55 protein-coding genes (1 of these 55 only partly in view) are annotated in these 57,671 nt (G+C 56.5%); 40 read left to right on the top strand and 15 right to left on the bottom strand.

What is annotated here, in order from left to right:
* Positions 1–294 carry the 5' portion of a hypothetical protein gene (locus RT613_RS05720; protein WP_313613668.1) on the bottom strand. The gene continues 18 nt to the left of window position 1, outside the view, so 294 of the gene's 312 nt are visible here — the first part of the coding sequence; its start codon is at positions 292–294; its stop codon lies off the left edge, out of view.
* Between the two features lie 181 nt (positions 295–475).
* Here RT613_RS05720 and yghX point away from each other — a divergent pair, with 181 nt between their 5' ends.
* Complete coding sequence (yghX, locus tag RT613_RS05715; RefSeq protein WP_313613666.1) at positions 476–1,375, top strand: YghX family hydrolase; 900 nt, start codon at positions 476–478, stop codon at positions 1,373–1,375.
* Positions 1,376–1,444: 69 nt separating this feature from the next.
* Positions 1,445–1,594 (top strand): hypothetical protein, encoded by a 150-nt coding sequence (locus RT613_RS05710; protein ID WP_313613665.1) that lies wholly within the window; start codon positions 1,445–1,447, stop codon positions 1,592–1,594.
* A 214-nt stretch (positions 1,595–1,808) separates the two neighbouring features.
* On the opposite strand, the gene RT613_RS05705 is transcribed toward RT613_RS05710, so the two are convergent.
* The 3 genes from RT613_RS05705 to RT613_RS05695 all read right to left on the bottom strand — a co-directional run bounded on the left by RT613_RS05705 (position 1,809) and on the right by RT613_RS05695 (position 3,306).
* Positions 1,809–2,048 (bottom strand): hypothetical protein, encoded by a 240-nt coding sequence (locus RT613_RS05705; RefSeq protein ID WP_313613663.1) that lies wholly within the window; start codon positions 2,046–2,048, stop codon positions 1,809–1,811.
* 184 nt (positions 2,049–2,232) lie between these two features.
* A complete protein-coding gene (locus RT613_RS05700) occupies positions 2,233–2,673 on the bottom strand; it encodes a pyridoxamine 5'-phosphate oxidase family protein (RefSeq protein ID WP_313613661.1) in 441 nt (146 codons plus the stop codon).
* A 105-nt stretch (positions 2,674–2,778) separates the two neighbouring features.
* Positions 2,779–3,306: a cupin gene (locus RT613_RS05695; protein ID WP_313613806.1), complete on the bottom strand. Its 528-nt coding sequence runs from the start codon at positions 3,304–3,306 to the stop codon at positions 2,779–2,781.
* Between the two features lie 237 nt (positions 3,307–3,543).
* On the opposite strand from RT613_RS05695, the gene RT613_RS05690 reads away from it, so the two are divergent.
* Positions 3,544–4,986 (top strand): diguanylate cyclase domain-containing protein, encoded by a 1,443-nt coding sequence (locus RT613_RS05690; protein WP_313613660.1) that lies wholly within the window; start codon positions 3,544–3,546, stop codon positions 4,984–4,986.
* Between the two features lie 120 nt (positions 4,987–5,106).
* On the opposite strand, the gene RT613_RS05685 is transcribed toward RT613_RS05690, so the two are convergent.
* The 3 genes from RT613_RS05685 to RT613_RS05675 are packed head-to-tail and all read right to left on the bottom strand — an operon-like array spanning position 5,107 to position 8,755.
* A complete protein-coding gene (locus tag RT613_RS05685) occupies positions 5,107–6,741 on the bottom strand; it encodes a GMC family oxidoreductase (RefSeq protein WP_313613658.1) in 1,635 nt (544 codons plus the stop codon).
* Between the two features lie 14 nt (positions 6,742–6,755).
* The gene (locus tag RT613_RS05680) at positions 6,756–7,283 is read right to left on the bottom strand and encodes a sugar dehydrogenase complex small subunit (RefSeq protein ID WP_313613657.1); all 528 of its coding nucleotides are present in this window, start codon (positions 7,281–7,283) and stop codon (positions 6,756–6,758) included.
* Between the two features lie 44 nt (positions 7,284–7,327).
* Positions 7,328–8,755, bottom strand: coding sequence for a cytochrome c (locus RT613_RS05675; RefSeq protein WP_313613655.1), 1,428 nt, complete (start codon positions 8,753–8,755; stop codon positions 7,328–7,330).
* 292 nt (positions 8,756–9,047) lie between these two features.
* Here RT613_RS05675 and RT613_RS05670 point away from each other — a divergent pair, with 292 nt between their 5' ends.
* The 8 genes from RT613_RS05670 to RT613_RS05635 all read left to right on the top strand — a co-directional run bounded on the left by RT613_RS05670 (position 9,048) and on the right by RT613_RS05635 (position 16,526).
* The gene (locus tag RT613_RS05670; protein ID WP_313613654.1) at positions 9,048–9,947 is read left to right on the top strand and encodes a LysR family transcriptional regulator; all 900 of its coding nucleotides are present in this window, start codon (positions 9,048–9,050) and stop codon (positions 9,945–9,947) included.
* 232 nt (positions 9,948–10,179) lie between these two features.
* The gene (locus RT613_RS05665) at positions 10,180–12,618 is read left to right on the top strand and encodes a membrane-bound PQQ-dependent dehydrogenase, glucose/quinate/shikimate family (RefSeq protein WP_313613653.1); all 2,439 of its coding nucleotides are present in this window, start codon (positions 10,180–10,182) and stop codon (positions 12,616–12,618) included.
* Between the two features lie 102 nt (positions 12,619–12,720).
* On the top strand, positions 12,721–13,545 hold the full coding sequence (locus tag RT613_RS05660; protein ID WP_313613651.1) for an ABC transporter permease subunit: 825 nt from the start codon (positions 12,721–12,723) through the stop codon (positions 13,543–13,545).
* A gap of 43 nt (positions 13,546–13,588) precedes the next feature.
* A complete protein-coding gene (locus RT613_RS05655) occupies positions 13,589–14,626 on the top strand; it encodes an ABC transporter substrate-binding protein (RefSeq protein WP_313613650.1) in 1,038 nt (345 codons plus the stop codon).
* Positions 14,623–15,417 (top strand): ABC transporter ATP-binding protein, encoded by a 795-nt coding sequence (locus RT613_RS05650; RefSeq protein ID WP_313613648.1) that lies wholly within the window; start codon positions 14,623–14,625, stop codon positions 15,415–15,417. The genes RT613_RS05655 and RT613_RS05650 overlap by 4 nt, the downstream gene beginning before the upstream one ends.
* A 27-nt stretch (positions 15,418–15,444) precedes the next feature.
* Positions 15,445–15,903 carry a ribonuclease H gene (locus tag RT613_RS05645; protein WP_313613647.1) on the top strand — a complete coding sequence of 153 codons (459 nt, stop codon included), beginning with the start codon at positions 15,445–15,447 and terminating at the stop codon, positions 15,901–15,903.
* Positions 15,904–15,927: 24 nt separating this feature from the next.
* Positions 15,928–16,173, top strand: a complete 246-nt coding sequence (locus RT613_RS05640) for a hypothetical protein (protein ID WP_313613645.1) — start codon at positions 15,928–15,930, stop codon at positions 16,171–16,173.
* Between the two features lie 107 nt (positions 16,174–16,280).
* Positions 16,281–16,526, top strand: coding sequence for a hypothetical protein (locus RT613_RS05635; protein ID WP_313613644.1), 246 nt, complete (start codon positions 16,281–16,283; stop codon positions 16,524–16,526).
* Positions 16,527–16,557: 31 nt separating this feature from the next.
* On the opposite strand, the gene RT613_RS05630 is transcribed toward RT613_RS05635, so the two are convergent.
* Positions 16,558–17,451, bottom strand: a complete 894-nt coding sequence (locus tag RT613_RS05630) for a LysR family transcriptional regulator (RefSeq protein ID WP_313613643.1) — start codon at positions 17,449–17,451, stop codon at positions 16,558–16,560.
* A gap of 120 nt (positions 17,452–17,571) precedes the next feature.
* Between RT613_RS05630 and RT613_RS05625 the strand changes: the two genes are divergently transcribed.
* The 3 genes from RT613_RS05625 to RT613_RS05615 all read left to right on the top strand — a co-directional run bounded on the left by RT613_RS05625 (position 17,572) and on the right by RT613_RS05615 (position 21,421).
* A complete protein-coding gene (locus RT613_RS05625) occupies positions 17,572–18,183 on the top strand; it encodes a glutathione S-transferase (RefSeq protein ID WP_313613642.1) in 612 nt (203 codons plus the stop codon).
* A gap of 59 nt (positions 18,184–18,242) precedes the next feature.
* The gene (locus RT613_RS05620; protein WP_313613641.1) at positions 18,243–20,312 is read left to right on the top strand and encodes a pyridoxamine 5'-phosphate oxidase family protein; all 2,070 of its coding nucleotides are present in this window, start codon (positions 18,243–18,245) and stop codon (positions 20,310–20,312) included.
* A gap of 101 nt (positions 20,313–20,413) precedes the next feature.
* Complete coding sequence (locus tag RT613_RS05615; protein ID WP_313613640.1) at positions 20,414–21,421, top strand: homoserine dehydrogenase; 1,008 nt, start codon at positions 20,414–20,416, stop codon at positions 21,419–21,421.
* A gap of 301 nt (positions 21,422–21,722) precedes the next feature.
* Here RT613_RS05615 and RT613_RS05610 read toward each other — a convergent pair whose 3' ends face one another.
* Positions 21,723–22,340 carry a TetR/AcrR family transcriptional regulator gene (locus RT613_RS05610; RefSeq protein WP_313613638.1) on the bottom strand — a complete coding sequence of 206 codons (618 nt, stop codon included), beginning with the start codon at positions 22,338–22,340 and terminating at the stop codon, positions 21,723–21,725.
* Positions 22,341–22,427: 87 nt separating this feature from the next.
* Here RT613_RS05610 and RT613_RS05605 point away from each other — a divergent pair, with 87 nt between their 5' ends.
* Positions 22,428–23,201, top strand: a complete 774-nt coding sequence (locus RT613_RS05605) for an SDR family oxidoreductase (RefSeq protein ID WP_313613637.1) — start codon at positions 22,428–22,430, stop codon at positions 23,199–23,201.
* A 74-nt stretch (positions 23,202–23,275) separates the two neighbouring features.
* On the opposite strand, the gene RT613_RS05600 is transcribed toward RT613_RS05605, so the two are convergent.
* From RT613_RS05600 to RT613_RS05580, 5 genes are read right to left on the bottom strand one after another with little or no spacing between them, the layout of a single operon-like run.
* Positions 23,276–24,175 (bottom strand): bifunctional methylenetetrahydrofolate dehydrogenase/methenyltetrahydrofolate cyclohydrolase, encoded by a 900-nt coding sequence (locus RT613_RS05600; protein WP_313613635.1) that lies wholly within the window; start codon positions 24,173–24,175, stop codon positions 23,276–23,278.
* Between the two features lie 20 nt (positions 24,176–24,195).
* On the bottom strand, positions 24,196–24,726 hold the full coding sequence (locus RT613_RS05595) for a sarcosine oxidase subunit gamma family protein (protein ID WP_313613634.1): 531 nt from the start codon (positions 24,724–24,726) through the stop codon (positions 24,196–24,198).
* Between the two features lie 16 nt (positions 24,727–24,742).
* Positions 24,743–27,709, bottom strand: a complete 2,967-nt coding sequence (locus RT613_RS05590; protein ID WP_313613632.1) for a sarcosine oxidase subunit alpha — start codon at positions 27,707–27,709, stop codon at positions 24,743–24,745.
* Positions 27,706–27,978, bottom strand: a complete 273-nt coding sequence (locus tag RT613_RS05585) for a sarcosine oxidase subunit delta (RefSeq protein ID WP_313613630.1) — start codon at positions 27,976–27,978, stop codon at positions 27,706–27,708. The genes RT613_RS05590 and RT613_RS05585 overlap by 4 nt, the downstream gene beginning before the upstream one ends.
* Positions 27,979–28,001: 23 nt before the next feature.
* Positions 28,002–29,231: a sarcosine oxidase subunit beta family protein gene (locus RT613_RS05580; protein WP_313613629.1), complete on the bottom strand. Its 1,230-nt coding sequence runs from the start codon at positions 29,229–29,231 to the stop codon at positions 28,002–28,004.
* Positions 29,232–29,321: 90 nt separating this feature from the next.
* Between RT613_RS05580 and RT613_RS05575 the strand changes: the two genes are divergently transcribed.
* From RT613_RS05575 to RT613_RS05465, 23 genes are all read left to right on the top strand, one after another.
* The gene (locus tag RT613_RS05575; protein ID WP_313613628.1) at positions 29,322–30,296 is read left to right on the top strand and encodes a GlxA family transcriptional regulator; all 975 of its coding nucleotides are present in this window, start codon (positions 29,322–29,324) and stop codon (positions 30,294–30,296) included.
* A gap of 48 nt (positions 30,297–30,344) precedes the next feature.
* Complete coding sequence (locus tag RT613_RS05570) at positions 30,345–31,016, top strand: helix-turn-helix domain-containing protein (protein WP_313608012.1); 672 nt, start codon at positions 30,345–30,347, stop codon at positions 31,014–31,016.
* A gap of 199 nt (positions 31,017–31,215) precedes the next feature.
* Entirely contained in the window at positions 31,216–32,121 is a 906-nt protein-coding gene (locus RT613_RS05565) for a glutamine amidotransferase family protein (RefSeq protein ID WP_313613626.1), read from the top strand.
* Between the two features lie 4 nt (positions 32,122–32,125).
* On the top strand, positions 32,126–32,812 hold the full coding sequence (locus RT613_RS05560; RefSeq protein WP_172873093.1) for a GXGXG domain-containing protein: 687 nt from the start codon (positions 32,126–32,128) through the stop codon (positions 32,810–32,812).
* 14 nt (positions 32,813–32,826) lie between these two features.
* Complete coding sequence (locus RT613_RS05555; protein WP_313608010.1) at positions 32,827–34,155, top strand: FMN-binding glutamate synthase family protein; 1,329 nt, start codon at positions 32,827–32,829, stop codon at positions 34,153–34,155.
* An 80-nt stretch (positions 34,156–34,235) separates the two neighbouring features.
* Positions 34,236–35,543 (top strand): type III glutamate--ammonia ligase, encoded by a 1,308-nt coding sequence (glnT, locus tag RT613_RS05550; protein ID WP_313613624.1) that lies wholly within the window; start codon positions 34,236–34,238, stop codon positions 35,541–35,543.
* 95 nt (positions 35,544–35,638) lie between these two features.
* Complete coding sequence (gene purU, locus RT613_RS05545) at positions 35,639–36,523, top strand: formyltetrahydrofolate deformylase (protein ID WP_172873096.1); 885 nt, start codon at positions 35,639–35,641, stop codon at positions 36,521–36,523.
* Positions 36,524–36,749: 226 nt separating this feature from the next.
* Positions 36,750–37,418 (top strand): GntR family transcriptional regulator, encoded by a 669-nt coding sequence (locus RT613_RS05540; protein WP_313613804.1) that lies wholly within the window; start codon positions 36,750–36,752, stop codon positions 37,416–37,418.
* Between the two features lie 169 nt (positions 37,419–37,587).
* Positions 37,588–38,424, top strand: a complete 837-nt coding sequence (locus RT613_RS05535) for a transporter substrate-binding domain-containing protein (protein ID WP_172873097.1) — start codon at positions 37,588–37,590, stop codon at positions 38,422–38,424.
* Positions 38,425–38,506: 82 nt separating this feature from the next.
* The gene (locus RT613_RS05530; RefSeq protein WP_172873098.1) at positions 38,507–39,199 is read left to right on the top strand and encodes an amino acid ABC transporter permease; all 693 of its coding nucleotides are present in this window, start codon (positions 38,507–38,509) and stop codon (positions 39,197–39,199) included.
* A gap of 30 nt (positions 39,200–39,229) precedes the next feature.
* The gene (locus RT613_RS05525) at positions 39,230–39,961 is read left to right on the top strand and encodes an amino acid ABC transporter ATP-binding protein (protein ID WP_313613803.1); all 732 of its coding nucleotides are present in this window, start codon (positions 39,230–39,232) and stop codon (positions 39,959–39,961) included.
* Positions 39,962–40,003: 42 nt separating this feature from the next.
* Positions 40,004–41,179, top strand: a complete 1,176-nt coding sequence (locus tag RT613_RS05520; RefSeq protein WP_313613622.1) for an iron-containing alcohol dehydrogenase — start codon at positions 40,004–40,006, stop codon at positions 41,177–41,179.
* Between the two features lie 109 nt (positions 41,180–41,288).
* Positions 41,289–41,891, top strand: coding sequence for an amino acid synthesis family protein (locus RT613_RS05515; protein WP_313613620.1), 603 nt, complete (start codon positions 41,289–41,291; stop codon positions 41,889–41,891).
* Positions 41,892–41,909: 18 nt separating this feature from the next.
* Positions 41,910–42,752, top strand: a complete 843-nt coding sequence (locus RT613_RS05510; RefSeq protein ID WP_313613618.1) for an alpha/beta hydrolase — start codon at positions 41,910–41,912, stop codon at positions 42,750–42,752.
* Entirely contained in the window at positions 42,749–43,681 is a 933-nt protein-coding gene (locus RT613_RS05505; RefSeq protein WP_313613616.1) for a flavin reductase family protein, read from the top strand. Before RT613_RS05510 ends, RT613_RS05505 begins: the two co-directional genes overlap by 4 nt.
* A gap of 3 nt (positions 43,682–43,684) precedes the next feature.
* Entirely contained in the window at positions 43,685–44,722 is a 1,038-nt protein-coding gene (locus RT613_RS05500) for an LLM class flavin-dependent oxidoreductase (protein WP_313613614.1), read from the top strand.
* A gap of 7 nt (positions 44,723–44,729) precedes the next feature.
* A complete protein-coding gene (locus RT613_RS05495) occupies positions 44,730–46,193 on the top strand; it encodes an aldehyde dehydrogenase (RefSeq protein ID WP_313613612.1) in 1,464 nt (487 codons plus the stop codon).
* A gap of 5 nt (positions 46,194–46,198) precedes the next feature.
* Positions 46,199–46,528: an NIPSNAP family protein gene (locus tag RT613_RS05490; RefSeq protein ID WP_313613610.1), complete on the top strand. Its 330-nt coding sequence runs from the start codon at positions 46,199–46,201 to the stop codon at positions 46,526–46,528.
* A 35-nt stretch (positions 46,529–46,563) separates the two neighbouring features.
* Positions 46,564–47,574, top strand: a complete 1,011-nt coding sequence (locus RT613_RS05485) for an ABC transporter substrate-binding protein (protein ID WP_313613609.1) — start codon at positions 46,564–46,566, stop codon at positions 47,572–47,574.
* A gap of 73 nt (positions 47,575–47,647) precedes the next feature.
* Positions 47,648–48,505, top strand: a complete 858-nt coding sequence (locus tag RT613_RS05480) for an ABC transporter permease (protein WP_313613608.1) — start codon at positions 47,648–47,650, stop codon at positions 48,503–48,505.
* Between the two features lie 3 nt (positions 48,506–48,508).
* On the top strand, positions 48,509–49,309 hold the full coding sequence (locus tag RT613_RS05475; RefSeq protein ID WP_313613606.1) for an ABC transporter permease: 801 nt from the start codon (positions 48,509–48,511) through the stop codon (positions 49,307–49,309).
* Complete coding sequence (locus tag RT613_RS05470; protein ID WP_313613604.1) at positions 49,306–50,382, top strand: ABC transporter ATP-binding protein; 1,077 nt, start codon at positions 49,306–49,308, stop codon at positions 50,380–50,382. The genes RT613_RS05475 and RT613_RS05470 overlap by 4 nt, the downstream gene beginning before the upstream one ends.
* Positions 50,383–50,457: 75 nt before the next feature.
* Positions 50,458–51,939: an NAD-dependent succinate-semialdehyde dehydrogenase gene (locus RT613_RS05465; RefSeq protein ID WP_313613602.1), complete on the top strand. Its 1,482-nt coding sequence runs from the start codon at positions 50,458–50,460 to the stop codon at positions 51,937–51,939.
* Positions 51,940–52,055: 116 nt separating this feature from the next.
* Here the strand turns inward: RT613_RS05465 and RT613_RS05460 are convergent, their stop codons facing one another.
* Positions 52,056–53,099, bottom strand: a complete 1,044-nt coding sequence (locus RT613_RS05460; protein ID WP_313613600.1) for a class I SAM-dependent methyltransferase — start codon at positions 53,097–53,099, stop codon at positions 52,056–52,058.
* A gap of 273 nt (positions 53,100–53,372) precedes the next feature.
* Between RT613_RS05460 and RT613_RS05455 the strand changes: the two genes are divergently transcribed.
* The gene (locus RT613_RS05455; RefSeq protein WP_409558773.1) at positions 53,373–55,364 is read left to right on the top strand and encodes a putative bifunctional diguanylate cyclase/phosphodiesterase; all 1,992 of its coding nucleotides are present in this window, start codon (positions 53,373–53,375) and stop codon (positions 55,362–55,364) included.
* 178 nt (positions 55,365–55,542) lie between these two features.
* Positions 55,543–57,624, top strand: a complete 2,082-nt coding sequence (locus RT613_RS05450) for a carboxy terminal-processing peptidase (RefSeq protein WP_313613599.1) — start codon at positions 55,543–55,545, stop codon at positions 57,622–57,624.
* Positions 57,625–57,671 lie beyond the last annotated feature (47 nt).

Genomic DNA, 57,671 nt, shown 5'->3' with positions numbered 1-57,671 from the left:
TCTCTCCCCTTGGGAGGTCACCATCGTGTATTTTTTGCCATCGGTTACGATGCGGTCACAGCGGTTTCGACCGTCGTCGAACTTGATGCAGATCTTGCCGGCAGAAATCGTGTATCGCCCCGGATTGCGTCCCTCAAATGTATAACGACCGTCTTTGGTGTATTTCAGTCTGCCGTTGACTGTCTTCCCAACGGCGATTTTTTCAATCTCCGCTTTTGTCGCCGGGCGTTCCTCGGCAGCGAAGCTCGCGGTCGACATCATAACAGCCGAAAGAACAATGATCAGGTTACGCATTTTATCCCCCAATGCGGTTTCACCGACACCATGAAAAATCAGCCGAAATGCCTTGTCATCCCCAATTTGGGTGATTGCTCTCAACGCAGGCCACAATCAGGTCCTGCTCGCCAAAAATTGAATTCCCTCCCTTCGCCAGCGGAGTATGGTTCGGCAGGTTTAAAAACTCGCTGGAGGAACCATGACGCGCCTGACCGCAAAAGATTTCCCGCAGGAACTGCTCGAACTCTATGATTTCTACGCTCACGGGCGGATCACCAAACGAGAGTTCCTCGATCGGGCTGGCAAGTTCGCCGTTGGCAGCATGACTGCCGTTGCACTTCTGGGCGCGCTGACGCCCAACTATGCCTTGGCGCAGCAGATTGCCTTCACGGACCCGGATATCGTGGCGGAATACATCACTTACCCCTCACCAAACGGCAATGGCGAGGTACGCGCCTATCTCGTACGCCCTGCAAAAGAGGAAGTTGCGGTCACCGATCGCAAGGGCGGTATCGTTGTGGTGCACGAAAACCGTGGCCTGAACCCATATATTGAAGATGTTGCACGCCGTGTCGCCAAGGCAGGTTTTGTTGCCTTGGCACCCGATGGCCTGACCTCGGTTGGCGGTTACCCCGGCAATGATGAAAAAGGCCGTGAGCTGCAGCGGCAGGTCGACCCCACCAAGCTGATGAATGATTTTTTTGCCGCCATTGAATGGATGATGGCCAGCGAACTCACCACCGGCAAAGTTGGCATAACAGGTTTCTGTTACGGCGGTGGCGTATCCAATGCTGCGGCAGTCGCTTATCCCGAACTTGCCGCCGCCGTACCGTTTTATGGCCGCCAGGTCCCGGCCGGCGATGTTCCCAAAATCAAGGCGCCACTCTTGCTGCAATATGCCCAGCATGACGACAACGTCAATGCGGGCTGGCCTGCCTATGAAGCGGCGCTGAAGGAAAACAACAAGGTCTACGAGGCCTATGTCTATCCCGACACAAACCACGGTTTCCACAATGATTCCACTCCACGATATGACGAGCAAGCAGCCAAGCTTGCCTGGGAACGCACGATAGGCTGGTTCAACAAACACCTGGTCTGACAGCCCGGCACGGCGCTAAGGTCAGGAAACCGCGCCCTTGGCGTCAGCGTAAAAACGGTGGTCGAGATCATGCAGCGCAGTATCGGGGCGCTGCTGCTTCATTTCGCTCAGAAGACCGCTCTAAAAACCGAAATCCTTTACACGGCGGAAACGCCTGTGGGGATCATCCGCAACGGTTGCGATGACGGAAAGCGCCACGCTTATACTCAAGCTGCGTGAGGCGGCAGCTTATCGGCGCAAAACGCCAGCGGCAGCGCTGCGGCACTGGCATGGCGGCGAGATCAGTCTCTTGAGCATTTGGTTTTAGCCATAAATGAAATTCGTCACCCATTCCGGGGACGAAGGCCCCTGTTGGCGCATGGTAGCCTTGGCCCGCGTCTAACAGGGGACATCTTATGCGCCATATCTTCATTGCAACGGCAATCGCGGTTGCCTAAATCACTATCACGTCGACGACACCGGCATTTGCGCAGACCAAGGCCGCCAAGGCAAATGCCTGGGACGGCACATGGAGCGGCACGAGCAGTGGCGGCGGCAGAAAGACCACCGTCAAAATCTCCAACGGCAAGGTCACATTCTGGACCAATAACGGCTTTCCACGCCCGAAGGTCGTCGGCTCCGTATCGGGTAATTCCGTCAAGCTGGATGACAATAATGGCTGGAAAGCCACCATGACCCTTCAAGGCGAGGGGAAAGCCAAGATTACCGCAGCAGGCATTGGCAACAATGGCAAACCTGCCCAGAACAGCGCACTGCTTCGCAAGCAGTAAGGTACAGGCAGGTCGGTCAACGTATCGAGGCAGCCCGCGGGTTTTCCGCCGTCCCGACCATCAGTCAGGACGGTCGCAAGAAACATGTCACGACGGGTTAAGAACGCCGTTTTCTTCGCCGTCCCAATAATGGATGGCGTTGGCACGCACCTTGATCAGAACAAGCCCTGGGGTCTGCGTTGCCTCGGGAAACCAGCGATCAAGCCCGCTTGTCCAATGCTCCTCAAAACAGCTTTGATCCGTGATGAGTTCTGCGGCACCATCGACTGCAATGAATATGCCCGGCTTGCCCAACAGGCTGGGCGGCTCGGTGAAGGTCAGAGTAACGTTGTTATCCCGGCTGATCTGCGAAATCTTTGCGGTATCCTCATAGCTGAAAAACCAGGAGTCGCCGTCATAGTCGACATCGCCATTGTTGCTCATAGGACGGGTGGCAATACGGCCATCGTCACGACGCGTGCACATCATGCAGAAATCAATTTTGCAGATACGCTTTGAGAGATCATCCATGCTCATGGCTGCGGTCATTGACGTTCCTCCTCTCCGTCAGTGGATGGCCTCGCCAGATGGTGTTCGCGTCAGATGAATGTGAACCGAAAGACCATTGATCGAACCAACTGGCAAACTGAATGCTCAACGGCTGCGCGACCCAACAGTTCCGTTTTGAGAGACGCGCCAACGCTCGATCAAAGCACCTGAGCTACCCTGAACAGGATCGGTCAATGGCAGAGCAACGGATGTGATCTTCGACAACATGTCCTTGCTGGCCGCCGATGTCTGGATGTCGGCATGCTGATTGGGTGGATAGGCACCGATCACCAGAAAATCCGGCGACGAGCCGAGGTTCTGATGGCCGGTTCCGGCAGGAAGCACCAGACAGTGCCCCGCTGAGACCTGTAATTTTCGCCCGTCAGTCCCACCAATCAACAATGTGGCAGTGCCGCGCGCGATGCCCAAAACCTCGTGGGCACCGGCGTGATAGTGCTGATAATCAAAAACGCCATTTGCCCAGATCCCCGTCCAGCCGTTTCTCGCAAACAGCGCTTCAAAACCGTTCTTGAGGTCAACGCCATCCAGCGGCAGTCGGTAGAGCAAAACGGGAAGTGACGCGTTGTTGGGCACCCAGGCGCTCGGCTCAAATGTCATTTCCTCCACATCCATGACCATGCCTTCCTTCCTCAAGCTGATCCGCAATCCTTCACAGAAACACCAGTATTTCCAGCTTCGTTCCCGGACGACCTCTGAAATATGTCAATGCGCTGGAAAGCTGAATTAAATCGACAAAATCACACGGCAAAAATGCGTTAACCCAAACACATGAAAATTAGCGGTCAGTAACATTTCCGAAAATGCTGGGCCTGTAGGGTCGCGTCTTCAAATGGACCAGGATTTCAACACGTGACCACGCGCTTTACCCAATTCAAATTGGTCGGCCCCGCGCTCATATTGATCGCAATTCTCATCGCAGGGCTTGCAGCGATCCCATATTACGCTGTGGAGCGTCTTGATGCCGATGTGCGGGAACGTCAGGAAACACTGGTCAAGAGAAACATCTCGATATGGATCGAAGATGTCGAGTTCGCTCTGACCGCCTGGACGATCTGGGATGAATCCATCGCCAAGATCGACAACAAGTTCGACTACGAATGGACAGACCGCAATATCGGCCTTTCACTGATTGGCACGTCGAGAACCCGTTTCGCCGCCATTGTCGATGCCGATGGCGAAATGATCTATTCGCGAACGGCAGACGAGGTGATGGATCGTCCGTTCTTCCTGCGCGGCGCCGAGGCCATAGCAAAGGACGCCCAATCCCTCCTCGACAATATTCGCTCCCGCGAAACCCCGATCGCCACCAATGGTATTCCGGCACCAGTTGCGTTGAGCAAGATCGAGGTGATCGGAACCGACGCCGTTCTTCTGACCGCAAGTCTTTTTCAGCCTGATTTCAGAACAGCGACACCGCGCGGCCGTTCTGCGCCCATCCTGATTTCTGCGACACCCATTGCCGGCAGCCTGCAACAATTTGTCGGCACACGTTTTATTCTCAACGACGTTCTTATCGGCCCTATGAATCTGGTGCCAACCGAACGCGCACGTGTTGCAATTGCCGTTGGCTTGAACGGACAGACGGAGGTTCTTTCCTGGCGTCCGCCAACACCAGCCCGTGATTTGCTGCGCCAATCTCTACCGTTGATTTCTGCTGTCACCATCGTGCTGATCGTCGGCGGTCTGTTTGTTACAAGGCTTTCCCGCCAGGCGGCGGCATCACTGGTTGAAGCCGAACAAAACATGCGCCACGCAGCAACCCATGATTTCCTGACCGGCCTTCCCAATCGCGCCAGATTGGAAATGGAATTTACAAGGCTGAAAGCCATGGGCGGCCTGGTCGTTGCCTGCATCGACCTCGACGGTTTCAAGGGCGTCAATGACAGATATGGCCATGCTGCCGGTGATGAATTGCTGAAACATGTCGCCGAACGCCTGCGGACACACGGGCTGGAAAATGATGTCGCATTTCGCCTTGGTGGCGATGAATTCGTCGTCTTCATGCCGTCCGTCTCGATGCTGGAGGCAGAATGGCGCTGTCGCAAATTGTCGGCGCTTCTGTCCGAACCCTATTCGCTGGAAAGCGGGCAGGTCTCCGTTGGCGCGTCTTTCGGTTTGAGCCAGCCACTGACAAGTGTGGGCGGCAATTGTGATCAGGCCCTGAAACAGGCAGACACCGCACTTTATGCCGCCAAAGCCAGAGGTCGTGGAGCGGTCGTCACTTTCGCATCCCTGACACAGGCAGAAGATACCCGCAGTTCGCTTGCCGTTTATGCCGGTGGGAAAATGTAACCCTAAATCGTCTCTGCGAGTTGGCAGGGACAGATGCGGTTCATAAGCTGAAACGTCAAAAACCCCTTGGACGCGCCATTTTAAAAGTGGCGACATCCAAGGGGTTTCTGTTTCAAATAATCAGATTTCCTTGATCAACTGTTCGGCAATCCGCACACTGAGTGCAGCGCCCGTCAATGTCGGGTTCATGCAGGATGCCGATGGCATGACGCTGGTGCCAGCAATGAACATGTTGGGGTGATCATGTGTACGACAGTCACGGTCAACAACCGAATCCGTCGGGTCATCGCCCATACGGGTCGTGCCCATAACGTGCTGACGGTTTTGCCATTTGACATCGGTGGATAGCACCTCGGCATCCAGCAATTCGGCGATCTTGTTGAGGTCCTGCAATCCGCGGTCACGCCCTGCATTCCAGTAATCGGTCACGCTGTAATAGAGAACCGGAACAGGAATGCCGAGCGCATCGAATTTGGTTTTCGAAGGCGTGACACGGTTTTCAGCCAATGGCAGCGGCTCGAAATCGATGGCCCAGTTCAGCGAGCGGGCCGAATATTTGCGGATTTGCTCATCGAGCTTCGAGCCAAGAATACCCTTCTTGATAAAACCTTCGGTCAGCTGCGCTGTTGGAACCGTGTTGCGCACCTTGATCTTGTAGCTCGGATAATCCTTGCGGAATTCGCCGTCACGCTGGTTGAGATAGACGAGCAGCTCGGTCGGGCCTTCACCCGGCCACATATCTTCTTTGGTCAGCATGTTCATGCTGATACCGGTATGGTCCATCAGGTTGCGACCAACCTGGTCGGAGGAATTGGCGATGCCGTTTGGATATTTCTCCGAGGTGGAAATCAACAGCAACTTGGCTGACTCGATGCCATAGGCCGCCAGCACAAAATATTTCGCCGTCAGACGGTGTTCGGAATTGTCCGGTTTCTTGTACCAGATCGCGGTGATCTTGCCGTCATCACCCGCCTCGATCTTATAGACCGGCGAATTGTCGAGCAGGATCGCACCGTGGCGTTCCGCCTCGTCAATATGCATCGAACCATCATATTTCGCACCGATCGGACAGACCGGATTGCAGTTGTTGTTGCCTGCACAGACAGGGCGGTTGCCATAGGGACGCGAGGCGCGACCATGCGGCTCCATTACCGGGTTGAAGCCACCGACCTGCAGCTTTTCCGCCAGTGTATCGAACATGTAGGTGGAGTTGAGCTGTTTCATCGGGAAGGGCATCGAGCGCGGCGGCATCGGGCCACCGCCCTGACCGCTTTCGTCCTGCCCGTCCGTACCGGTCACACCCAATTCCAGTTCGGCCTTGTTGTAATATTGCTCAAGGTCATCATAACCGATCGGCCAGTCACGGCCACGACCGTAAAGCGTCTGGATCTTGAAATCATTGGGGATCATGCGCCACAGCGCCGAACCAAAGTGCCAGGTCGTTCCGCCCACCACTCGCAGATAGGAGGTGTTGTATTTCACCGGACCTTCATATTGCAGGTAATCGCCATAGGTCGATGGCGCCCATGGCATGCTGGGGAAGGGGGAGCCTGCACCTTGCAGCTTGGCATTGGCGAGCGAAAGTTTGACCGGCGCGTTGCGGTATGTCTCTACGATTTCGCGGCGATTAACGCGCGGGCCAGCTTCCAGCACGATGACCTTCTTGCCTGCCTTGGCAAGATTTGCAGCAACGATGCCGCCCATTACGCCGGATCCGATGACGATCAGGTCGGCATCAAATGATGTGTTTGCCATGTTGTTGTTTCCTGTCAGATCTTGCTGCCGGGCTTGCGTCCCCAGGCATTCGGCCCAGGCCCATAGGACGGAATGGTGAGGAGACCTTTGGTCGGGCGATACATCAACGAGTCCGCATAGGTGATGAGTTCGGCATCTTCCGGCTCGCCAACCACGCCGAGGTACCAGGCAGACACGATCTTGGTTGCGGTTTTCATCAGCGCCGGATCCGTGCCTGAGAGCGCAAGGAAACCATCCATGTTGGGCACGCCGGACTGTTTGATGAGATCGGACAATGCAGCCATGCTGGCATCCAGCTCTGCATCACGTTTCTTCAAGGCCGCAAGAAACCGGCCGCCAAGAACCGGGTCGAGCGTGTAGCCGGTCAGGAATTCTGACAGCTGGGTAAAGGATGCAACGGCATCGTCGGCAGCCGAAGCAGACAATGGGCCCGCAAGGTCGGCAAAAACGCCGAGACCGGCAACAGCAACCGTGGCGCGCAGCAAACCACGGCGTGAGACGGAATGGCCAAACAAGGCCGGAGAAGAATTATCGAAAGGCATCAGAACCTCCAGGGGAGCTTGAATGCAAAAAGGGAAGAGTGAGCTCAGGCCTGAGCGTGGCGCGAACGGCGACGCATCAAGATCCAGGTCAGCAATCCGATGATCAAAACAGCACCGGCAACCGCTGCCGGAGCAGCAAGTGGTGCGAGCTTGACGATCAAAGGTTTTTCACCACCCTGACGGATCAATGCGACATCGGCAGCGCTGACCTTGACGGCCGGGTTGCCGTAATTGGCCAGAACGTAATTGGTGACATCAGCGATATCATCGTCCGACAGCCGGTCGGTGTAGGACGCGTCAGGCCCGAATGCCGGCATGAAGGCAACCGTCTCTCCAACGGTGCGATGCACGCCGTAAAGAATGGTGGCGATCAGATTGTCGGCACGGTGACCACCCGTCGCGGTGTTGTTGAACAGCGACGGGTAATGCAGATTGCCTTGGCCTTCCGGCTGGTGGCAGGAAGCACAGCTGCCGCTGAAAATATGACAGCCGTTTTCGTTCGGCTCTTGGCCCGGCAGCCCGCGCAGCGATGCCTCGACCTCGGTTGATGCTTTGCCCAAATCCGACCGGGGTTTCTCATCACCACCCGCAACAGCCGGCACATCCTTCAAATAGGTGACAATTGCCTTGATATCTTCGTCTGGTAGATGCTGGAGGCTGTTTTCCACTGCCTCGGCCATCGGGCCGGCAGCCTGCGCCTTGCCAGGAACACTCCCGGTTTTGAGATACTGGATCAGATCAGCGTCCGACCAGCCACCAATGCCCGCCACCTTGTCGGAGGTGATATTGGGTGCAAACCAGGGACCGACGGTACCACCGGCCAGGGGCAGGCTGCCATCTTCCGCCATCAAGCCATTTCGCGGTGTATGGCAGGTGCCACAGTGTTCAAGCGCTTCGGCAAGATAGGCACCGTGGTTCCATTCGGCAGACTTTGTCGGATTAGATTCAAACCGGATCTTGTCGAGGAACAACATGTTCCAGACGGCCATGGAAGACCGCATGGAGAAGGGGAAGGGCAGTTCGGTACGTTCCGGCTTGTGGTCGTCTGCCTTCACCTCATTCATGAAATAGGCATAGAGCGCCTTCATGTCATCGTCGGTGATCTTGGCATAGGCCGTGTAGGGCATTGCCGGATAAAGATGGCTGCCATCTCTAGCGACGCCATCGCGAACAGCGCGCGCAAATTCTTCTTCGCTGTAGTCACCGATGCCGCTGGTCTTTGATGGCGTGATGTTCGTCGAGAAAATCTTGCCCAGCGGGGTGTCGATGCCATACCCACCGGCAAAGGGTGCTCCACCATGCGGCGCGGTATGACAGGCGGCACAGTCTGCTGCCGTTGCCAGATAACGACCGCGACTTATCAGGTCCAAAGAGGCTGCGTTTTTGTCTTCCGCAAGCGCCGGACCGAAAGAAGCGGCCAGCGCGGTGAGACAGAGAAATAGCGGGGGCAAGGCGGGAAGAAGCTTGGGCATGGTCAACGTGCTTTCATCAAGCATGAACGATAAGTGCCAGACCAGGCTTCTCCTCCCAGGAGCAAGGCCGATGCGTGTCGCCGTGTCCCGGATCGCAACATCGCAGAAAATATCGTTCGTTTCGAAGCAATTCTTGCGTGAAAACGCTGATTTAGATAGTTCGACGTTGAACCATCGGCGTGGCGATGTGTCGCGGGTACGACTTGACGAGTGTCATAACGCCGGGCTCATTGATTTGACTAGGCGGTTTTTTCTGTAATCAGATTTCACCAGATGTGAAAGGTTGAGCGCCATGAAATTCGATCTGACAGACCTTCGCATCTTCCTGTCGGCCGTGGATGGCGGCAGCCTGACGGCAGCAGCCGCTCAGAACAACATCGTTGTGGCAGCAGTCAGCGCCCGCCTGAAGAAACTGGAAGAGGCTTTCAATCTGCCGCTATTTGAACGCACAGGTCGCGGCATTCGTCCAACACTTGCCGGCGACATGCTCGCGCGGCATGCGCGGCAGGTGCTGAACAGCGCTCAGAGGATAGAGGTCGAACTTGGCAATTTCGCCCATGGTCACAGCGGCAGCATCCGTTTTCTCTCCAACACCAATATGCTGGCCGAACATCTGCCGGCGGTCATGGGGCGTTTTCTGGCCACACATCCTGACATCAGCATTTCGGTTGCCGACAAACCAAGTCTGGAAGTGGTTTCGCTGCTGCGGAACGGAGAGGCGGATATCGGCATCGTGGCAGCCTCTGCCGACATGACCGGCTTGGAACGTTGGCGTTTCGTGCCCGACAAGCTGGTACTGGTGGTGCCAAGTAATCACGCCTTGCGGGACACCACCGATTTTTCACGCGTGCTCAATGAACGGATGATCACCTTGCAGCAGAAAGTGGCGCTCTCGCAGTTTCTGCGACGACGCGCGGTCGAACTTGGGCGGAATGTCGATATCCGCATGCGCATGGATGGCTTTGAGGGCATCTGCGCCATGGTGGCCAATGGCGCAGGCGTCGCCGTGGTGCCGGAAAGTGCTGCCCATCGTTATCGCCAGTTCATGGATTTTCGCGTGGTGCAGATCCTTGATGATTGGGCCGATCGAGAACTCTATCTCTGTGTCCGCAAGCAGGAACAGCTTCCCCATCATGGAAAGAAGTTTCTTGAGCACCTGCTGTCCTATGTGAACGACGTGACTTCGATCTAAGCCTCCTGCATTGATCAATCACACCATTTTTGCTGCATCGCAAAATCAAATTGTGAGAAAACCACAAATTAGCAGCATAGAGATACTTATTTAGCGGGTTTATTGATTAATCTGTTGTGCAACGCAGCATTGACATTTATCACGTTAACTAGAGGCTGATGTGACAATCCGCCTCAGCACCCATCTTGGGACCTCCGGTCCTCCCCAATGAAATTAAATAGGAGTTTGAGCCATGCTAGCTCGGTTAGGCGGTATTGTATCCGCACTACTGGGAGCTGCGATCCTCTATTACGGAGCGCGGCTTGCAATCATCGGCGGCAGCTTTTTCTATGTGGTCATGGGCATTGGCCTGCTGATCGCTGGAATTCAACTCGTCCGGCAACGTCAAAGCGGCCTTAGCATATATGCATTGACCCTTGCTGCGTCGTTCATCTGGACCCTGTATGAAGTCGGTCTCGACAAGTGGCAGTGGATACCACGTGGCGCGCTGATCATCTTCATCGGTCTGCTGCTTTCCCTGCCATTTGTCGTCAGTGGTTTGCGCGACAAGCCTGCAAAACTTTGGTCGTTCAGCCTGAAAAACGGTCCGCTTGCCTTGCGCACCGTGGTTGCCGTCATCGCTGTCATGGGACTTGCCGTCTGGTTCATCGACCCGATGGAAAAGCAGGGCACGCTTGAAAAGGTCGCAACGGCTGGAGATGCCGCAGTCGATCCAAGCGGCGTGGCTTACCCAGCCAATGACTGGATTGCCTATGGCGGTACGAACCTCGGCCAGCGTTATTCCGCTCTGAAGGATATCGACACCACCAACATCACCGGTTTGAAGGTGGCATGGGAACATCACACCGGCGACCTTCGTGAAGGTGACGCCGTTGATGCCAAGGAATACACGTTCGAGGCGACGCCGATCAAAGTGAATGGCCTGCTTTATTTCTGCACGCCGCACAACATCGTTCAGGCACTGGAACCGGAAACCGGCAAGCTCGCATGGTCCTTCGACCCGCAGATGAAGCGTGACAACCAGTTCCAGCACCAGACGTGCCGTGGCGTATCCTATGATGACTCCAGTGCTTACGTCCCACCAGCCGACACTGATCCAGTCAAGGCTCAGGCATTCGCTGCTGCCGTGGCCGAGTGCCCACGCCGCATCATCGCGTCGTCAGTTGATGCACGTTTGTATGCGCTGAATGCAGACACTGGTGCACTTTGCACGACCTTTGGCGACAATGGTTATGTTGACCTCAAGGCGCAGATGCCCAATCTGCAACGCGCAACCTACCAGCAGACGTCGGCTCCTCTCGTCACCAAGGATCTCATCATCCTCGGCAGCGCGATTGCCGATAATTATTACGAAAACAACCCGTCGGGCGTTATCCGCGCATATGACGTGCGCACCGGCGAAATCGTCTGGAAATTCGACGCAGGCAAGCCGGATGACACACGTCCGCTGCAAGCGGGTGAGCTCTACGAGCCTAACTCGGCAGTTGCCTGGACGCAGTTTGCGGCAGACGAAAAGCTCGGTCTCGTTTACGTGCCATTCGGCAACAAATCGCCAGACCAGGTTGGTGTCTTCCGCTCGGAAGAAGATCAGGCCTATGTCGATGCTCTTGCAGCACTCGACATCGCAACGGGCCGCATGGTCTGGAAATTCCAGACCTCGTACCACGATCTCTGGGACCGCGATAACCCTTCACAGCCCGTTCTCTTGAACCTGCCACATGATGGTGCAGACGTTCCTGCAATCCTGATCCCAACCAAGATAGGCAACATCTGGGTTCTCGATCGTCGTGACGGCAAGGCAATCCAGCCAGTTCGGGACATGAAGGTATCGACTGAAACCGATATCCCGAACGAAAAACTGTCACCAGTGCAGCCGATGTCCGCATTAAGCTTCACGCCTGCACCGCTGACAGAAGCCGACATGTGGGGAACAACTCCATTCGACCAGATCGAATGCAGAGTAACGTTCCGCTCCAACCGCTATGATGGAAACTCGTTTACGCCACCAACAACGACCGGCTCGATTGTCTGGCCGGGCAATATCGGTGTCTTCAACTGGGGTTCCGTCGCGGTCGATCCTGTCAACCGCTGGATGATCGCAACGCCGCAATATCTGCCATACGTCTACAAGCTGTTCCCACGCCCGGAAGGCGAGCTGAACAAGCGTATGTTCGGAAAGCCCGGCGAAGCAGGTGGTGAGTCCAAGCCAGGCAACGAAAACCTGGGTGGTCCTTACGCTGTGTCCATCTCCCATATGCGTTCATCGCTTCAGGTGCCATGCAACACGCCACCATGGGGTGTGCGCGTTGGTGTGAACCTTGCGGATGGCACAACGGCGTGGAAACACCGTAACGGTACCGTTGCTGGCCAGAAGGTGGCGGGCATCCAGTTCCCGATTCCGTTCGAAATGGGCATGCTTGCCCATGGCGGCACATTGACGACGGCCGGTGGTGTTGCATTCACCGGCGCGGCTCTTGATGACATCATCCGCGCCTATGACATGCAGACCGGCAAGACGCTGTGGCAGCACAAACTGCCAGCGGGCGGTCAGGCAACCCCGATGACCTACCGTGGCAAGGACGGCAAACAATATGTCGTCATCGCTGCCGGTGGCCATGGCTCTCTCGGCACGACAGCTGGAGACTCGGTCATCGCCTACCGTCTCGACTAAGTCTGTGACATATCGACCGGCGCGTGCAAAAACTGCGCCGGTCAATTCCACAGCCGATAATACACTGTGATGGGTCACATTTTTCGTGACTGGATGACGATCATGACTTCACTCAAGGCATGGATGCGCAACGAGTTGGGCTCGTTCCGTGATGACCTGAACTGGCTTTGGCGCGTGCCATTGCATGTCTGGCTGCGGTTTCCCGTACTGCTCTGCCTGTGGATGTGCTGGATCTGGCTGGCCAACGTCCTCCCAAATGGCTTTTTTGCTGGACCGGCACTGACAATTGATGCCTTTTTCCTGATGCTGGCAGACAATCGGCAGGATTTCCTGATCGCATTGGGCACAACGCTGAGCCTCTATCTCTCCGGATTTCTGCTTGCTGCCGTGGTTGGAATTTTGCTTGGCGCTTTCTTCGGCAGCATACCGCTTTTGTCGAGAACATTTGCTCCCTTCATCCACGCCGCAGCAGCCTTACCGGTCATTGCACTGATACCGCTTATCGTGCTGCTGCTCGGCTTGGGCTGGCAGGCAAAGGTGCTGATTATTGCGCTCGGTGCAGTCATGCCGGTGCTGGTCAATACCCAGACCGGCATACAGGGGCTTGACCCCGATTTACGCGAAATGGCAACGGCCTATGATATTTCCTGGATCGGCCGCATCAGACATTTTTACCTGCCAGCGGCGTTCCCGCACATCATGGCCGGTTTACGCCTTGGCGCGATTGCGGGCCTTGTCACTTCAGTCATTGCAGATTTCTACACCGCAATGACCGGCCTTGGCGCGCTGTTGCAAGCTTACGGCAACAGTTTCCGTATGGACCGTTATCTGGCGGTTGTCATGACCTATGCCGCGATTGGCACTGTGTTCACCGGCCTGCTGTCCATCCTCGAAAATCGTCTTTCACCGCCATCGCGACGCCGATAGCCAGGCTGAAATCCTCCAATACCCCTGACAGGCAACATTTGAGATGAAACATATTATCAAGGCCATTGGTCTCTTCTTCGCTTTCGGCGTCAGCCTTTCCGCCGGACCTGTGCTTGCTGATCCATTCCGCATCATTGTGACGGAGACCGAAACGCCACTCGTTCCAAACTCGCTTCTCTATCTGGCCAAGGAAGAGGGTTACTTTGAACGAGCTGGCGTCGATGTGGAACTGGTGCCCACCGCCCAAACACCAATGGCTGTTGCCGCCCTCCGCTCAGGTCAGGGGGAGATGGCCAATATTTCGGTCGATGCGCTGATTTCGTTGCACCGTGAAGGCGTGAGTGATGTGGTGGCCATTCATTCCTCAGGCAAAACGATCCCCTATGTCATCGCCGGCCGAAAGGATTTGACGCTCGAAACCATGGCCGGATCCTCATTCGGGATTGGCCGCATTCGCAGCCTCGACCATGAACTGTCCAGCCGGGTGCTGGAAGGCCACAAGGTAAATGTCGACACATTGCAGCTTGTGCCGCTCGGCGAACCAAAGGTCCGCGCCCAGGCGCTGGCGACAGGACGTATCGACGCCACCACCATGTCGATCGGATCGTTTCTCGCCATGCCGGAGCGCGACAATTTCAAGGTTCTGGTCGATGTCACGGATTTCTTCGACACCGTTCCACTCGTCACCAAGGTTGATGTCATACGGCACAGCACACTGGAAACACGACGCGACGAGGTGGACAAGGTTCTGGAGGCTCTGACACTGGCCGCCAGGGATTACGCTCAGGCGCCTGAAAAATGGGTCGCAGCCATGGAACGGGCGCGGCCGGATGTTACACCAGCAACCCTTTCCGAACTGGCCAAAATTTACCAGGGGAGCTGGACAGTGAATGGCGGTTTGCAATTTGGTGAGCTGATTTACACGGCCAAAAACACTCAGTCAGGTGTTGTTGTCAGAGTTGATGGTGAAGACACGCCATTTCGGATTGAGGTTGAAAACTGGGCAGACTTCGCCCCCATGGATCGTGTTCTGGCAAAAATCGGGCCCTCCAATCTCGGCGACGCATTGGACCGCGAATGACCGACGCGCCACACCCCTTGCTGGTTGTTAAAGCTCTAAACCATGACTATTCGGGTGTTGTGGCGTTACGCGACATCAATCTTGATGTCATGCAAGGAGAGAGGGTTGTTATTCTCGGCCCCTCCGGTTGCGGCAAGACGAGCCTGTTGCATATCCTGAGTGGTCTCATGATGGCCAGCAGCGGCACAATTAACATTGGCGGCGAGATTGCGGGAGCGTTACCGCGTCCGGGTGTCAATTCAGCGTTGGTGTTTCAGAACCCACGTTTGTTGCCCTGGAGGAATGCAGCGGACAACATTGAAATTGTTCTGAAAGCTCAGTCAAAACCAAAGAAAAAACAGCGGGTTGATGAGCTGTTGTCGAGGGTCGGCCTGCAAGGTCACGCGCATAAATGGCCGCATGAGCTTTCGGGTGGCATGAAACAGCGTCTGGCGCTTGCCCGCGCCTTGGCTCTGAACGCTCCTCTTCTGCTGCTCGACGAGCCCTTCGCCAACCTGGACCCGCTGGCGAGAGAAGACATGCAGCAGGCTTTAATCAACCTGACCACGTCATCCTCTGCAGCGCCCATGACAACTGTCCTTGTTACCCATTCTGTCGAAGAAGCCTTGATTGTTGGCGACCGGATCATGTTGATGGCCGCAGCACCGGGCCGCTTCGTCAAGGAAATACGTCCATCGTGGGGTGAGGATGGTTCGGACCGTCGCACACATCCGCAATTTTACAGTCATCTCGCAGATGTTTCGAACGAACTTCGTTTGATCGCCAGGACGGTTTCAGGCACACCAGTGTAAAGCCAGAATCCTACGTGCAGATTTTTAATGACCGTTCCATTGATCATATACGCCGATGGCTCCCATGACCCTGTTATCCAGGCGGGTGGCTGGGCATTTGTCGTTTACGAGGCAGAGCATCTAATTCACAAGACGCAGGGTAAAGAGGCAGGGATAACCAACAACAGGTTTGAGGTGCTGGCAGTACTTAACGCACTGAAATGGCTTGAGCTCAACGCTGCTGGCAGGCGAGCCATTCTACGCACCGACTCGACCCATGTCGTCGAGGGGTGTCATCGCTGGCGGGCGATATGGCGTGGCAATGGCTGGAAACGGATCAACCCCAACCAGAGGGCACGCAAACGCCAGATACCGGATGCAGATCTGTGGCAAGAGTTGGACAGCCTGCTGCTTGATCAGCAGGGTGTCGACATCGAGTGGTGCAAAGGCCATTCCGGCATCGAAGGCAATGAACTAGCCGACAGTCTGGCCCGCAGTGGCACCTGACCACGTAAACCGGAGTTGTTGCAGATGACACTGGCAGAGTTGATAGCGCGCTACCGCCCCCACATTGAGGATGCCTCTGTTGGTGTGCGGCGCAGTTGGGAAGAGACCTTCAAATATACACTCAGACATTACTCCGGTGATACCGCGCTGGAGGATTTCGACCTGGATGATCTCGCCGAAAAGATGTCTGCGGCCGGCATTCAACAACAATTCGTCGAAGGTTACGTCAAGCGCTGGCGTGACCTGCTGAGCCGGGCAAACCAGCTTTAGTCACTGGTTGCTGTGACACAACCACGCACGAACACGAACCATCATCGATCTGGAATTTTCCCCACACCATCCCCATCTCTGTTTCAAGTAGAAACAGGGAGGTTGCGATGCCGCGTCCTGCCGCAAAGGCCAGCGAAAATCACACCATTGAAATCCTCGAACCAACACGCTCAACGTGCCGCGAGACCATCATTTGCGACTGCTGTCGCCAGCGCAAAACTGCCAGCGATTTCGATCTCGATGGCTGCGGCATCTGCATGAGCTGCGTCGAATGCGACGACCTGCTGGTGGATATCGGCTGCGGTTTTCAGGAAAGCGGCGCCACGATCGACGACGATCATCTGCTTGAATAAGCACGACTCTGTTTTGGAGTACCAACAAAACCTACGACAAAACCGCTCTCAATCTTGGCGCGGCGAAATCCAGAAATGTTCTGAGCTTTAAAGGCATCAACCCGTGCGACAGGTGCACCAGATGCACAGGTGAGATTTCCAGTTCGAAATCCTCGAGAAGCGGCACCAGCAGGCCTGCATCGACCGCCCGTTTTGCCTGATAGGCCATCACGCGGGTTATACCAATGCCAGCTGCAGCAGCGTCCACTGCAGCCTCGGCCGTATTGACCAGAAGCCGGGCCCGTATCGGCGTCGAGATGTCTTGTTTCCCATCGCGAAACGTCCAGAAGCGGTGAGACAGCACACCTTCGAACGCAACACAGTCGTGCTCAGCAAGGTCACGCGGGTGAACCGGTCTGGCGTGACGCTCCAGGTAGTCCGGGTGGGCATAAACCGTTGTACGCATCGACCCGACACGGGTGGCGATGAGGTTGCTCTCCGGCAGATGACCGATGCGCAGCGCCACATCGATCTGCTCGTCGGCGAGGCTGATGGTGCGGTCACCCATTGTCAGGCGGATATTGATGTCAGGATAGGCTTTGAGGAAATCCGTCACGACGGGCAAAACATGCAAACGGCCAAAAACGATCGGCGCCGTCATCGTCAAATCACCCCGCGGCGTGAGATATTCGCCAGAAGTGCGGCGTTCCGCCTCGTCCACACGCCCTAAAATTTCGCGTGCCGCCCGCACATAGGTTTCGCCAACCTCCGTCAGCACTATTTTGCGGCTGGTGCGGGTCATCAGGCGCACGCCAAGATGGGATTCAAGTTCAGATATCTTGCGACTGACCGTCGGCAGTGGAGAGTGCAGGGCACGTGAAGCGGCCGAAAGACTGCCTGTCTCCACCACGCTCAAAAGCACAGCCATTGCATCAAGACGATCCATACAATCTTCCACATTTCGAGAGGTAACTTCTATAAATATCTGTCTACTACGAAATTATGGATGGGAATAGGCTCATTGCTGTCATCGAAGCTCATGCTTCATACGTCCAAGGAGCCGTTCATGAAACTCTATCATTTCCCACTTTCCGGCCATGCTCATCGCGCCTATCTCTTCCTTTCGCTGCTCGGCGTTGATGCGGAGATCATAGAGGTTGATCTGGCAAATGGCGCTCATAAGAAACCCGATTTTCTGAAGCTCAATCGCTTCGGTCAGGTGCCGGTGCTTGAAGATGGCGACATTATCGTCAATGATTCCAATGCCATCCTCGTTTATCTGGCAACGAAATTTGGCCGAAAGGACTGGCTGCCAGATGATTTGGCAAGTGTCGCAAAGATCCAGAAATGGCTGTCCGTTGCCGCTGGTGAAATTGCATATGGCCCGGCGGCCGCTCGCCTGATAACCGTATTTGGCGCGGATTTTCGCAGTGATGAGGTTATTGCGCGGGCCCACCGTATCCTCGGGCTCATCAACGACGAACTCGAACAGCACGCTTTCATCACCGGCAAGACCCCGACGATCGCCGATGTCGCGCTCTACAGCTACATCGTCAGCGCACCGGAAGGCAATGTGGACCTCACCCGCCACCCGCAGGTTCGCCAGTGGCTGGCCCGGATCGAGGCACTGCCAGGTTTTGCACCATTTCCCAAAACGGCAATTGGCTTGGCGTCCTGAAGGCAGGGATGCGCGTGACACAAGCCGCGCGCATCCAATTCGACATCGGAGATAGGACCATGCCTGACACCACGACGATAGAACAGGCAACTCAGGCCGCACCGTCCCCCTGGCACGAGGGCGAACTGACATTGCAGCGCCATGCTGGCGTTGCCGATCACATGGATACGATTGGTCGCAAGTTTGTCCGCCGGTTTCTGCTCGACCAACATCGCGAATTTTATCCACTGCTGCCATTCATCGTCATCGGTGCGGTTGATCAAGACGGTTTTCCCTGGGCAACGATCAGAAGTGGCAAGCCGGGCTTCCTGCATTCACCTGATCCGCTGACTTTGGATATCAATGCTATTGGTGATCCTGCAGACCCGGCCGAGGGTGGCATGCGGCATGGCGATCCGATTGGCCTCTTGGGTATCGATCTCGTTACCCGCCGCAGAAACCGCATGAATGGCACCATCAATCGCACCACAGGCGACCATATCTCCGTCACTGTCGAACACAGCTTCGGCAACTGTCCGCGTTACATCCAGAACCGGCAATTCGCCTTTGTACGCGACCCGGCAACACCGCACATCTCTACCGCCATCGTTTCTCATGAACTTGGAGATCAGGCACGAGAGATCATTGGCGTCGCTGACACTTTCTTCGTTTCCTCCTTTGCGGATCGTGACGATGAAGGGCGGCAAGTTGATGTCTCCCACCGCGGCGGGCAGCAAGGTTTCGTGCGCATCGATGCAGATGGCGGCCTGACCATTCCAGATTTCATTGGCAATCTGTTTTTCAATACACTTGGCAATTTCCTCATCAATCCCAAGGCTGGATTGCTGTTTGTCGATCATGACACCGGCAGTGTCCTGCAGGTTTCTGGAACGGTTGAGATTATCTTGGATTCACCCGAAATCGCAGCTTTTGAAGGAGCGGAACGGTTGTGGCGCGTGATGCCGCAGAAAGTGGTTCTGCGTCGCAATGCGCTGCCCTTGCGCTGGACCTATGCGGAAGACGGCATCTCCCCCAACAGCTTGATGACAGGCAGCTGGGCGCAGGCAGAAGCGCGTATGAAGGCCGCAACACGCGCTCAAACCTGGCGTCGGTTTCGCATAAAGCGGATCGTTGAAGAAAGCACGACAATCCGCTCCCTTTATCTGGAGCCAGTCGACGAAGAGGCACTGATCCCCAATTTGCCTGGCCAATATCTACCGATCCATATTGCCGATGGTGAGACATCCATCACCCGCAGCTATACGATATCGAGTGCGCCATCCGATGGTCATTACCGGTTGAGCATCAAGCGTGAGGGCAAGGCGTCCACGCTTTTGCATGGCAAACATGAAGGCGATGAGATCGAGGTGAAAGCACCGGCCGGAGCCTTCACCATCAATGCGCTGGAGCGCGGCCGCCCCGCAGTTCTGCTTGGTGCCGGCATCGGCATCACCCCTCTGCTTTCCATGCTGAGGCATATCGTTCACGAAGGCGACCGGACACAGAAACGACGTCCGGTGTGGTTGTTTCGCTCATCACGCAACCTTTCGGAACGGGCCTTCGATGATGAAATCGCCGAACTTGCCAGACGCGGCCAAGGGACGATCCATGACATCAGGGTATTGGGAAAACCTGACACTACTGACGAGCGGACTTATGACGCGTCAGGCCGCATCAACATGGATCTGCTCAAGGCCCATTTGCCTTTTGGCGACTATGATTTTTATCTCTGTGGGCCGGTATCCTTCATGCAGTCCATCTATGAAGGATTGCGTGGACTCAACATCGCAGATGAGCGTATCCATGCCGAGGCATTTGGGCCTTCCGGTTTGAAACGCGACAATTCAGCTGTTGAGTTGACCGCCCCTGCAGCGCCCGCCGCCACCGCGCCGGTCAAGGTTATCTTCACCCAAACCGGCAAGGAAGCACGCTGGAACCCGGGGGATGGACCGCTGCTGGATTTCGCGGAGGACAGGGGGCTTGCCCCGGCCTTCGGGTGCCGGGTCGGCCAGTGTGGTGACTGCAAGGTCGCGCTTCGCAAGGGTAAGGTCAGCTACCCCCAACAACCGAGCTATCCCGTGGCCGATGGCGAGGCATTGCTTTGTTGTTCCGTGCCGGCCGAAGGCGAAGACCTGCATCTGGAGCTTTGATTGCGCACATCACAATCAACCAGTGCATTGCAGGTTTTGACTGGACCGTCCTATGATCCGGACAAATCATGCCGAGTGGTGAACAGACGAAGGGATTGAATATGCGCAGAGTGAACGTCGCCATTGCTGGCTTTGGAGGTGTGGGCCGTGCGACTGCCAATCTGCTTTTGTCTCGTCGCGAGCGTTACGCCCAGGTCTATCACGCGGATGTCCGTCTGGTCGCGGTTTGCGGATCGCGCGCCGGGCTACGTGATCCTGAAGGTCTGCAAGCCGACCAACTCACGACATTGCAGGAGGGGCTTTCAGGGCCTGATTTCATCGCAGCCAGCGGTGCCGACATTCTGATCGAGGCCGGACCAACTGACTTTCGCACCGGTGGGCCGGGCCTTGCCTATATTCACTCAGCGCTTGCCTCCGGGCGCGACACGATTGTCATATCAAAAGGTGCGCTGGTCCATAGTGGAAAAAAGCTGTGCGCTCTTGCCCAAAAATCTGGTGCGATTCTGAAACTGAGTGGCGCGGCATCCGCCGCTCTTCCTACCGTCGATCTCGTGGAGCATAGCCTCAAAGGCTGCAATGTGCTGGAAGTCGAGGGCATTCTCAATGCCACCACCAATTACCTGCTCGACGCCATGATGACACGCGGTGTCGGCTTCGATGAGGCATTGCGTGAAGCCCAGCAGGGCGGTTTTGCCGAAAGTGATCCGCGCAACGATACCGAAGGATGGGACACGGCCTGCAAACTCCTCATCCTCGCCAATTTTGGTCTCGGCGCAGAGCTTGAAATGGATGATCTCATCGTCGATGGCATTCAGTCCGTGACGGCTGAGCGCATCCAGACATGGCGCAGCGAAGGGCTTGTGCCGAAGCTGGTGGGCAGCCTTGTTCATTCAGACGGCACATTCAGGGCCAGTGTCGGCGTGAAGACCTATCCACTTGACGATGCCTTCGCCAATGTCAGGGGAAAAGACAAGGCGATCCGCATTACCAGCGATGCCATGGGTGAAACGCTGGCCATCGGGTCCGGCAAGGAACCCTTGGCAACAGCGGCAGCGGCACTGAAAGATCTTGAATATATCCTTTCGGCGCGACTGGCACCGGCCCGGTGATCCACGACTTCAGTGCCCCCAATTCGTCACAGTGTGAAATGCTTGGCCCAAAGCCGGTTTACCAGCGAGAAACACCAAAAGACGTCTGCCAAACATTGTCGGATATGAACTGGTCATCGATAGCCTAGAAATCTGTTGCAGGCTTGGTCAGGAAGAACGGTCACGCGACATGGCAGCCGCCGGCGATGCACTGCGGGCAGAAGGCAAGGCAGCTCTGGCCGATCGTATTGCCAGGGCAAAAATCACCCATCCCGGTGAGTGACCGCTAAAACCGTTTCTGCCCGGCACAAGCAAATCATCATCAAGGGCTGCGTTCGCCGGGCCAGGCGGTCAGGGCAACATCAATCAGAGCCTTCAACCTGACGGTACAGGCGCCATCGCAAGCCTGCGCAGACATGCCCTGAATGATCGCGCCATAAAACCGTGCCAGCGTATCTGTATCGGTTTTTTCCGGTAGCTCACCCTCGTCAACGGCGCGGTCAAAACGCGCCTTGAGTATCTGCATCGAGGCTTCGCGAAGGCTGGCCGTCGTACGGGCAACCGATGCGTTTTCTTCCGAATGCTGCAAAACGGCAGTCGAAACGATGCAACCGCGTGGTTTGTCAGGCTGCGTGTGGCCTTCGGCAATATCATAGAGATAGGCTTTCAGCGCCTGATAAAGCGGCGTTTTTGCCTGCAATATCTCCGAGCGGCGGCCATTTTCTCGCGCAATACTGTAATCGAGCGCCAGCCCGAACAGCTCTTCCTTTGAACCGAAGGTGGCATAGAGAGAAGGCGGCGTTATGCCCATCGCCTGCGTCAGGTCAGATATTGACGTGCCTTCGTAACCGCGCTCCCAGAAAAGTCGTGCCGCAACTTCAAGCCCGGCCTCCCGATCCAGCATGCGCGGTCTGCCGCGTTTTCGCGTTGCCTCAGACATTATTATAGTGATCCCTATAAAATTATTGACAGCCCATGTTTCGCTTTTATTATATCGATCGCTAGTTAAATCACAACGGAGTGATCCATGTCCAAGAGATTATCGAATAAAGTCGCCCTGATAACGGGAAGTTCACGTGGCATCGGCCGCGCCGCGGCCCTTGCCTTTGCTAAAGAAGGCGCAGGCCTCATCGGCATTCACTACGGCGCCAATCCCGATGCCGCACAGGCAACGGTCCGTGATATTGAGGCGCTCGGCGCGAAAGCCGTCGCTCTCAAGGCAGATCTGCGGCAAGGCAGAGAGGCGGCATACAGCCTGTGGGATCAGTTCAAGCAAGCCGCTATCGCCAGCACCGGCTCTCCAGACCTGGATATTCTGGTCAACAATGCAGGCATCGCACCAGCAACATCGCTGAAAGATACGACAGCGGTAGCCTTTGAAGAGCTGATGGCCATCAATTACACCGCGCCGTTTTTCCTCATTCAGGCCGCTGCGGATCACATCCGGGATAATGGTCGCATCATCAATGTCTCGACCGGCTTTACCCGCATCGCTGCCCCAACCCATCCCGCTTATGCCGCCTCCAAGGGTGCGCTGGAGACATTGACGCTGGCGCTTGCTCCGGAATTTGGCAAACGCGGCATCACCGTTAATGCCGTGCTGCCCGGCGTGACGGAAACAGACATGAACGCCGAGTGGCTGGCTGCACCAGAAGCACGTGCCGGGGCAGAAGCGCTCTCCGTTTTCTCTCGTGTCGGACGCACGGATGATGTTGCCGATGTCATCACCTTCCTCGCCTCCAACGACGCGCGTTGGACAACAGGGCAGCGTATTGACGCGACCGGTGGTGCACGGATCTGATCTGGAAGAAGTAACCAACAACAATCACGTCAGGCGGTCTCGCCTGACGTCAAATCTTAGCAGCGCCCTGTTTCTCAGAAAGACGGCCGCGGTCTGCCCAATTGCTGGTGAGCGGCAATCACCGTGTTGGCCATCAGCATGGCAATCGTCATCGGGCCAACGCCACCCGGCACGGGGGTGATTGCACCTGCAACATCCTGACAGCCCTTGAAGTCGACATCGCCGACGAGTTTCGTTTTGCCATCACCAAGTTCTGGTGCCCCAATACGATTGATGCCGACATCGATGACGGTGGCACCCTGTTTCAGCCAATCGGCCTTTACCATCTCAGCCCGCCCAACGGCCGCAACCACGATATCGGCCTGTCTGCAGAGGGCGGACAAGTCTTTTGACCGGGAATGCCCGACCGTCACGGTCGCATTGGCATTGAGAAGTAGCTGCGCCATCGGTTTTCCAAACAGGTTGGACCGACCAATGACAAGTGCATTCAGGCCGGACAAGTCAGCGCCATGCACCTGCTTCACCAATATCATCGCACCGGCAGGCGTGCAGGATAACAGACCGGTCGTGAGATCGCCGGTTGCCAGCTTCCCGGCATTCACCACATGAAGACCGTCCACATCCTTTTGCGGCAGGATGGACTGAATGACCGGCTCGGCATCGAGATGGCGCGGCAACGGCAATTGCACAAGAATGCCGTGAATGGACGCATCGTCATTCAGCTTTGCGACCAGCGCCAGCAGCTCTTCCTGCGTCGTTTCAACGGGCAGCGTGTGCTGCACGGAGTTAAAGCCGCATTCCTTGGCCATTCGTCCCTTGGCACCGACATAAGCGTGACTTGCGGGATCGTCACCAACGATCACCACCGCAAGGCCGGCCTTGTGGCCTGTCGCTTCTTCCAGTGCCAAATGTGATGTTTTCACAGCGTCGATAACCGACGCTGCTGCCACCTTGCCATCGATCCTCGTCGACATGGCTGATCCTCTTTCGATTTTTAGCTGAATTCGATGCTCATGCGGGCAAGATCATCCCACAGGCTTTCGGCAAAGCCCCGCAGCACGGTCAGTTCGAAATTCTCGTCACTGATACGGGTCAGATGCGCTGAGATATGGCCGATCAGCGTTGTCGATGCATGACCGATCGGAAAAGCGGAAAGCGAGACATCAACCGCTGTTCCCTTGGCCAGCACTTTGGTGGATTTTTTGCCACTGATCAGGATCCTGACGCGCCCATGGCTCTGATCGACAATATCAGCCCAAGGGTTCAGCGTTGCCGCCAGTGCATCAATCTGCTCATCGGACATGACGGTATCTTTAACCGCAAACCATTGGCCAGGTGCCACGGCACGCAGCGACAGGCCGGCAGCAGCAAAAGCGGCCTGCGAGCCTTGCGCATTGTCAGCCGAAGGATGCGCCAGAATATGAAGCACAGTGCCCTCTGGCAGCGCCTCGATGGTCACCCCAGTACGCCGGATCGCTTCGTGATTGGCCAGGGCAGGGCGTGATTTGATAAGGACTTTGGACATCGTCACTCTCCCAACCTCAGATGTGAAGCTTTTCGTTTGCAGGGTCATAAAAAACCGGGCTGCACAATTTGCCCGCAGTAAACTCGCCGCGCAGACCATTCCAGATCTGCACCTCTTCACCATGCCGCTCAGCACCCCGACGAACGAGAGCCAAACCAATCGTCGAGCCGATATGTGGCGAATAACAACTTGAGGTCACGTAGCCCTGGTCGTTTTCCAAAGTGGCTTGCGCATCCTTGGCCAGAATATGTGAACCGCTGCGGAAGCTGGTGGCCGGATCGCTTGGCATCACGCCAACAAGCTGCAATCGTTCGGACGCCTGAAGACCTTCTCGGCCCAGCATATGTTTGCCGATAAAATCAGGCTTCGTCGCAGAGGCCATTTTGCCAAAACCGAGATCGCCAGGCACAACCGTTCCATTGATCTCGTTATGGGTGACGTGACCCTTTTCGATACGCAGCACCGACAGCGCCTCAACGCCATAGGGCTGAATACCGTCTTCGCGACCCGCTTCCATGATCGCATCGGCAACCGCTTCTCCATATCCGGCCGGTACCGCCAGCTCATAGGCCAGTTCGCCGGAGAACGAGATGCGGAACAGACGACCCTTGAGCTGACCCGAAAACAGCGACACGGTGGATGCACCGAGGAAGGGGAAGGCCTCGTCGGAAATGTCGTTATCGACAATCCGCTGGAGAATGCTGCGTGCCTTCGGCCCGGCAATTGCCATCTGCGCCCACTGATCGGTCACCGACGCCAAACGCACATCAAGCTCAGGCCACAGCGCCTGCGCGCAAAATTCGAGATGATTGAGCACACCTGCCGCGTAGGCCGTTGTGGTGGTCATGAAATAACGGTTTTCTTCGAGGCGACTTGTGGTGCCGTCATCATAGATCATGCCGTCTTCACGCAACATCAGGCCATAACGTGCCTTGCCGACTGGCAATTTCAGGAAGGCATTGCTGTAAACGCGGTTCAGAAACTCGGCTGCATCACCGCCGGTGATCTCGATCTTACCCAGCATGGACACGTCGCAGAGGCCGGCATTGATGCGGACATTTTTCACTTCCCGGTCAACGCTTTCGCGCCATGTGGTTTCACCGGCGCGCGGGAACCAGGACGAGCGATACCAAAGGCCGGTTTCAACAAAAACGGCATCGTTTTTCTTGGCCCAGTCGTGCAATGGGGATTTTCGCACCGGCTGGAAATGTGAGCCATGCGAACTGCCGGTCAAGGCGCCAAAAGAAACCGGCGTGTAGAACGGACGAAACGTCGTTGTCCCAACCTCTGCCGGCGATACGCCCCGCGCATCGGCCAGCAATGCAATGGCGTTGACGTTGGAAAGTTTGCCCTGATCCGTCGCCATGCCGTTCGTGGTGTAACGTTTGGCAAGCTCGACGTGGCCATAACCTTCCTGCACGGCAAGCCCGAGATCCTTGCGATGAACGTCGTTCTGGTAATCCACGAAGGCCTTGCCGCGAATGCCTGGGATGTTCCACAGAGGTTTGATCGAACCTCCGACAAAGTCACCGGCAACATCGGCAAAAACCGGTGTGTCTGCAGCAAAACCGAGCGCCTGAACGGCGGCCATGCCTTTTGCAGCACCATCGGCCAGACAAGACTGAAGCCCATCAAGACCGGCCGCAGCACCGGCGAGCGAAAGACCATCAAGGTTTTGCGGGGCAAGGAAAACAGCCTTTTCATCCGACCACACAGGCTTGCCACCCCGGTGGCATGCAAGGTTGATGATCGGGTTGAAGCCGCCGGACATTGCCAGGGCATCAACAGTCAATGTCGTTTCACCGGCGCCACTGCGCACGGTAATTGCCGACAGCGCCTTGCCGCCCTTGGCATCCGTGACAACGGCATTGGACAGCACGCGAGCGCGGCCACGATAGGATGCTGGTGTTGCACCTGTGCGGCTGTCGATGATTGCGACAGGCACAATACCAACGGCCTCAAGATCGTGCGCCAATGCATAGCCACTGTCATTGGTGGTGAAAATCGCCACCTGCTTGCCCGGAGCAACCGCATAACGATTGAGATAGCTGCGCATGGCACCGGCCATCATCACACCGGGAATATCATTGCCACCGAAAACGAGAGGGCGTTCTTCAGCACCCGTCGCCAAGATCGCATGTTTGGCAATGATACGCCACAGGCGCTCGACTGGCAGGTTGGCCTGCGGTGCCGACACGTGTTTCTGTACCCGCTCCACGCCGCCGAAGACATTGCCGTCATACCATCCAAAAATGGTGGTGCGCGGCACGATGGTGACGTTGGGCAGGGCAGCAAGCTCGGCCAATGTTTCCGCCACGAAATCCGCGGCCGACTGTCCGCCGACGGTGGCCGTTTCCGAGAGAAGTCCGCCACCGGGCCGGGAATGCTCGTCGGCCAGAATAACACGGGCACCGGAACGACCGGCGGCCAGGGCTGCAGCAAGGCCTGTCGCTCCGCTGCCAATCACCAGCAGATCGCAATGTTCCCAAACCTTTTCATAATTGTCCGGGTCGGTCTCATAGGTCGCGCGACCAAGACCGGCGGCCCGACGGATGAAGGGCTCATAGAGTTTTTCCCAAAGCGCTGCAGGCCACATGAAGGTCTTGTAGTAGAAACCGGCCCCCAGGAATGGCGACAGCAGGCTGTTGAGCGATCCGATATCGAAATCGAGCGACGGCCAGCGGTTCTGGCTGACAGCCTCCAGACCGAGATAAAGTTCCTGCATGGTGGCGCGGGTGTTCGGTTCGGTGCGCCCCCCCTGGCCAATCGTCATCAGGGCATTTGGTTCGGCGGCACCGGCAGTCAATATGCCGCGCGGGCGGTGGTATTTGAAACTGCGGCCAACCAGCAACCGACCATTGGCGAGAAGGGCTGAGGCAAGGCTGTCGCCTTCAAGGCCGATCAGGCGCTGTTTGTCGAAGGAAAACGACAGCGGTTTGTCACGGTCGATCAGACCACCGGTGGGGAGACGATAAGAGGTCACGCTGTCACCTCGCTGCGCTTTGCGGCATCACGCGTTTCATAAATTTCATGGGTTGCCGTGTCGCGCGTAACGACAAGCCAGCGCCTGCATCCGGATGTGTGGTGCCAATATTCTTCATAACGCCCGCGTGGATTGTCTCTGAGATAAACATAATCGAACCAGGCCTCCTGCGGAGCATCCGGTGCGGGGCGCGCCAGTGCAGCGCCCTTGACTGTGAATTCTTCTTTTGGTCTTGCGCCGCAATGCGGGCAGGTGACGAGGCTTGCCATGTGCTTGTCCTTGATGCCGCAGATCAGTGCAGGTTGGGTTGGGCGCCCTGGCCCTTTTCGTCGAGGAGATAACCACGCTCGAAACGATCAAGCCGCATCTGGCGCGTGGTCGGGTGTGGGGCGTCCTTCGCCAGCAGATGGGCGAAACAGAAACCGGAGGCCGGCGTTGCCTTGAAACCGCCGTAACACCAGCCCGCATTGAGATAGAGATTGTCGATCGGCGTCTTGTCGATGATCGGTGAACCGTCCATCGACATGTCCATGATGCCGCCCCAGGCACGCAACACCCGCACCCGTGAAAGCCCAGGGATCATCGCCTTGCCGGCTTCGGCGACGTGCTCGACCGTCGCCATGTTGCCGCGCTGGGCGTAGGAATTGTAACCGTCGATATCGCCGCCGAAAACCAATCCGCCCTTGTCCGACTGGGACACGTAAAAATGCCCGGCACCGAAGGTCACGACATTGTCGATAAAGGGTTTAAGACCTTCCGATACAAAAGCCTGCAGCACATGGCTTTCAATCGGCAGTTTCATGCCGGCCATCTCGGCAACACGTGACGAGTTGCCAGCTGCGGCCAGTGCCAGCTTGCCGCAACCGATAAACCCTTTCGAGGTTTCGACACCCGTGACCTGGCCGTTTTCTCGGCGAATGGCCGTGACCTCGCAGTTCTGGATGATATCGACACCATGGCTGTCTGCGCCGCGCGCATAACCCCACGCCACGCCGTCATGGCGCACCGTGCCACCGCGCCGCTGCATCAGGCCACCCTGGATCGGAAACCGTGCATTGTCGAAATCAAGGAAAGGCAACATGGTCTTGATGGCAGCGCGGTCCAGAAGGTCCGCGTCGACACCATGCAGACGCATGGCATTGCCGCGTCGCGTATAGGCATCACGCTGCGCATCGGAGTGATAGAGATTGATCACACCGCGTTGCGAGACCATGGCGTTGAAATTGAAATCCTGTTCCAGCCCTTCCCACAGCTTCATCGACAGCTCGTAGAACGGGTTATTGCCTTCAAGCAGGTAATTGGAGCGAATGATCGTTGTGTTTCGACCGACATTGCCGGAACCGATATAGCCCTTTTCCAGCACCGCGACATTGCGAATGCCGAATTCCTTGGCAAGGTAATAGGCTGTCGCAAGACCATGACCACCATAATGCGGTTTCGGATTTGGCTGACGCCAGGCTTCACCCCAGGACTTGTTGCCCTTGAGGCCATTCAAAAAGAGCGAAAGAGCGGAATAACGCATCAGCAGAACCTCGATAATGTGACCCCATCCTAACGACACCCATCATGGCAAATCTTGCCAGATTGGGACCTATTGATGTAAAAAAAGGACATGAGCGTTTCAGACAGTCGCGACACCCAGAAAATCGGCTTCTTGCTGGTGCCCAATTTTGCGTTGATGTCCTATGCATCAGCGGTCGAGCCGCTGCGGGCCGCCAATCTGATCGCGGGCAAAGATCTTTATGAGGTTGTTCCGCTTTCCATTGATGGTGGTGCTGTCGCCAATTCTGGCGGCATTCCGGTGCCCTGCGCCGAACTTGCCACCACGGGTCCATCCTGCCACACAATCTTCGTTTGCGCTGGCGGTGGCCCACGAGACTGGCTTGTGGTGGACAGTGCGCATAGTGTCCTGCGCCGGCTGGCGCGGCAAGGTATCCGCATCGGTGGCATTTCCAGCGGCGCCTATGTTCTCGCGGCGGCAGGCCTGCTCAACAACCGGGACTTCACCATTCACTGGGAACATGCCGAGGCATTAAGAGAAGCCTTTCCGCATCTGTCGCCACGCCAGGCGCGTTTCGTGCTGGCTGGCGACCGGGTGACATGTGCCGGCGGCATCGCACCGCTCGACATGATGCATGCGATGATCCTGGAGCGCATGGGGCCACATTTCGCAAGGAGGGTCAGTGACTGGTATCTTCACACTGTCGTGTCGGAGCCGACGGCACCGCAACGCGCCTCCGCCCCAGAACGGTTCGGCACCCATCATCCAGCCCTGCTTGCCGTGTTGGAGAAAATGGAAACCTCCGTCGAGCAGCCTTTGGGCCGTGACGAGATGGCAAAACTGGCTGGCATCAGTGCGCGCCATCTGGACCGCTTGTTCAGCGACCAGCTCAACAGCAAGTTTCTGGATACCTACCGCAACATCCGCCTTGATCACGCGCGGCGGCTTCTTGAACAAAGCCCGCTTTCAATAGCGGAAATCGGCTTTGCGACCGGCTTTTCAAGCGCCGGTCATTTCTCCCGCGCCTTTAAAGCCCGTTTTACCGTGACGCCGCATGCCATGCGCGGAAAAATTTCCTCTGAATAAAATTAATTTTCCTGTAGAGAATGCCTTTCGGTGAAAACGGGGGCAGTGATGGCTGATAGTGAATTGAAAAACGGACAGGCTCAGGTGCCCTTGACGCAGGACCCGCACGCCACCCGCGAGCCGCGTGAAAACAATCTGGAAATGGCGATCGGCCACGAAGTCCGCACCTATCGCAAGGCGCTCGGCATCACGGTCAGCGATCTGGCCACTGCCACCGGCATGTCGGTCGGCATGTTGTCGAAGATCGAAAACGGCAATATTTCCCCCTCGCTCACCACGCTGCAGTCCCTGTCAAAGGCACTGGGTGTACCGCTGACCTCATTCTTCCGTCGTTTCGAAGAACCGCGCAACGCCACCTTCGTCAAATCGGGGCAGGGCATCAATATTGAGCGCCGTGGCACACGCGCCGGGCATCAATATAGCCTTCTCGGCCATATCGATAACAATTCAAGCGGCGTGACGGTCGAACCCTACCTCATCACGCTGACGGCAGAATCGGATGTGTTTCCGACCTTTCAGCATGAGGGCATGGAGTTCCTGTTCTTGCTGGAGGGTGAAGTGGTCTATCGCCACGGAGACCAGCTTTACCAGATGGAACCGGGCGACAGCCTGTTTTTTGATGCCGATGCACCGCACGGGCCAGAACAGCTTGTCAAACTGCCCTGTCGCTATCTCTCGATCATCTCTTATCCCAAACGTGATGGCGGGCGAGTTTCCTGAGAAGAAAACATGTCCGGCAATTTCCCACAGGCCGTGCCAATCTCATAAGCATCAAGGTTTCAATTCAGCCGAATATTTGAGCATTTTGCATGAAAAAATATCGGATGTTTCTTTTTAGGAAAAAATTATTCTTTTGAGTTGATTTGATAAAAATCGGGTGGTAGCTCTTCGTTCCAGCAAACGAATGGAGGCTACCGTCATGTGCGGCATTGTTGGACTATTCCTGAAGGACAAAAGCCTGGAACCTCAGCTCGGTGAGCTGCTTTCCGATATGTTGATCGTCATGACCGACCGTGGTCCTGACTCCGCTGGCATCGCCATCTACGGCAGCGCCGCAAATGGCCGCGCCAAGGTCACCGTGCAGTCGGCCAATCCTGACGTCGATTTCGCCGGCCTTGCAGACGCATTGAAGGCTGAAGGCATCGACGCTTCGATCGTCATCAAGAGCACCCACGCCGTTCTCGATATCCCGGCCGACAAGGCTGACGCGGTGCGCAGCGTCCTTTCCGCTATCCGCCCTGATGTTCGCGTGATGGGCTCCGGCGAAAGCGTTGAAATCTACAAGGAAACCGGCCTTCCCAAGGATGTGGTTGCCCGCTTTGACGTCCGCTCGATGGGCGGCACCCACGGTATTGGCCACACCCGCATGGCCACGGAATCGGCTGTCACCACGCTTGGTGCGCACCCGTTTTCAACAGGTGCCGACCAGTGCCTCGTGCACAATGGGTCGCTGTCCAATCACAACAATCTGCGCCGCGAGCTGGTGCGTGAAGGCATGACCTTCGAGACACAGAACGACTCCGAAGTTGCCGCCGCCTACCTCACTGCCGAAATGGCCAAGGGCAAGGATCTCGGCCAGGCGCTGGAAGGCGCGCTCGACGATCTCGACGGTTTCTTCACCTTCGTGGTTGGCACCAAGTCCGGTTTCGGCGTCGTGCGTGACCCGATTGCCTGCAAACCTGCCGTCATGGCCGAAACCGACCAATATGTCGCCTTCGGCTCGGAATATCGCGCTTTGGTCAACCTGCCTGGCATTGAAAATGCCCGCGTCTGGGAGCCGGAGCCGGCAACCGTCTATTTCTGGGATCACGAGAAGGCCGCTTGAGACCATGCCGACATTTGACCTTTCCAACACTCCGCTTCGCGAACTCAACAGTGCCTTGCACGGCCTTGCCGCCGGTGCCAATGACACGGAATTCGAAGTCATCAATCCGCGCGGCAGTCATGCGGTTGCCGTCGGTATCGACAGCCCGCTCAAGGTCGCCGTTCACGGCTCCGTCGGTTATTACTGTGCCGGCATGAATGACGGCGGCACTGTCACGGTGCATGGCTCGGCCGGTCCGGGCGTTGCTGAAAACATGATGTCCGGTGCCGTCTTCATTGATGGCGATGCCTCGCAATATGCGGGTGCAACCGGTCGCGGTGGCCTGCTGGTCATCAAGGGCAATGCTGCCTCGCGCTGTGGTATTTCGATGAAGGGCATCGATATCGTTGTGCACGGTTCGATCGGCCACATGTCCGCCTTCATGGGCCAGTCCGGCCATCTCGTTGTGCTGGGTGATGCCGGTGATGCGCTGGGAGATTCCATCTACGAAGCCAAGCTGTTCGTGCGCGGCACCGTAAAAAGCCTCGGCTCGGATTGCATTGAAAAGGAAATGCGGCCCGAACATCTGGAAAAGCTGGCTGAATTGCTGGCCAAGGCAGGCGTCACCGACGTCAAGCCGGAAGAGTTCAAGCGCTACGGCTCGGCCCGCAAGCTCTACAACTTCAACATCGACAACGCCGACGCGTATTAAGGCGAGGGACCATCATGAGCTATCACAACCCGCTGACGCCGCCACGCAAGTCCGCCACATTCGACGATGCCACGCTGGCGGAAATTCGTCGCGCTGCGGCAACCGGAATTTACGATATTCGCGGCGCCGGTACCAAGCGCAAGGTGCCACATTTCGATGACCTGCTGTTCCTTGGCGCATCGATTTCGCGTTACCCGCTCGAAGGGTACCGCGAGAAGTGCGATACGACGGTCACGCTTGGCACACGTTTTGCCAAAAAGCCGATCACCCTCAAGACACCGATCACCATTGCCGGCATGAGCTTTGGTGCGCTTTCCGGCAATGCCAAGGAAGCACTCGGCCGTGGCGCAACGCTGGCTGGCACATCCACCACCACCGGTGACGGTGGCATGACGGACGAAGAGCGCGGCCATTCACAGACGCTGGTCTACCAGTATCTTCCATCGCGTTACGGCATGAACCCTGTGGATCTGCGTCGCGCCGATGCTATCGAGGTTGTTGTTGGCCAGGGTGCAAAGCCAGGCGGCGGCGGCATGCTGCTCGGCCAGAAGATTTCGGACCGCGTTGCCAATATGCGCAATCTGCCAAAGGGCATCGACCAGCGTTCTGCCTGCCGTCATCCTGACTGGACCGGTCCGGACGACCTCGAAATCAAGATCCTGGAACTGCGTGAAATTACCGACTGGCAAAAGCCGATTTACGTCAAGGTCGGTGGCGCACGCCCCTATTACGATACAGCGCTTGCCGTGAAGGCTGGGGCCGACGTCGTGGTGCTTGATGGCATGCAGGGCGGCACTGCCGCCACGCAGGATGTATTCATCGAAAATGTCGGCATGCCGACACTCGCCTGCATTCGCCCTGCCGTTCAGGCACTGCAGGATCTGGGCATGCACCGCAAGGTTCAGCTGATCATCTCCGGTGGCGTTCGCTCCGGCGCAGATGTGGCAAAGGCCATGGCACTGGGTGCCGACGCTGTTGCAATCGGCACCGCAGCCCTGGTTGCCATCGGCGACAATGATCCAAAGTGGGAAGCAGAATACGCCAAGCTCGGCACGACAGCTGGCGCTTATGATGACTGGCACGAAGGCAAAGACCCGGCCGGCATCACCACGCAGGATCCTGAGCTGGCAGCCCGTCTTGATCCGGTTCTGGCCGGTCGCCGCCTCGCCAACTACCTCAAGGTCATGACGCTGGAAGCGCAAACCATCGCGCGCGCCTGCGGCAAGAACCACCTGCACAATCTTGAGCCTGAAGACCTCTGCGCATTGACGATGGAGGCTGCCGCCATGGCTCAGGTGCCTCTTGCCGGCACAAGCTGGTATCCCGGCAAAGCCGGCTTCTGATCTCGGCTCCGGCGCGTTTGGGAGGATGCGCCGGGCCCTTTCCATAAAAGTGTCTAGTATTCAGAACAAAGGGAACGCAAGTGACACTGGACCTCTCGAAATACGCCGCCGAAAGGGGCATTAAATACTTCATGATCAGCTATACGGACCTGTTTGGCGGCCAACGCGCCAAGCTGGTACCGGCAGCGGCAATCGCCGATATGCAGAAGGATGGCGCAGGTTTCGCCGGCTTTGCGACCTGGCTTGATCTGACACCCGCTCACCCCGATCTTTTTGCGGTTCCAGATCCGGATTCCGTCATCCAGCTGCCCTGGAAAAAGGATGTTGCCTGGGTTGCCGCAGATTGTGTGATGGATGGCAAACCGGTCGAGCAGGCACCACGCGTGGTGCTGAAACGGCTGATTGCCGAAGCTGCCGAGCAGGGGCTGCGCGTCAAAACAGGCGTTGAACCGGAATTCTTCCTGATTTCGGCCGATGGCTCGAAGATTTCCGATGAACTCGATACCGCAGACAAGCCCTGCTACGACCAGCAGGCCCTGATGCGCCGTTACGATGTCATCGCAGAAATTTGCGACAGCATGCTGGAACTTGGCTGGAAGCCCTACCAGAACGACCATGAAGACGCCAATGGCCAGTTCGAGATGAACTGGGAATATGACGATGCGTTGATCACCGCCGCCAAACATTCCTTCTTCAAATATATGGTCAAGTCGATTGCCGAAAAGCATGGCCTCAAGGCAACCTTCATGCCGAAGCCCTTCAAGGGGCTGACCGGCAACGGTTGCCACGCCCATATTTCGGTGTGGGACATGGCCGGCAAAACCAACGCTTTTGCCGACAAGAACATGCCATTCGGTTTGTCGGCGCAGGGCAAGACCTTCCTCGGCGGCATCATGAAACATGCCTCGGCGTTGGCGGCCGTTACCAACCCAACCGTCAATTCCTACAAGCGCATCAATGCACCACGCACCATCTCCGGTGCGACCTGGGCACCGAACACCGTCACATGGACCGGCAACAACCGTACCCACATGGTGCGTGTACCGGGACCGGGCCGTTTTGAACTTCGTCTTCCCGATGGTGCGGTCAATCCGTACCTGCTGCAGGCCATCATCATTGCCGCAGGCCTTTCCGGCATCCGTTCACAGGCTGATCCCGGTCCGCATTACGACATCGACATGTACCGCGAAGGTCACATGGTCACCGATGCGCCGAAACTGCCGCTCAATCTGCTGGATGCGCTGCGCGAATACGAGAAGGACACCGAGCTGCAGGCTGCACTTGGCACGGAATTCTCGGCCGCCTATCTCAAGCTCAAGACAGGGGAATGGAACACCTTTTGCTCCCATTTCACCGATTGGGAACGCAGCACAACGCTTGATATCTGATTTCCCCCAGCCGTCCATCCCTCGGGCCCTGACGGCTTTTTCCTCGCGTTATCCAACGCGAGGTTTTTTATTCACTGATCAAAGAAAGATCCCAGATGACCACCTATGTCCTGACCGTGACCTGCAAGTCCACCCGCGGCATCGTGGCGGCCATTTCCGGCTTCCTGGCCGGGATGGGCTGCAACATCGTCGATTCATCGCAGTTTGATGATCTGGGTAGTGGCAAGTTCTTCATGCGCGTTTCCTTCATCTCGGAAGAGGGCAAAACGGAACAGGAGCTGGCCGAAGGTCTGAAACCCATCTCGGAGAAATTCGAGATGGATATCGAGCTTTATAGCCAGGCATCACGGATGAAGGTTCTTTTGATGGTGTCGCGCTTCGGCCATTGCCTCAATGATCTTCTGTACCGCTGGAAGATCGGCGCCTTGCCGATCGATATTGTCGGCGTGGTCTCCAACCACTTCGATTACCAGAAGGTGGTCGTCAATCACGACATTCCCTTCCACCATATTCCGGTGACCAAGGAGAACAAACCGCAGGCCGAAGCCAAGATCATGGACATCGTTGACAGCACCGGTGCTGAACTGGTGGTGCTGGCACGTTACATGCAGGTGCTTTCCGACAAGATGTGCGAACAGATGTCGGGCAAGATCATCAATATTCACCACTCCTTCCTGCCAAGTTTCAAGGGTGCCAACCCTTACAAGCAGGCCTATCAGCGTGGCGTGAAACTGATTGGCGCAACCGCACATTATGTCACGGCCGATCTCGACGAAGGTCCGATCATCGAACAGGACACGGTGCGTATTACCCATGCCCAGTCGCCAGAGGATTACGTGTCGCTTGGCCGTGATGTCGAAGCGCAGGTGCTGGCGCGCGCCATTCATGCCCATATCCACCACCGGGTGTTTCTCAATGGCAGCCGCACCGTGGTTTTCCCGCCAAGTCCGGGAAGTTACGCGTCAGAGCGTATGGGATAAGCCTCCCAGACCCAGGCAATCGGCCATTTGCCTGCCTAGGTGACCTATTGGGTTGCGTTACACAACATGTTACAGTCATAGCGGTTGCCATCTTGCGTGGCAGCCGTTATGTTTTTGGTACGCCATAATACAGTTCACGCCGCAAGGCTCCGGACCAGCCCTCAAAGCATGGCGCAAGTCGCAGTGATTGAGAACGGAGTGAAATGCGGTGACCCTTAGTGCAACGATGAAGGTCGAGCGACCCACCAAAACCTTGCGTGAACTGGCTCTCGACAATCTGCGAGAAGCGATCGTCAGCGGTCATTTCAAACCCGGTGATCGACTGGTCGAGCGTGACCTGTGCGCGCAGCTCGGCGTCAGCCGTACGATTGTCCGTGAAGTGCTGCGCCATCTCGAATCAGAAGGGCTTGTTTCGACACTTGCCAATCGTGGCCCGATCGTCGCAACGCTTGATCTGAATGAAGCCCGACAGATCTACGAAATTCGTGGTGCGCTTGAAGGAATGGCAGCCCGTCTTTGCGCTGAAAAACGCGACGCAGCCATTGTTGCCGAGCTGGAAAAATCGCTGATCGGCATTCGCCAATCCTATAGCAACAAGGATATGCCGGGTGTTCTGGCCTATACGTCGGCATTTTATCAGACGCTTTTCAGCCGAGTCGATCGAGCGGTTGCCTGGGGAATCGTCAACTCACTGACCGTCCGCATCAATCATCTGCGCTCCATGACCATCAAGACCGAAAACCGGCATGTTGAAGGTCCGGCACAAATGGAACGGATCGTCGAAGCCATTCGCCGCGGTGACGGTGAAGCCGCCTATCAGGCCGCCATCGATCACGTCACAAGAGCCTCGGCAATCGCCGAACAAATCCTCTCGGCTCAGCTCAAAACTGCCTGATTTCATTACTCATTACTCAATCGGGCGGCAACCTTGCCGCCGGATTGTGCGCCTATGAAAAGGATCTGATTTTAATTCTCCGAATGCGCATACGCTGCTTGACACCCCAATCTCTTTGGTGTGATGGTATGCCATAATAAGTAATAAAGAATACAAAAAGGAGAACGTAATGAAGATTGGGAATATCCTCAAAACTGCCTTTTTAAGTGCAGTTGTTTTTACCTCTGCCAGCGCCGCTTTTGCGCAAAGCTGCACACCAAAAATCAGCGACGACAAACTCATCAAGCCCGGCCATCTCGTCATGGCAACCAGCCCGACATTGCCACCCATGGCCTATGCCGACCAGCAAGGTACGCTGAAAGGCCTGCGCATCGAGATCGGCTACGAGGTCGCCAAGCGCCTTTGCCTGACCGGCGAATATATCAGCACGGAATATGCAACAATGGTGCCAGGTTTGAAGGGCGGCCGTTGGGACATGATCAATGCCGGACTTTTCGTGACGCCTGAGCGCCGCAAGATCCTTTACATGATCCCTTATGAAAACCTGGCGATCAGCATTTCGACCGCGGTCAGCGGTGGCGAGCCGATCAAGACGGTGGACGATCTCGCCGGCAAGACCGTTAGCACCGATATCGGCGGTTATGCCGAACGCAAGATCAAGGAACTGAATGCCGACTTCAAACAGCGCGGCCTGAAAGAAATGACGATCAACCTGTTCGACAATTACGCGACGGTTTATCAGGCTCTGCGTGCCGGCCAGGTTCAGGCCGCCGTGTCCATCGATCCGGTTGCCAAGCAGTACCAGGATCGCGGTGAATTTACCCATGCGCTTTCTGGCATGTATCCGACCCCAGGCTCGCTTTCCTTTGGCAGCAAGGACGTGGCTGATGCCGTGTCTGGCGCACTCAAGGAAATGAAGGCTGATGGCACCCTCGAAAAGATGATGTCTGCTTACGGCGTATCCCAGGCGCCCGGCGATCTCTCGGTGCTCGACCAGGAAGGCTGAGCCTTCTTATCCCTTTGATCGAGACTATCCCAGCGAGGGCAACCTCGCTGCGATTGCCTATGCGTGAATTTTGGAGATTGTTATGCAGAGTGGATGGAACTGGGAAGGCTTCTTTGAATACCTGACCAATTATTACCTGTTCGAGGGTGCGCTGGTAACGCTTGGACTGACGGTATTTGCAATGAGTGCCGGTCTTGTTCTCGGCTTCATCATCGCGGTCATGCGAATGTCGAAATACAAGTTCCTGTCCGGACCGGCTTATTTCTACATCTGGATTTTCCGTGGCACGCCACTGCTGGTGCAGTTGATCATCATCTATACCGGCCTGCCGCAGCTCGGCATCAAATTCACGGTCATCCAGTCGACCCTGCTTGGGCTTGCACTCTGTGAGGCCGCTTATCTCTCTGAAATCATTCGTGCCGGCATCAACGCCGTGCCACGCGGTCAGGTCAATGCGGCACTGGCCATCGGCATGCGCCCAACCCAGGTCATGCGTTATATCGTTGCCCCGCAGGCGCTGCGCATCATCATTCCGCCGCTTGGCAACTCGGTAAATGGTGTTCTCAAGACGACGTCCATCGCCTCGATCATTTCGATGGAAGAGTTGCTGCGCCGTACACAGGTTCTCATTCAGGAGAAGTTTCTGGTTCTCGAACTCTTCATGGTCGCCGCACTCTATTACCTCGCCATGACCACGGCCTGGGAACTGATCCAGCGCCGCATCGAAAAGCGCTTCGGCAAGGCCTATGGCCCGATGTCCTCGGACGCACATTAAGGAGACAGGCTGATGAGCAACACCACCACCATGATTGAACTTCAGTCCGTCAGCAAATGGTATGGCCCGCAGTTTCAGGTTCTGAAAAAATGCAGCCTGACGGTCAGCAAAGGAGAGGTTGTCGTTGTCTGCGGCCCATCCGGCTCCGGTAAATCGACCCTGATCAAATGCGTCAATGCGCTGGAAACCATCGGTGAAGGCAACATAAACGTCACCGGCATTCCGGTTCACGATCCCAAGACGGATCTGCCTAAACTGCGCTCCAAGGTCGGCATGGTTTTCCAGCATTTCGAGCTGTTCCCGCATCTGACGATCGTGGAAAACCTCTGCATCGGTCAGGAAAAGGTGCTGGGCCGCAGCAAGGCGGAAGCCCATGCCAAGGCAGAAGCGCTGTTGCAGCGCGTCGGACTGACCGCCCACGCCAAGAAATATCCGAGCCAGCTTTCCGGTGGCCAGCAGCAGCGTGTGGCAATCGCCCGTGCCTTGGCAATGGATCCCGTTGCCATGCTGTTTGACGAACCGACATCGGCGCTTGATCCTGAGATGATCAACGAGGTGCTCGATGTCATGGTTTCGCTGGCGCAAGAAGGCATGACGATGATGGTTGTGACCCATGAGATGGGCTTTGCCCGCAAGGTGGCAGACCGGATCGTCTTCATGGATGGCGGCGAGATCGTTGAAGTTGGCGACGGCGAAAGCTTCTTCGACAACCCGAAGACAGAACGCGCCAAATCCTTCCTGTCGAAGATCCTGGCGCACTAACCGTCCCAATCCCAGTCCAGAAAAATTGAGCGGAGCCCCGCAATGATCAACCGTGTCCTGATGCCACGCGAAATACTCGTCGGTGGTGGTAGTCGTTTCAAGCTGTCGCAGGTTCTTGCCGCAACAGGCGTGCGCAAACCGTTGCTGGTCACCGACCCTGTTATGGTCAAGCTCGGCCATGCCCAGGCCCTGCAAGCCTCGCTTGCCGAGGCAGGTCTGGCCGCCGATATATTTTCCAACGTGGTTGAAGACCCGACGGATATCTCGGTTGGTGACGTTGTCACGCGCATCAAGGCCGGTGAGCATGACGGGCTGGTGGCGCTTGGTGGTGGTAGTGCCATTGATACGGCAAAAGCGGCCGCCATTGTTGCCACCACCGGGGAGACACTGGTGAGCCTGAAAGTCCCGCGCATCGTGGATGCAACGGTTATGCCTGTCATCTCCATTCCAACCACTGCAGGCACCGGATCGGAAGTCACGCGTGCTGCGGTGATTACCGACACGGCAGCCCATGAAAAAATGCTGATCCTTGGCACGGCTGCATTGCCAACCGCTGCCATTGCCGACTTTGAGCTGACATTGACCTGCCCCTACCGGGTGACCGTTGATACCGGCATCGATGCGCTGACCCATGCGCTCGAGGCCTTGGTCAACCGCAATGGCAATCCGCATTCCGAAGCACTGGCCCTATCGGCGTTGAAGCTGATCGGCGCCAATCTCGAACGTGCTGCCGCTGCACCGGATGACCGGGACGCCCGCGAGGCCATGATGCTGGGAGCCCTGCATGCGGGCCTTGCTGTCTCCAATACCTCCACCGCATTGATCCATGGTCTCAGCCGTCCGATCGGCGCATTTTTCCATGTGCCGCATGGCATGTCGAACGCGATGGTCCTGCCGCTCGTCACCCGGTATTCGCTTGCCGCCGCGCCAAAACATTATGCCGCTGCAGCGCGCGCATTGGGTTATGCCAACGAGGCAGATACCGATGGGGTCGCCGGCATAAAACTGGTCGATGCCTTTATCGATCTCAATGATCGTCTCGACGTACCGACGCCTGAGAAATTCGGCATCAATCGCACGCGCTACACGGAGCTGCTGCCGGAAATGGTCAGACAGGGGCTGGCATCCGGCACGCCTGGAAACAATCCACGCGTTCCCAACGAGGCGGAAATGGCGCGGCTTTATGAACTCGCCTACGACGGCCGCGTCGACTTTTAACCAGTCAATTCAACGGGTCAGCAACAAATCGCGGACAGCGAAAAAATTCCGTTTGACTCGCATATATTATGGCATACCATAACACGTAATAGAGAACTAAGGAGCCGACATGTCCATCCAAATCCGCAAGACCCTGTTGCAGGTCGAGACCACGCTCATCGAGGGGGGCAAGGCTGCTCCAACGCCGCTCAAGTTCTTCTCCGCCTTCGCAGTGGTCAAAAACCCATGGGCAGGGCGCGGTTTCGTGGAAGACCTCAAGCCTGAGATCCATGCGGCAGCCCCGGTTCTCGGTGAGCTTCTGACCCGCATGATCATCGAGGCGGTCGGCTCGGGTGAAGCGGTCGAAGGTTATGGCAAGGCAGCCGTTGTTGGTCTGGACGGCGAAATCGAACACGCCTCGGCGTTGATCCACACGCTGCGGTTCGGCAACCACTACCGCACCGCCGTTGGTGCAAAGTCCTACCTCGCTTTTTGCAACACGCGTGGCCCGGCCAATGCGCCGATCATGATCCCGCTGATGGACAAAAATGATGAAGGCCGCCGTTCGCATTACATGACAATTCACACCTCCATTCCCGATGCCCCAGCCGCCGACGAGATTGTCGTTGCTCTTGGCGCCTCGGTTGGCGGTCGTCCGCATCACCGCATCGGCAACCGTTATGAAGACCTGAAAGACCTTGGCCAGGACGTCGCCAATCCCGCTGGCGTGTGATTGGTGGGGGAGGGAGTGATGCCGAACGCCATCGACCCATCAGCGGCTCCGGCTCCAGTCAGTCGGCCCGGCTACGCCCGCCAGAAAACACCGGGTGGCGTGGCATATTTCGAGGCTGGTGAAGGCCAGCCTCTGGTTCTCATTCACGGCGTCGGAATGCGCCTGGAAGCCTGGGAACCGCAGATTGCCGAACTGTCGAAAACCAGCCGCATCATCGCCGTCGACATGCCGGGACATGGTGAAAGCGACAAGCTGCCATCCGGCAGCAGCATCAAGGATTTTGTGGCCTGGCTTGGCCGCTTTCTGGACGAAATGAAACTGGAGCGCGTCAGCATTGCCGGCCACTCCATGGGCGCAATGATTTCCGGTGGCGTTGTCGCCACCTTTCCGGAAAGAATTGCCCGCGTTGCCTACCTGAACGGCGTCTACAAACGTGGCCCTGAAGCCAAGGCAGCCGTGCTGGCACGCGCAGCCTCCATTGCTTCGGAGGGCGTGGACAAGGAAGGGCCGCTGCTGCGCTGGTTCGGAGATGATCCGGATAGCAACCGCGCCCGTGCACTGACACGCGGCTGGCTGGAGGCGGTTGATCCACAGGGATATGCCACCGCTTACGGCGCATTTGCGGCAGGCGACGGTGTCTATAGCGACTGCTGGTCGAAGGTCGTTTGCCCGGCCATGTTCCTGACGGGGGATGGGGATCCAAATTCAACGCCTGAAATGGCGGAAAGCATGGCACAACAGGCTGTCAACGGCTGGGCGGAGATCATCAAGGGCCACCGCCACATGGTCAACATGACGGCGCCGGACCTTGTCAATCAATACATGCGCCACTGGCTGGCGACGAAGGAGGAGACGAGATGAGCACGCAGACGCTGGAACCAAGAGCACTCAGGGATGCGTTCGGCGCATTCATGACCGGTGTGACGGTCGTTACGACGACAAATGCCGAGGGAGACCCGATCGGGTTTACCGCCAACAGTTTTTCCAGCGTCTCGCTTGATCCACCGCTTCTGCTCGTCTGTCTCGCCAAGTCATCCCGCAATTACCAGACATTGATGACAGCACCGGGTTTTGCGGTGAACATTCTTTCCGAAGACCAGAAGGATGTTTCCAACACTTTTGCGCGACCGGTCGAAGATCGTTTTGCCGCAGTGGATTGGCAGAAAGGCCCGTTCGGCTCGCCGGTTTTTGCCGGAGTTGCCGCCTGGTTTGACTGCTCGGCCCATGACCGTGTCGATGCTGGCGACCATGTCATCCTGATTGGCAAGGTCGAAGGCTTTGAAAACTTCGGCAGCACCGGTCTCGGTTATGCCCGCGGTGGTTATTTCACCCCTGCACTCACCGAAAAGAACCTCCTTTCCAATGTCGAAGGCAGTCTTTCGGTTGGCGTCGTTGCAGAACGGGCTGGTGAAATTCTCTTGGTGCCGGATGCCGGCGATGGCTGGACCCTGCCATCGGTCGACAAGGCAGAGAGCGAAGGCATCGACGCGCTGGAACCGCAATTCACGGCTGGCATCGGCCTGTCGATCCAGACCGGCCTTTTGTTCTCCATCTATGAGGACACCAAGGCGGGCAGCCAGCATATCGTTTATCGTGCAGCCTTGGGCGCGGGGGCACCACGGCAGGGACAACTGTTCCCGCTTCAGCACCTGCCTCTCGACAAGATCCAGGATTCGGCAATCCGGGAGACAGTCAAACGTTACGCGCAGGAAAGCGCACTCGGGAATTTCGGTATCTATTTCGGCAACCAGGAAAAAGGCCGCGTTCACGCCGTGGCCAAAAAAGGGTGAATTATGAAGTTCTCGCTTTTCGTTCATATGGAACGGCTGAATGCCAGCCAGAACCACGAAGAACTCTATGAAGAATTCATCAAGCTGTGCGAGATCGCCGACAAGGGTGGCATGCATGCCATCTGGACCGGCGAACACCACGGCATGGAGTTCACCATTGCCCCCAATCCGTTCGTCAACCTGGCCGATCTCGCCAATCGTTTCAAGAATGTCCGCCTTGGCACAGGCACGGTGATTGCGCCTTTCTGGCATCCGATCAAGCTAGCCGGCGAGGCAGCAATGACCGACCTTATCAGCGGTGGCCGTCTTGATCTTGGCATTGCCCGTGGCGCTTACAGCTTCGAATATGAGCGACTATTCCCGGGCCTTGATGCCTGGGGTGCCGGCCAGCGCATGCGTGAACTGATCCCGGCCGTCAAGAACATCTGGGCGGGCGACTATGCCCATGATGGCGAATTCTGGAAATTCCCCTCGACCACCTCTGCACCCAAACCGCTGCAGCAACCGCATCCGCCGATCTGGGTTGCCGCGCGTGACCCCAACAGCCATGAATTTGCCGTGGCCAATGGCTGCAATGTTCAGTGCACGCCATTGGCCAATGGTGAGGCGGAAATCGCCAGCCTGATGGAGCGTTTCAACGCTGCCTGCGACAAGGCACCAGAGATAAAACGCCCGAAAATCATGCTGCTGCAGCACACCTATGTTGGCTCTGACGAGGACGACATCGCTCTCGCTGCCAAGGAAATCAGCACCTACTACAACTACTTCTTTGCCTGGTTCAAAAATGAACGCCCGATCCATCAGGGCCTGATCCAGACATTGAGTGAAGACGAGTTGAACGCAAACCCCAACCTGTCGCCCGACAAGATGATCACCAACATGCCAATCGGGCGTGCTGACACGGTGATCGACCGTCTCAAGGTTTACGAACAACAGGGTTGGGATGAATATTCATTCTGGATTGATACCGGCATGAGCTTCGAGCGCAAGAAAGCGTCGCTCGAACGTTTCATCGCCGATGTCATGCCAGCATTCCGGTGAGGCTGAAATGCAGAACTTCCAGCAATATATCGACGGTGTTTTTGACGACGGATCGGCGCGTTTCGACAGCATCGATCCGGCCACGGGCAAGGTCTGGGCTTCGATGCCGGAGGCTCGCGAAACCGATGTCGACCGCGCAGTCAAAGCCGCCGAAACGGCTTTGTGGGAGGGTGCATGGCCAGCCCTGACGGCAAGCGCCCGTGGAAAACTTCTCTACAAACTGGCTGATCTGGTCCAGGCAAATGCGCAGCGCCTTGCCGAATTGGAAACCCGTGACACCGGCAAAATCATCCGGGAAACCTCGGCGCAGATTGCCTATGTCGCGGATTATTATCGTTATTATGCCGGTTTGGCCGACAAGATTGAAGGCTCGACACTTGCCATCGACAAGGCCGAGATGGATGTCTGGACGCGGCGCGAGCCTGTGGGTGTGGTGGCCGCAATCGTTCCCTGGAACAGCCAGCTATTTCTCGCAGCCGTCAAGATTGGCCCAGCACTGGCTGCCGGTTGCACGCTTGTCGTCAAGGCATCGGAAGACGGGCCGGCACCATTGCTGGAATTTGCCCGACTGGTGCATGAAGCTGGTTTTCCAAAGGGCGTGCTGAACGTCATAACAGGTTTTGGTCCGTCCTGCGGCAGCGCGTTGACCCGCCATCCCGGCGTTGCCCACATTGCCTTTACCGGCGGCCCGGCAACGGCCGCCCATGTCGTGCGCAATTCCGCAGACAATCTTGCCAGCACATCGCTGGAACTAGGCGGCAAATCACCCTTTATCGTGTTTGCTGATGCCGATCTCGAAAGTGCTGCCAACGCGCAGGTGGCTGGTATTTTTGCAGCGACCGGCCAGAGCTGCGTTGCCGGATCACGCCTGCTTGTCGAACGCTCCGTCAAGGATCAGTTTGTCAGCCTTTTGAAAGCAAAGGCCGAAGCCATTCGTATTGGTACCCCGCTAGAAATGGCAACCGAGGTTGGCCCGCTTTGCACCAAACGCCAGCGCGACCATGTAGAACAGGTCGTAGCAGCCTCGGTCACTGCAGGTGCCAAAGTGGTGACTGGTGGCAGCAAGGGTGAGGGCGACGGTTTTTATTACCTGCCAACCATTCTGGATTGCGACGGTGTCAATTCGCCATCCGTTGAGACGGAGCTGTTCGGCCCGGTCCTTTCGGTGGTGTCCTTCACCAGCGAGGATGAAGCGGTCGCACTGGCCAACGATACCCGATACGGCCTTGCATCCGGCGTGTTCACCCAAAACCTGACACGCGCCCACCGCATGGTAAAACGCATCCGCGCCGGCATCGTCTGGATCAACACCTACCGTGCCGTTTCGCCGATTGCGCCATTTGGTGGCTACGGCCAGTCTGGCCATGGCCGCGAGGGCGGACTTGCCGCAGCGCTTGATTTTACCCGGACAAAAACCGTGTGGCTGAGAACCTCGGATGAGCCGTTCCCAGATCCATTTGTGATGCGGTGAGCGCCATGTTGTACGAGATGCGAACCTATCGACTGAAAAACGGTGCCGTTCCCGAATACCTCAAGGTGGTCGGAGAGATCGGCATCACCATCCAGAAGAAGCATCTCGGCAATCTCGTTGGTTACTTCTCCTCGGAAATCGGTGCGATCAATGAAATCGTCCACATCTGGGGTTTTGACAGTCTTGACGACCGGCAGGCACGGCGTGCCCGACTTGCCGCCGATCCCGAATGGCAGGCTTTCCTGCCGAAAATACGCGACCTGATCGTCACAGGTGAAAACAAGATCATGACGCCAGCGGCCTTCTCGCCGCTTGGTGGGAAAGTGCCTGAATAAAACAACCTGACACACATAAAATAAGGAACGGGAACATGCAGAAATCAGCCTTCATCGCATTGCTTGCTGCCACTGTCGGGTTAGCGAGCAACGCTTTTGCCGCAGACATGGTGTTCACCAGCTGGGGCGGCACAACGCAGGACGCGCAGAAACAGCATTGGGCAGATACGTTTTCTGCCGCATCAGGCACAAACGTCACGCAGGATGGCCCAACCGACTACGGCAAGCTTAAGGCCATGGTTGAATCCAACGGTGTCGCCTGGGATGTCGTTGACGTTGAAGGCGATTATGCCGTGCAGGCCGGCAATGCGGGCTTGCTCGAAAAGCTCGATTTCTCGGTGATTGACAAGAGCAAGCTCGATCCGCGCTTTGTCACGGATTATTCGGTTGGCAGTTTTTATTATTCCTTCGTCATCGGCTGCAACAAGGACGCCGTCGATGCCTGCCCCAAGAGCTGGGCTGACCTGTTCGACCTCGCGAAATTCCCGGGCAAACGCACCTTCTACAAGTGGTCCGCACCCGGCGTCATGGAAATGGCATTGCTCGCGGATGGCGTTCCGCTCGACAAGCTCTACCCGCTTGACCTCGACCGCGCCTTCAAGAAACTCGACACGATCAAGTCCGAGATCGTCTGGTGGGACAGTGGCGCACAGTCACAACAGCTGCTTGCCTCGGCAGAAGCACCGTTCGGCTCGTTCTGGAATGGTCGACTGACCGCACTTGCCCAGACCGGCGTCTCGGTTGAGACCTCCTGGACCAACAACATTACCGCAGCCGATGCGCTTGTCGTGCCCAAGGGCACCAAGAACAAGGATGCAGCAATGAAGTTCATCGCCAATGCCACCAGTGCCAAGGCGCAGGCAGACTTTGCCACCACAACCGGTTACGCGCCGATCAATCTCGACTCTGCGGCATTGATGGATGGTGAGTTGCGCAAGACGCTGCCGGACATGCAAGCTGACACCCAGGTCAATGCCGACATGACCTACTGGGCAGCAAACCGCGATGAGATCGGCACGCGCTGGTACGCCTGGCAGGCGAAGTAACCTCAATCCAAATGTCACATCACGGGCCGGGTAAACCCGCCCGTGATTTCCGCAAGAACCAGGGAGGTTCGTTATGGTTCAGTCAGCGACGACTGGCGGTGAAGGAACAAAGGTAAGGCGGGAAAGCAATTTCAACTACGTCGTCCCGGCGCTGTTGCTGATCGCGTTCTTCTTTATCATTCCCGTGCTCATGCTTTTGATGCGCAGCGTGCTTGAACCCACACCGGGTCTGCAGAACTATGCCGAACTCCTGGGTTCCACGACCTATCTGCGCGTCTTCATGAACACCTTCATCGTCGCCGGGTTGGTTACCATCATCTCTGTGCTGATCGGTTATCCCGTCGCATGGTTGCTCGCCATCATGCCGGAGCGCTGGGCGCGGCTGATCCTTGCCATCATCATCCTGTCAATGTGGACCAACCTGCTGGCCAGAACCTATGCCTGGATGGTGCTTCTGCAACGCACCGGCGTGGTCAACAAGATGCTGATCGGCCTTGGTATCATCGACAAGCCACTCGCCCTTGTGAACAATCTGGTCGGTGTGACCATCGGCATGACCTACATCATGTTGCCCTTCGTCATTCTGCCGCTGATCGGCGTGATCAAGTCCATTGATCCGGCCATTTTGCGGGCTGCGGCACTATGCGGCGCCAACAAACGTCAGGCTTTTGCACGTGTGCTTCTGCCATTGTCTCTGCCCGGCATTGCCGCTGGCGCCTTGATGGTGTTCGTCATGTCGCTTGGATATTACGTTACGCCGGCACTGCTTGGTGGCACATCCAACATGATGTTGGCCGAACTTGTTGCGCAATTCGTGCAGTCGCTGGTCAACTGGGGCATGGGCGGCGCGGCCGCACTAGTTCTGCTGCTGGTGACGCTGGCGCTTTACGCCATCCAGCTCAAATTCCTGAACCCGAACCGGACGAGGTAAGCCATGTTGCTCGATTTCGACAAGCTTGGTGGCCTCAGGCCGATCCTGATCGGACTGGCTATTATCGTCTGTCTGTTCTTGATCCTGCCGATCGCCTTCATCGCAGCGCTGTCCTTCGGCTCGTCGCAGTGGCTGATCTTCCCGCCACCATCATGGACACTCAAGTGGTACGAGGCGCTGTTTGCCGATCCCCGCTGGTTTTATTCGGCGCTGACCAGCCTGAAGATTGCGACCATTGTAACGGTGCTGTCAGTGGTGCTTGGCTTCCTCGCGGCCCTTGGCCTGAACCGCGGTACATTTGTGGGGCGTGAGATCTTGCGCGCCCTGTTTCTCACACCGATGATCCTCCCCGTCGTGGTGCTGGCAGTTGCGCTGTATGCCCTGTTCCTGCAGCTCGGCCTTGCCGGCACCACGATTGCGTTTGTCATCGCCCATCTGCTGATTGCGCTACCCTTCTCGATCATATCGATCGGTAATGCATTGGAAGGTTTCGACAAATCGATCGAGGATGCCGCAATCCTGTGTGGCGCAAGCCCCTGGGAGGCACGCTTGCGTGTCACGGTGCCGGCCGTCAGCCACGGAATTTTCGCCGCAGCGATCTTTTCCTTCCTCGCCTCCTGGGATGAAGTTGTTCTTGCCATCTTCATGGCAAGTCCGACGCTGCAAACGCTGCCGGTCAAGATCTGGTCGACACTTCGCCAGGACCTGACACCCGTTATTGCCGCTGCCTCCACCATTCTCATCGCCTTCACCATCCTGCTGATGGTTCTGGCTGCACTCTTCCGCAAGGGACGCAAAGCATGACCCAGCCATTTCTTTCCATTCGTGGCATCCGCAAGACCTATGGCCCGGTCACAGCCGTCAAGAGCGTCACCATGGATGTTGCCGAAGGCGAGTTCATGACCTTTCTCGGACCATCCGGTTCCGGCAAGTCAACGACCCTCTACATCTTGGCCGGGTTTCAGGACCCGACCGAAGGCGACATCCTGCTCAAAGGTCAGAGCCTGCTGTCAACGCCATCGCACAAACGCAATATCGGCATGGTGTTTCAGCGCTACACGCTGTTTCCGCATCTGACGGTTGGTGAAAACGTCGCCTTTCCCCTGCGCATTCGCCGCGTTGGTCAGGCGGAAGTTGCAGAGCGGGTGAAAAAAGCCCTCAAACTCGTTCGTCTGGACGGTTTCGAGGATCGCAAACCAGCCTTGATGTCGGGTGGTCAGCAGCAGCGCGTCGCATTGGCGCGTGCACTTGTCTATAATCCGCCGGTTCTTTTGATGGATGAACCGCTCTCGGCGCTCGACAAGAAACTGCGTGAGGAAATCCAGTTCGAAATTCGCCGTATCCATCAGGAAACTGGCGTCACCATTCTCTATGTCACCCACGATCAGGAAGAAGCTCTGAGACTTTCCGACCGTATCGCCGTGTTCAGCCAGGGCGAGATTGACCAGATCGGCACCGGCCAGGAACTGTATGCCAATCCGGCCACCCATTTTGTGGCGGGCTTTATCGGTGACAGCAATTTCATCAATGTTGAGGTACTGTCGAGTGCTGACGGTAAGGCAAGATTGTCATTGCCGGGCGGCACGGTGATTGATGGTGTGCCGATGCATGCCGGCAAGGCAGGTGGCAAATCTGCCTCTTTGCTGTTGCGGCCGGAGCGGCTGTCGCTTTCGGACGCCCGTGTCGACAATGGGCTTGTTGTCACCATCAATGACATCACTTTCCTGGGTAATAACATCGAGGTCAGCACCGAAACAGGCAATGGCGACAGCCTGTCCGTGCGTCTGCCTTTCGGCCATCAGGCAATTTCCAGCATCAGCCGGGGCGACAAGGCCTGGCTGAGTTTCGAACCGAGTGCCACACACGCATTTGCGTGATAGCCTGCGCGGAAACCGGCGCCGCCGGTTCCGCAATTTGCACCTGATCTGAAGTCATAAAAGAAGGCACCTGCCATGGCCCTGTCCGATACATTGCTCGCCAAATTGAAAGACCGCTCACTCGCCACCGACAAGGCTTTGATAAATGGCGAATGGCTGGCAGCGGGTGAAGGCGGTGCAACCTTTGTTGTCACCAACCCGTCCAATGGCGAGGTCATCGCCACCTTGCCAGACATGACCCGCAGCGATGCAGCCCGTGCCATTGACGCCGCCCACGAGGCACAGAAGCTCTGGGCAAAAAAGACCGGCAAGGAACGCGCCGCAGTGCTGCGCAAACTCTATGATCTGATGGTCGCCAACGCAGATGATCTGGCCGCGATCCTGACCATGGAAATGGGTAAACCACTGGCCGAAGCGAAAGGCGAAATCCTTTATGGCGCGGCGTATGTCGAATGGTTCGGCGAAGAAGCCAAACGTGTCTATGGCGATACCATTCCCGGCCATCAGCCAGACAAACGCATCATCGTGCTGAAACAGCCCGTTGGTGTTGTCGCTTCCATCACGCCGTGGAATTTCCCCAACGCCATGCTGGCCCGCAAATTTGCACCTGCCGTTGCTGCTGGCTGCACCATGGTTTCCAAACCGGCCGCTGAAACGCCACTGTCTGCACTGGCGCTTGCTGTTCTGGCGGACCGCGCCGGCCTTCCCGCAGGTGTTTTCAATGTCGTGACCTCCCGCAAATCTGCCGATATTGGCCAGGAGTTCACCGAAAACGACAAGGTTCGCAAACTGACCTTCACTGGATCGACCGGTGTGGGCAAAATCCTGATGCGTCAGGGCGCAGAGCAGATCATGAAGCTCGGCCTCGAACTTGGCGGCAATGCACCTTTCATCGTGTTTGATGATGCTGATCTGGATGCCGCTGTCGAAGGGGCGATGATTTCGAAATATCGCAACAATGGCCAGACCTGCGTCTGCGCCAACCGTATTTATGTGCAGGCTGGCGTCTATGACGCCTTCGCGGAAAAACTTGCCGCCAAGGTGTCCGCCATGAAAATTGGCGACGGTTTTGAAGAGGGTGTCGTCGCAGGCCCACTGATCACTGAAAAAGCCCTCGAAAAAGTCGAGGAACACATTGCCGATGCGCTGGAAAAAGGCGGGAAAATTGCCGTTGGCGGTAAACGTGACGCACGCGGCGGGCTGTTTTTCCAACCGACGATTTTGACCGGCATTACCTCGGCCATGAAGGTTGCCAAGGAAGAGACCTTCGGTCCGGTCGCGCCGCTCTTCCGTTTTCAAACGGAAGAGGATGTCATCGAAATGGCCAATGATACCGAGTTTGGCCTTGCATCCTATTTCTACGCCAAGGATCTGTCGCGTGTCTTCCGTGTCGCAGAAGCGCTTGAATATGGCATGGTCGGCATCAATACCGGCCTGATTTCCACCGAGGTTGCGCCCTTTGGTGGCATCAAACAATCCGGTCAGGGCCGTGAAGGTTCAAAATACGGTATCGAAGACTATGTCGAGGTAAAGTACCTCTGCCTGCAGGTCGACTGACACTGCAATAAGCGACCCTTCCATCAGCGGAGGGTCGCCTTTTCATGGCCGCGATCAACGCCGATCAGCCGGGCAGCAGGGCTTGCGCATAACGCATTGATCCGGAGTTCTAAGGCTCAGTCCCGCTTCTTGATCGTGCTGTAGATGATGTTGCGGTTCTCACCGAACCACACCTTGGTATCAACGGTGTTTTTATCCGCACTGGCATTGGCAACCCGCCACATGTCAGCCTCGGAGCGCTGCAGCAGTTCCCAGTTCATGTAGGATTCCATGTAACCGTCATCGGCCATTTCATCGGAGAAATTGGCAAACAGGAACGTGCCGCCCGGTTTCAACATCTCCATGCACACCTGGGTCAATCGGATCGCCACCTTGTCCGCCAGATAGTCATAAAGACCGGCCGCATAGATGAAATCAAACGTGCCGATCTTGTGTTTTTTGGCAAGCAGTCCACGAACCGAGCCATCGATAGGTTCGATGCAGGTACCACGGAACTGGGTGGTAATTGACGCGATGCTCAACGGGTCCTGATCAAGTGCGACCCAACGTTTGATGCCACCATTCTTGAGCGCCTGCGAGTTTTCAGCTTCACGCAGGTGACCGGCCGCAACGGTCAGAATTTCTGTTTCCGGTCCGACCTCCGCCGCAACCTGATCAACATAATGGGTCAGAATATCCCGCCGCTCGCGTACGGCGACCGGTCCAGGCGCGCTGCGCGTATATTCGAAAATCTCAAGGCCGAGAGGTGTGGATTTTTCCACCTCATGTGCCACGTCGTCGTGGCCGTAAATGAAGTCGATCAGGCTTGCATCACCGGAATAACCGCGCGGCTTTTCAAACGACCAACGGGTAAACGGGCATTGCTGCATGATCTTGGCAGAAGGGTGAGCCTGAATGACTGGAATAAGTCTCTGCCACACGGCAGGGCCGAATTTCCACCTGATATCATGCATCTGGGCAATCAGCCACTGAGCGGCATCGGGGATGTTGCTGCCAGCAGCAAATCTCTGGTTGGCGAGGCTCATGACAAGTGCAAATTCAGCTTCCGCTGTTTTTAAAAGATCGGTTTCGTCATGTCTGTCGGACGGTAGGCGATGATTGCTGACTGACTGGGGAGTAATCAAACTTTCGCCGTCGAGGGAAAACAAAGGCTGAGCCATACGAACCTCATACTGAATCAATGGTTAACAAAAAAGTTAAAATCTTCAGTATTTTGGCAGCACGTCAAGTTCGCGGGTACAATGTTTATCAACAACTCACCGCTTTCACTTTCGTGAGAAGTTTAGAAAACGTTAATAACCCAACGATATATGAAACATGGGTCAGTCTCGGTGTAGAGACTGGTATGGCTTGCGCAGAGTGATCGAGAGTTGACCTTAAGCTTCGCTGGAGGATCAATAAAATCAATGCGCTGGATGTTGGGTGAGTAGCGCATGATGCACATCTTAGCCGAGAACACTGTGCCTGCCGTGAGGCCGGCGCTTTCGTCTGAGCAGATGCGCGTCCTTTATCGGCAGGAAAGCGAGCTCAGTCGCAAAGGTGTGACGCGCCACGGTCTGTGGATCGCAGTCGCGGCGTATATCGCCTATTCCGCGACCGATTATCTATTTCTGCCAGACGTCGCACTTTATACCATTGCGGGACGCCTCGCTGTGGGCATTTGCGCGCTGCTCCTGTTGGAGTTGCTGCTGCATTTTAACGTGCGTGCTGACACCGTTGATGTGGTCGCTGCCGTGTCCGTCCTGTCAGCCTACGTCGTCTGGCTCTCGACCGGCTGGATGACCAGCGGCGCAAATGCCTTTTCCTATTACATGGTGTTCGGCGCCATCTTCATGATGAGCGTCAATCTGTTTTTCAGTTTCCGGTTTCCGGTGGCCTTCGTTGCCTCGGCAACGAACATGCTGATATTCGTCGGTTTTCTCTACATCTTCGAGCCGATGCCGCTACTCTACAAACTGATCCTTGGCGCCTTCTGTATTTCCTGCTTCATTTTTACGTCCTACGTGAACCTGCAACTGAACAGGGAGCGCTACAAGGTCTTCTTGAACGCCTATGAAGCGCGCCAACAGCAGACTGCCGCCGAAGAGCGTGGACAGGCCCTTTTACATCTGTCGATCACCGACTCACTGACCGGGCTTGAAAACCGCCGCGCCATCGATCAACGCCTGCGCGACTATTGGCGCGACTGGCTGGAACAGGGTACCGGTTTTGCAATTCTGCTGATCGATGTCGATTTTTTCAAGCGCTACAACGATTGCTACGGCCACCAGGAGGGTGACCGCTGCCTGATTGCAGTATCGCAACGTCTTCGAACCGTCGCCGCCTCACACGGTGCAATCATCGGCCGTTATGGCGGTGAGGAATTCATTGTCATCGCACCGACAGATACACCCGAACGAGCGACCGAACTTGCCCTGGCCATCTGTACTGCGGTTCGTGCCATGGCCTACCCCCATGAGGCGAGGCGCGATGGCACCACCATTGTAACGGTCAGTGTTGGCGTGTCACACACGCGTGGCCACTCCAATCAGGTGGACCGGGTCATTCACGAGGCAGACCGCGCGCTTTATGCCGCCAAGGCCAGCGGGCGAAACTGTATCCGCGTGTTCGACCACACCGACCCACTGATCAACGACGACAGCGAGAACATTGCGGCAATCCTCAAAATTGCCCTTGAACAGCATCTTGTTTCCCTCGTTTATCAACCGATCCGCAACGTCAAGACAGGTGAATTGAGCGGAGCGGAAGCCCTTATGCGGCTGAAAATGCTGGACGGAACACCTGTTCTGCCAAGCACCTTTATTCCGATTGCCGAAAGAACTGGCGCAATCATTGAACTCGGCCGCTGGGCAATCCGCACGGTTTGCAGCGACCTGCTTGCGACCAATCTGGTCAAGGTTGCCAGCGTCAACGTCTCGCCCATCGAACTGAAAAGGCCCGGTTTTGCGACCTATGTTGCAGGCACATTGGCCGAATTTGGCCTGCTCGGCTCACGTCTCGCCTTCGAGATCACCGAAGGTATCGAACTGGAAATGGACCAGGATGTCGTGCGTTGCATCACGGATCTCAGAAAACTTGGCGCGCAAATCTGGCTTGATGATTTTGGAACCGGCTTTGCCGGTCTTTCCTGGCTACGCCTAATCGAATTCGATACCGTCAAGATCGACCGCTCATTCCTGCATGATTGCGACACGGAACGCGGGAGGATGATGCTGCGCGACATCATCACCCTGCTGCGCAATCGCGGTCTGCGCATTCTCGTTGAAGGCGCTGAAACCGAAGAGCACGTTGTGCTGATGAAGCAATATGGCATCGACCAATTGCAGGGCTTTTATGTTGGGCGCCCGGTGCCAGTCAGCCAGTTTGAAGCCTATGAAGTGCTGCGCCGTTCAACGGTCAGCGGCAATTCGCTCATCCAGAAATGACGGCACAAGGTTCGAAAAACGGCATCACGACGACGTGTTGCCGCACGGGAAACATGTCTGGCCACCGCAATTTCAAACCCAGTACACGAAATTTTGCATGGTACCCGATTGCTAAAATGACATCTTTGTCCCACATCGCACTATAAAGAATTGACATCACAACCGGGATCCAAGCTGAATGCACGTTAGATATGGTTTCATCGCCCTAATCCTCGCAATCGCCTCACCGGCCTATTCGCTTGAATCTGGAACCGTGCCGGTCCTCGTGCCGCAGGAACAACAGGGCCAAGCCGCACATCTGAGTTCGCTGTTCCTGGAAAGGAACGCCTACAAGCCTGTACCGCTTGATGATGCCCTGTCTGTGAAGGTAATGGATGCCTTCATCAAGTCGCTTGATCCCGATCGCAGCTTTTTTCTGCAGGCCGACATCGACGGTTTCATGGCCAAGAAAAATGAGCTTGATGACGACATCATGCGCGAGGACCTCAGCGTCCCGTATTCGATCTTCAATCTCTATTCCCAGCGCATGGTTGATCGCCTGACCTATGCGCGGGCGCTGCTCAGCCAGAAGTTCGATTTCAACACGCAAGAGACCTATTCGCTGGCACGCGACAAGGGGCCGTGGCCGCAGTCGGAACAGGAAATCAACGAACTCTGGCGCAAGCGCGTCAAGGCTGACTGGTTGCGCTTGAAGCTGGCGGGTCAGGCTGACGCGGCAATTCGCAACACGCTCGACAAACGGTACAAAAACATTCTTGAGCGTGTTTACACCTACAAGAGTGACGACGTTTTCCAATCCTTCATGGCCGCCTATACCGCATCGGTTGATCCGCATACCGACTATTTCGGAGCCGCGGCATCGTCTGCCTTCGACATTTCCATGAAGCTTTCGCTGGTTGGTATCGGCGCCGTCCTGCAGGAGCGCGACGGTTACACAACGGTGCGTGAACTGGTGGCGGGTGGCCCGGCACAATTGTCCGGAAAGCTTGCTGTGGGTGACCGTATCATCGGCGTCGGCCAGGGTGAAAATGGCGATGTCGAGGATGTGGTTGGAACCCGTCTTGACGCCGTTGTGCAGTTGATCCGTGGTGAAAAGGATTCCGTCGTTCGTCTTGACATTCTGCCGGCTGACGCTGGCGATGCTGGCAGCCACCGGGTCATCAGCCTGGTGCGCGACAAGGTCAATCTGGAAAAGCAGGCCGCGCAGAAGACGATCGTTCCAATCGAAAACGGCGGTGTCGCCCGCAAGATTGGTGTGATTACCCTGCCGACATTTTATGAGGACTTTGACGCCAGACAAAACGGCGACAAGGACTATAGAAGCGCAAGCCGCGACGTTGCAAAACTGCTTTCCGAACTGAAGCAGGAGAAGGTGGATGGCGTTCTGGTGGACCTGCGCGACAATGGCGGCGGGTCACTGTCGGAAGCGATTGAGCTGACGGCGCTGTTTACCGGCAAGGGACCCGTGGTTCAACAACGCAATGCCGGTGGCAAGATCAAGGTACAGGGCGACGATCTGTCCAAGGCCGCATGGACTGGCCCGATGGGCGTGTTGATCAATCGCGGATCGGCCTCAGCTTCGGAAATTTTTGCAGCAGCGATCCAGGATTATGGCCGTGGCGTGGTTGTTGGTGAGGCAAGCTTCGGCAAGGGCACGGTGCAAACCGTGGTTGACCTTGACCAGGTGGCACGCAACAACGAACCGAAATATGGCCAGCTGAAGTTTACCGTTGCCCAGTTCTTCCGCGTCAATGGCGGCACCACGCAGTTGCGCGGTGTGACACCTGATATCAGCCTGCCTGGTCTGTCAGATCCAAAGGCCTTTGGTGAGGCAAGTTATGAGAATGCCTTGCCCTGGGCTGAGATCAAGCCAGTCAAATACAAGGTCGACGCCAGAACAGCCGGCCTGTTGCCGCAGCTCCAGCACCTGCATGACGCCCGCGTACAAAAAGACGCTGATTTTCAACGCTTTATCGAAGATGCCGCCGAATTGAAGGTTCAGCGCGACAAACAGACCATTTCGCTCAACGAAACGGAACGTCGCAATGAGCAGGCTGCGTTGACGCAACGTCTGAAAGCACGTGAAGCGGACAATGACGGTCTGACACCACGCCAGGATGATGGCCTGCAGTCGGATGAACGCAGCCTTGCGGCTGACATCGCGATTGAAAATGCCCGCAAGAACGCCAAGGATGTTCTGAAAAACGAGGCGGCAGCGATCGTTGCCGATCAGGCGCAATTGCTCAAGCAGGCAAAATAAGGCTGGAGATCAGGCGATTTCCGGTCACAGCGACCTGACGAAACACC

Origin of the sequence: Agrobacterium sp. (genome assembly GCF_032092815.1) — a bacterium.
Lineage (GTDB): Bacteria > Pseudomonadota > Alphaproteobacteria > Rhizobiales > Rhizobiaceae > Agrobacterium.
This window is presented reverse-complemented; position numbering and strand designations above follow the sequence as displayed.

Coding starts and splice junctions, on each gene's coding strand:
- yghX (WP_313613666.1), top strand. CDS start 476: ATGACGCGCCTGACCGCAAAAGATTTCCCGCAGGAACTGCTCGAACTC.
- RT613_RS05710 (WP_313613665.1), top strand. CDS start 1,445: ATGCAGCGCAGTATCGGGGCGCTGCTGCTTCATTTCGCTCAGAAGACC.
- RT613_RS05705 (WP_313613663.1), bottom strand. CDS start 2,048: ATGGTGGCTTTCCAGCCATTATTGTCATCCAGCTTGACGGAATTACCC.
- RT613_RS05700 (WP_313613661.1), bottom strand. CDS start 2,673: ATGACCGCAGCCATGAGCATGGATGATCTCTCAAAGCGTATCTGCAAA.
- RT613_RS05695 (WP_313613806.1), bottom strand. CDS start 3,306: ATGGATGTGGAGGAAATGACATTTGAGCCGAGCGCCTGGGTGCCCAAC.
- RT613_RS05685 (WP_313613658.1), bottom strand. CDS start 6,741: ATGGCAAACACATCATTTGATGCCGACCTGATCGTCATCGGATCCGGC.
- RT613_RS05680 (WP_313613657.1), bottom strand. CDS start 7,283: ATGCCTTTCGATAATTCTTCTCCGGCCTTGTTTGGCCATTCCGTCTCA.
- RT613_RS05675 (WP_313613655.1), bottom strand. CDS start 8,755: ATGCCCAAGCTTCTTCCCGCCTTGCCCCCGCTATTTCTCTGTCTCACC.
- RT613_RS05670 (WP_313613654.1), top strand. CDS start 9,048: ATGAAATTCGATCTGACAGACCTTCGCATCTTCCTGTCGGCCGTGGAT.
- RT613_RS05665 (WP_313613653.1), top strand. CDS start 10,180: ATGCTAGCTCGGTTAGGCGGTATTGTATCCGCACTACTGGGAGCTGCG.
- RT613_RS05660 (WP_313613651.1), top strand. CDS start 12,721: ATGACTTCACTCAAGGCATGGATGCGCAACGAGTTGGGCTCGTTCCGT.
- RT613_RS05655 (WP_313613650.1), top strand. CDS start 13,589: ATGAAACATATTATCAAGGCCATTGGTCTCTTCTTCGCTTTCGGCGTC.
- RT613_RS05650 (WP_313613648.1), top strand. CDS start 14,623: ATGACCGACGCGCCACACCCCTTGCTGGTTGTTAAAGCTCTAAACCAT.
- RT613_RS05645 (WP_313613647.1), top strand. CDS start 15,445: ATGACCGTTCCATTGATCATATACGCCGATGGCTCCCATGACCCTGTT.
- RT613_RS05640 (WP_313613645.1), top strand. CDS start 15,928: ATGACACTGGCAGAGTTGATAGCGCGCTACCGCCCCCACATTGAGGAT.
- RT613_RS05635 (WP_313613644.1), top strand. CDS start 16,281: ATGCCGCGTCCTGCCGCAAAGGCCAGCGAAAATCACACCATTGAAATC.
- RT613_RS05630 (WP_313613643.1), bottom strand. CDS start 17,451: ATGGATCGTCTTGATGCAATGGCTGTGCTTTTGAGCGTGGTGGAGACA.
- RT613_RS05625 (WP_313613642.1), top strand. CDS start 17,572: ATGAAACTCTATCATTTCCCACTTTCCGGCCATGCTCATCGCGCCTAT.
- RT613_RS05620 (WP_313613641.1), top strand. CDS start 18,243: ATGCCTGACACCACGACGATAGAACAGGCAACTCAGGCCGCACCGTCC.
- RT613_RS05615 (WP_313613640.1), top strand. CDS start 20,414: ATGCGCAGAGTGAACGTCGCCATTGCTGGCTTTGGAGGTGTGGGCCGT.
- RT613_RS05610 (WP_313613638.1), bottom strand. CDS start 22,340: ATGTCTGAGGCAACGCGAAAACGCGGCAGACCGCGCATGCTGGATCGG.
- RT613_RS05605 (WP_313613637.1), top strand. CDS start 22,428: ATGTCCAAGAGATTATCGAATAAAGTCGCCCTGATAACGGGAAGTTCA.
- RT613_RS05600 (WP_313613635.1), bottom strand. CDS start 24,175: ATGTCGACGAGGATCGATGGCAAGGTGGCAGCAGCGTCGGTTATCGAC.
- RT613_RS05595 (WP_313613634.1), bottom strand. CDS start 24,726: ATGTCCAAAGTCCTTATCAAATCACGCCCTGCCCTGGCCAATCACGAA.
- RT613_RS05585 (WP_313613630.1), bottom strand. CDS start 27,978: ATGGCAAGCCTCGTCACCTGCCCGCATTGCGGCGCAAGACCAAAAGAA.
- RT613_RS05580 (WP_313613629.1), bottom strand. CDS start 29,231: ATGCGTTATTCCGCTCTTTCGCTCTTTTTGAATGGCCTCAAGGGCAAC.
- RT613_RS05575 (WP_313613628.1), top strand. CDS start 29,322: ATGAGCGTTTCAGACAGTCGCGACACCCAGAAAATCGGCTTCTTGCTG.
- RT613_RS05570 (WP_313608012.1), top strand. CDS start 30,345: ATGGCTGATAGTGAATTGAAAAACGGACAGGCTCAGGTGCCCTTGACG.
- RT613_RS05565 (WP_313613626.1), top strand. CDS start 31,216: ATGTGCGGCATTGTTGGACTATTCCTGAAGGACAAAAGCCTGGAACCT.
- RT613_RS05560 (WP_172873093.1), top strand. CDS start 32,126: ATGCCGACATTTGACCTTTCCAACACTCCGCTTCGCGAACTCAACAGT.
- RT613_RS05555 (WP_313608010.1), top strand. CDS start 32,827: ATGAGCTATCACAACCCGCTGACGCCGCCACGCAAGTCCGCCACATTC.
- purU (WP_172873096.1), top strand. CDS start 35,639: ATGACCACCTATGTCCTGACCGTGACCTGCAAGTCCACCCGCGGCATC.
- RT613_RS05540 (WP_313613804.1), top strand. CDS start 36,750: ATGAAGGTCGAGCGACCCACCAAAACCTTGCGTGAACTGGCTCTCGAC.
- RT613_RS05535 (WP_172873097.1), top strand. CDS start 37,588: ATGAAGATTGGGAATATCCTCAAAACTGCCTTTTTAAGTGCAGTTGTT.
- RT613_RS05530 (WP_172873098.1), top strand. CDS start 38,507: ATGCAGAGTGGATGGAACTGGGAAGGCTTCTTTGAATACCTGACCAAT.
- RT613_RS05525 (WP_313613803.1), top strand. CDS start 39,230: ATGATTGAACTTCAGTCCGTCAGCAAATGGTATGGCCCGCAGTTTCAG.
- RT613_RS05520 (WP_313613622.1), top strand. CDS start 40,004: ATGATCAACCGTGTCCTGATGCCACGCGAAATACTCGTCGGTGGTGGT.
- RT613_RS05515 (WP_313613620.1), top strand. CDS start 41,289: ATGTCCATCCAAATCCGCAAGACCCTGTTGCAGGTCGAGACCACGCTC.
- RT613_RS05510 (WP_313613618.1), top strand. CDS start 41,910: ATGCCGAACGCCATCGACCCATCAGCGGCTCCGGCTCCAGTCAGTCGG.
- RT613_RS05505 (WP_313613616.1), top strand. CDS start 42,749: ATGAGCACGCAGACGCTGGAACCAAGAGCACTCAGGGATGCGTTCGGC.
- RT613_RS05500 (WP_313613614.1), top strand. CDS start 43,685: ATGAAGTTCTCGCTTTTCGTTCATATGGAACGGCTGAATGCCAGCCAG.
- RT613_RS05495 (WP_313613612.1), top strand. CDS start 44,730: ATGCAGAACTTCCAGCAATATATCGACGGTGTTTTTGACGACGGATCG.
- RT613_RS05490 (WP_313613610.1), top strand. CDS start 46,199: ATGTTGTACGAGATGCGAACCTATCGACTGAAAAACGGTGCCGTTCCC.
- RT613_RS05485 (WP_313613609.1), top strand. CDS start 46,564: ATGCAGAAATCAGCCTTCATCGCATTGCTTGCTGCCACTGTCGGGTTA.
- RT613_RS05480 (WP_313613608.1), top strand. CDS start 47,648: ATGGTTCAGTCAGCGACGACTGGCGGTGAAGGAACAAAGGTAAGGCGG.
- RT613_RS05475 (WP_313613606.1), top strand. CDS start 48,509: ATGTTGCTCGATTTCGACAAGCTTGGTGGCCTCAGGCCGATCCTGATC.
- RT613_RS05470 (WP_313613604.1), top strand. CDS start 49,306: ATGACCCAGCCATTTCTTTCCATTCGTGGCATCCGCAAGACCTATGGC.
- RT613_RS05465 (WP_313613602.1), top strand. CDS start 50,458: ATGGCCCTGTCCGATACATTGCTCGCCAAATTGAAAGACCGCTCACTC.
- RT613_RS05460 (WP_313613600.1), bottom strand. CDS start 53,099: ATGGCTCAGCCTTTGTTTTCCCTCGACGGCGAAAGTTTGATTACTCCC.
- RT613_RS05455 (WP_409558773.1), top strand. CDS start 53,373: ATGATGCACATCTTAGCCGAGAACACTGTGCCTGCCGTGAGGCCGGCG.
- RT613_RS05450 (WP_313613599.1), top strand. CDS start 55,543: ATGCACGTTAGATATGGTTTCATCGCCCTAATCCTCGCAATCGCCTCA.